Origin of the sequence: Nonomuraea sp. NPDC000554 (genome assembly GCF_040300065.1) — a bacterium.
Classification (GTDB): domain Bacteria; phylum Actinomycetota; class Actinomycetes; order Streptosporangiales; family Streptosporangiaceae; genus Nonomuraea.
Window position 1 is genome coordinate 57,672 of the sequence record NZ_JBEPDC010000022.1, and the last position, 56,654, is coordinate 114,325.

A 56,654-nucleotide genomic window follows, 5' to 3' on the forward strand; every position below is an offset into this window, starting at 1 on the left:
CAGGTGTGGGAAGCCGCGCTTCTCGCCGGCCCTGATGGCCTTGATCGCCCGGTCGTAGTAGCGGCCGAGCAGGACGCCGGAGGTGATCGGCGGGGCCTCGCCGAAGCCGGGCTCGTTCAACAGGTCGTATCCGGCGACCATCGGCTCGCTCGCGAACCGCTCCGCCAGCATGCGCCAGGCGGCGACCAGGCGGGTCTGGATGCCGTCCCTGTCCTGGTAGAAGTTGGTGAAGGCGCGGGCGACGGCCGGGGAGATGTCGCGTCCGGTGAACTCGCACTTGGGGGCGCCGTCGAAGCGGTCGGCCCAGGTGGGGGCGCCGTCCCAGCCGTGCATCGGGGAACCGTTCTCGCAGATGGTGCCGGGGGCGGCGTTGACGCCCTTGCCCCAGGCGTCCTGGTGCATGTCGATGACCGTGCGCAGGCCGTGCTTGGCCGCGGTCTCGACGGCCCAGGAGATCCTGGCGAGGTAGGCCGGATCGTAGTGGCCGGGCTGGGGTTCCAGGGCTGACCAGGACAGGGCGAGACGGATGACGTTGAAGCCCATCTGCTCCATGCCGGCGAAGTCGGCCTCGGTGAGCGGCCGCGTCACCGCCTTGTCCGGAAATTTCTGGAAGTAGTCTTCGAGCTGGTTGACGTTCACGCCGCGCAGCAGCACCTCGTTTCCGTCGGCGTCGACGATCCTGCGCTCGGCTGAGAGCGTCAGGCCCTTGGTGCGTGGTGGCTGCGCGCTGGTGGTGCCAGGCTGCAGGAGCGGTACGGCGAGCGCCGCCGCGGCCACGACAGCCGCCATCCGTATCGGCGCAGAAAGGGCGACACCCTTACGTCCCGGGAGAAGGGCGGCTCTGCGCGCTGGGAGGAGCGCGACGAGGGCCGCCGTTGCGACGGCGAGGAGGGCGCCGAGGGAGAGTGCGGGAGCGAGACGGAGCATGATCGCCGGCGCCCAGAACGTGTCGCCGCCCGCCAGGTCGTCGGGGAGCCCGATGGCCACCTCGACCAGGCCCAGCGTCGCGGCCGCTCCCAGCGCGGAGACCCCGGCCACGACGGCCGGCGGCGAGGTGGTGCCACTGAGCCAGCGGTTCAGCGCCCAGGTCACCACGCCCAGCAGGGTGACGGCGGCGAGGCAGCCCAGCGGGCCCGCCTCGGGCGCCGGGGCCAGCGGGGAGTCGCCGATGGCGTACCCGACGGGTGAGCCGCCCCACCACACCCCACCGACCAACACGCCCAGGACCACGGCCGCCCCCGCCGCCACCCACCCCGGCCCCGCCGCCGGCGGGAAGAACGACCCCGAGGCCGCAGCGGGTCCGGCGTCCACCGGGGAGGTCGAGCTCGAAGGGGGTGGGGTGGGGCGGCGGCGTAGGAACTGGGTGAGCCAGGTGGCTACCAGGACCGGCAGGCCGAAGACGGCCGCCTTGACGCCGGTGAAGCCCGTCGACCACGCCAGGTAGACCACATCGCCGAAGGCCATCACCAGCGACATCACCAGCTTGGCCGCCATCGCCGACCACACCACCGCGCCCCACACCAGCAGCGCCGTACGCAGCGGGGCACGCCCGCGCGCGACCACCCACGCAAGCACCCCCACCCCCGCCAGAAGCAGCGGCACGTAGACGGCCAGCGCGGCCACCTGCCAGAGCCCCGCGACCGGTAACAGGTCGGCGCCCGTCCACGTGTACGGCGCGGCCAGCCCCGACGGGTCCAACGCCGCCCCCAGCACGATGACGGCGGCCAGCACCACGACAGCGATCGGCGACAGCCAGCGGTTCCTCATAGTGTCGGCGACCATACATGAGCATCGTTCATATATGAAGAGCCAGATCCGCAACAGGGCGCGAGGCCGCCCGGCCCCTGTGGGTGCCCACTCACCATCCAGCCAGGTCAGGGACGGTAAAACCCATGGGAGACGCGGTCGAGCCGGTGAGAAGGCGGTTCGGCATGCGCGGCGTCCGGGCAGGCGTTGTTCTCGCCTAGTCCAGACTGCGTTGGTGACATCTGCACCCGCTACCTGCGGCCCGCTTACGTGGTCGGCCGGGGGAAGCGTGCGACGAACCGTGCCCCAGACGGGCTGTCTTCGATGGTGAGGGTGCCGCCATGGTCTTCGGCGACCTGCCGGGCGATCGGCAGGCCCAGGCCACTGCCGCCGGCGTCCTTGGCGCGCGCGTCTTGCCGGCGGGCGAAGCGCTCGAAGATGACCTCCCGCTCCTCGCGCGGCACCCCGCTCCCGTCGTCGTAGATCTCCAGCACCGCAGCGTCGCCCCGGTGCTCGACGGTGACCATGACCGTGGAGCGGGCGTGGCGTTCGGCATTGTCCATGAGGTTGTGCAGCAGTCGGGTGAGACCGATCCGCTCTCCGTTGACCATCACGCCGCTACTGAACCTCCTGACCACCCTGATCTTGGCTTGCCGATGGTCGAGCTCGCCGGCCACCAGGACGGCGAGGTTGAGGAGGTCGTATTGGCCGATGACGCCCGCGTCAAGTCGGGAGATCTCCAGCAGGTCGGTTACCAAGTCCTGCAGCCGCTCAACAGACTCCAGCAGCCTGTCGGCGGTTTCCACCCAGTCGGTCTCCTCCCGCCGCATGAGCGCTTCCTCGATCTCGGCACGCATCGCCGCGAGCGGGTTGCGCAGGTCATGGGAGGTGTCCGAGGCGAACCTCAGCTGCTCCTGGATCGCCGCCTGGGCCCGCTCCAACGTCTGGTTGGTGGTCTGCGCGAGCTCCTTGAACTCGTCATCATGGCTCGGCAGCGGAACCCGCTCGCTCAGATTTGAAGGCCGGATCGTGGCGAGTTTCCCACTGATGGCGCGCACCGGCTGCAGAGTCTTGCTCATCATCCAGTACGTCCCGAGCGCGGTGGCCGCGATCAGCAGGAGTGAACCACCGATGAATCCAGCCAGCACGGTCGCGCTGCCGTAGAGCGGAGGCTGGGGAGCGGTTATCAACAGCAGCAGGGTGGCGGAGACGCAGACCAGCGCCATGACGACGCTCGCCACGGTGGTCACACGGGTTTTGATGGAGCAGTGATGCCACACTCTCAAGCTGATCATCTCGGAAACGCCCCGGATGTAGCTGTGACGCGCAGTGGCTCCAAACGGTGCCGGCACCGACGCTTCCTGGTCGCGGCCATACCTTCACCGTACGCCTGGCGGAACGGGTCGTTTCTGCCTCCAGCCCCCTGGACCTGGAGGGCCTCCTAGACCCTGAACCGCCGCCCGACCTGGGGTCTTGGGCCTAGACCCGCCGCTGCCGGATCGGGCCCATGGCGGGGTTGTGCATGTGCACGTGTGCACGGCTCTCGCCGTCCATACGCGCAGGCGCGAGGAGGTGCGCATGCACAAACGGACCGTGTGGCGCCGCCCTCCTGCTGCAGGAACCGCCATCCCTTGGGGAAGACCGCGCAGCACGCACAGTCACTTCCCCGCAGCAGAGCGTCCCCGACCTGGAGGCGTTCGGCCCGACCGGCACCGCCAACCCTCCCGGGACTCCGGCCCGAGTCAGGACGCAGTGCGATCGAAGGGGCCGCACCGCGGCATGTGGAGACCGTGCGCCGCCTCTTCTTCGATCCGTTGCCCCAAGAGGAGATGCGGGCGCTCGAAGGGCTCTTCGATCGCATGCTCACCGCGCTCGACGGCGAGTCGACGCGCTCATCGTCGCGGTCTTCTCACCCCTCGACCGTTGACGGGAGGGCCGCGGCGATGCAGTCGAGGACGCGCTCCAGCCCGTACCGAAACTGGTCGTCGCGGCTCAGGTGCGGCTGGCGCGCCTCCATCACGATCTTGGCGAAGATCGGGTGCTCCCCGCTCTTCACCAGCCGGTCGACGTACGGGTAGCTCCGCGCCATCCACTCCGACTCGCTGAGCCCGCTGCGGCGGACCTCCTCGGCCCAGCTGACCTCCTCGCGGGCGGCGCCCTCGACGTAGCCGCCCAGAATGGCCATGAGGCCGAGGTTCTCGTCGATGGAGACGAAGGCGTCGAGCACTCCCATCAGCCGTTCGATCAAAAGCAGCTGGTTGGGGCCGAAGCTGGCGCGCGACCGGTGCACGGTGGCGATCCACGGGTGCCTCAGCCACATGGCCCGCAGCCCGTCGGCGTAGCGCGTCAGGTCCGCGCGCCAGTCGCCGGAGGGCATGCCCTCGACGTCGATCTCGCCCTGCAGCCGGTCGGCCACGAGGTCGAACAGGTCGTCGCGGCTCGGGACGTACCGGTAGAGGGACATCGCGCCCGCGCCGATCTCGGCGGCGATCCGCCGCATGGTGGCGGCTTCCAGGCCCTCGGCGTCGGCGATCCGGACCGCCGCCTCGGCGATCTGCGCGCGGCTGTAAGCCGGCTTCGGCCCGCGGGCCGGGCGCTCGGGCCGCATCCAGATGTTCACGTACTCGGCGTCGGTCACCGTCCCACCCCCTACTTGCGTACATAGTACCCAGTAACTTAGCCTGGCCGCGATAACCGCGTACAACGTACCCAATGGAGGGGTCATGGCGGATCCAATAGTGGTCGCCGAGGGACTGCGCAAGTCCTTCGGCGACACCCATGCGCTGCGGGGCCTGGACCTGAGCGTCCCGAGAGGAACGGTCTGCGGCGTGCTGGGGCCGAACGGCGCGGGGAAGACGACCGCGGTGCGCATCCTGGCGACCTTGTCCGATCCCGATGCCGGGCACGCCCGCATCGCCGGATACGACGTCGTCCGCGAGGCCGGCAAGGTGCGGGACAGGATCGGGCTCGCGGGCCAGTACGCCGCCGTGGACGAGAAGCTCACCGGCCGTGGCAACCTGCGCATGTTCGGGCGCCTCTCCCACCTGCCCCGGCGCGAGGCGCACCGGCGGGCCGACGAGCTGCTCGAACGCTTCGGTCTGATGGACGCCGCCGATCGGCAGGTCACCGGCTACTCCGGCGGCATGCGGCGCCGCCTCGACCTGATCACCAGCCTCATCCTGCGTCCCGAGGTGCTCTTCCTGGACGAGCCGACCACCGGCCTGGACCCGCGCAGCCGCGGCGAGATCTGGGACAGCGTCCGCGAGCTGGTGGCGGACGGCACCACGGTGCTGCTCACCACGCAGTATCTGGACGAGGCCGATCAGCTGGCCGACGACATCACCGTCATCGACCACGGGCAGGCGATCGCCACAGGCACTCCCGACGAGCTGAAGGCCACGATCGGGGACCGCCTCGACGTCGTTGTCGAAGACCCCGCCGCGCTGCGTCCGGCGGCGACCGTGCTGAACGCCCTGGCCGGGACCGATCCCACGATGACGGACGCCGACCAGCTCAGCGTCGCCCTGCCCGGCGGCGGTTTCCGGCTCGCCGACATCGTGCGCGAGCTGGACCGCGCCGGGGTCGCCGCGGCCGACGTGAGACTGCGCCGCCCCACCCTCGACGAGGTGTTCCTGCGCCTCACCGACCGGAAGGAGAACGTCTCATGACCGAGCTTGTCGAGGTCGTCAATGAGCACAGCACCTTGGCCAGGAGACCGACGAAGGAGTTCTCATGACCGCCCTCACCCCGCCGATGGGCCGCCGCCTGCGCTGGACAATCACCGACGGGCTGACCCTGGTCGGCCGCGAGCTGGGACGGCTGCGACACGATCCCGGCGAACTCGTCGCGGCGCTGATCTTCCCAGCCGTCATGGTGGTGCTGTTCGGGTACGTCTTCGGCAGCGCGATCCAGGTGCCGGACGGCGGCGACTACCGCGAGTACCTCATGCCCGGCCTGTTCGCGATGGTGACCTTCTCCGCGGTGATGGGGGTCATGACGCGGATGGCCACCGACGCCTCCCGCGGTGTGATGGACCGGTTCCGCTCCATGCCGATGGCGCGCTTGGCGGTGCCGTTCGGGCAGACCGGCGCCGACTCCCTGGTCGGCCTACTGATGCTGGCCATCATGGTGGGCGCGGGCCTGCTGGTGGGCTGGCAGCCGCACCGCGGCCTGATCCCCACGGCCGAGGCGTTCCTGCTGATGATGCTGCTGCGGTACGCGCTGAGCTGGGTGGGCGTCTATGTGGGCCTGGCGGTGAAGAACGACCAGGTCGCGGACGCGATGGTGCCGCTGTTCCTGCCGTTCACGATGCTGTCGAACGCGTTCGTCCCGACCGACGGCATGCCGGGCTGGCTGCGCTTCCTGGCCGACTGGAACCCGGTGAGCGCGCTCACCGCCGCCTCACGGGAGCTGTTCGGCAATCCGGGCGCCCCGTCCGGAAACGTGGCCTGGCCACTCGCGCATCCGGTGGCCGCCGTCCTGCTCTGGTCGGCCACGCTGCTGGTGGTGTTCGTCCCGCTGTCGGTCCGCACCTTCATGCGCAGGGGACGATGACGACCGGGGCCGGCGGGCCGCTGGGACCATGGGGTCAGGACGGTTGAAGATCCGCCACGTGGCCCCTCTTCCTCCAATGAGGCCGTGGAACACATCGGCCACTTGATCGGCGGCCGCAGACGCGAGGTCACGCCCGGCGGGCATCACGTCGGTCCCGGTTGTCCCGTTCGGGCGATCATCGGGCAGTCCTCAAGGGTGCCGACGAAGGCGGAGTGGAATGACCGGGCGAGCCAGCCGATCCGCGATCGTGACATTCAGCTTGTGGAAGCGGCGCGTTCGTAGGCCAGGGTGAGTTCGGCGAGGACGCCGTCGGCACGTTGCGGACGGCCTTCGAGATGCATGGCACGGAGCTCATCCATGAACCTCTCCCCCATCTCAGGGCCGCCGCGAGCGAGAAGTTCGGCACGGATCGACAGCTCGGGTGATGTTGGGAGCCATCGGGAGCCCCAGGCGCCCAGGTGCGTCATGATCGGAACGAGTTCGATCGCTGCCTCGGTGAGCCGGTATTCGATCTTCTGCCGGTGGCTCGGGTCGTCGTGCCGCGTGAGCAGACCGGCGCCCACGAGCTTCGACAGGCGGGCGGCGAGGATGTTCGACGCGATGCCCTCGACCGAGTTCTTGAGCAGCTCGCGGAAGTGTCTGTGGCCGCCGAACATGACATCGCGCAGCACGACCAGACTCCATCGGTCGCCCAGCAGCTCGACGGTCAAGTTGATCGGGCAGCCCGATTTCCCCTCCGGCACGGGCAGGTGACCGGTCTGCACTGGTTGCGACATAGTAGTACAGTACCACCGGTTGTCGATTGCAATCAGAATTGCTTGTCAGCTCGCAAAGGAGGATGCATGTCGCAGCTATTGAGGGTGCAGTGCTTCAACGTGTCGCGGGACGGGTTCGGCGCCGGTGAGGGGCAGAGCTTGGACCGGCCCTTCGGCCACGCAGACCCCACCCCCCTCTGGTCCTGGGCGACCGCCACCGCCAGCTGGGTGAACCGCACCGACCCCGGCGGCACTCGCGGCCTGGACGACTACCTGACCCGCGACCACACCCGCAACATAGGAGCGGAGATCATGGGCCGTAACAAGTTCGGCCCCCAGCGTGGCCCCTGGGAGAACCACGAGTGGCAGGGATGGTGGGGAGACACCCCGCCGTTCCACACCCCGGTCTTCGTGCTCACCCACCACGAACGCCCGTCCTTCACCCTGGCCGACACCACCTTCCATTTCCTCAATGCGACACCGGCCGAGGCGCTGGCACGCGCGAAGCAGGCCGCCGACGGCCGGGACGTGCGCCTCGGCGGTGGAGTCGCCACCATTCGCGAGTTCATCGAGGCCGACCTGGTCGACACGATGCACATCGCCGTCGCGCCCGTCGACCTCGGTCGGGGCGAACGGCTGTGGGAGAGCCACACCGACCTGCTCGACCGCTTCCACCTCGAGTCGGTGCCGAGCCCCAGCGGAGTCACGCACCTCCTGTTCTGGAGACGATGACCAGCCGCACCATCGCCACCGGCCCCACTCCGGGCGCCGTGACGACACGGCCGTCAACCATGCGGACTTCAGGCTCGTGAGGCCTGCAAAGCGGCTCCGGGAAGCGGACCCCACGAAGATGGTCTCCATCGTGGCTGTTCGGCAGTGGCCGGTGGCGGTTGCCGGCTGGCCACGCCCATTCCCTCACGGGTACGCAGGTGTCCGAGGTCGGCCTCAAACTCGGCGACCATCGCCAAGGTCTGCAGGCCGAACGGTGGGCGACGTGTGAGTGGTCTCGGCGTCTGACGTGTCAGCCGGGAGCGCAGCGTGCTCCGACTCGAAGCTCGCGTCCGGACGGGGAGCGCTCGCGCTGACCGCCGCGTCGACGAATGAGGCGACGAGTGACCGGCGGTCGAGCTGCGACCATGCGACGACCAGCCGACTGGCGACCGCGTCGATCACCGGGACGCACACCAGCCCTGGGTGGACGGGTTCGACGAGCGAGCGCGGAAGGATCGCGATCGTCCGGCCAAGCATGATCAGCTGGACCATCTGCGGCACGTCCGCGATCTCCGGCCCGCTCCCGTCATCGGGCACTCCCGTCCAGCGCACCCCCTTCCAGCGCGGCAGCGTCTCGTGCTCGAGGTCGGCCAGCCGCAACTCGGTGCGCGAGGCCAACCGGTGGCCGCGGGGCAGGATCGCGACCCGCCCTTCGACGAACAACGTCTCGGACGCCAGCCCGGTGAGATCGTCGAACGGCGCGTACAGCAGCGCCACGTCGGCCCTGCCGTCGCGTAGGTAGTCGACGCGGTCGGTGGCACCACCGAACAGGACGTCCACCCGGCGCGCATCGGGCTGACGAGCGTATGCGGCGAGGATTCCGGACAGCAGGTTGGCGTCGCCGCCAGGCTTGATCACGAGCCGCAGGTGAGCATGGGCGTCGCCGGCCCGGCGCGCGCTTTCGGCCGCAGCACTGACCGCGTTGAGCGCATGGCGGCCATGGTGGAGCAGAGCCTCCCCGGCCGGCGTGAGCGAGACGTGACGGCTCGAGCGGATGAGCAGCTGAACCCCTGGTCGCCGGCGCCGGTGACGAGCGCGGCCGAGTTCGCCCGGCGCGGGGCCCAGCCGATAGCGCGTCTCCCCGGGAGCGGTCGGCGGGATAGAGGGTGGACTGGGGTGGTTTCGCCAGTCGCGGTCCCAGGTCTGCACGTGCTCATGGAGTTGCCGGCGAGTTCGCCGCCGGTGCGGCCGTGCCCGTTGAGCGGATGACGTCGCCGACGGTGTGCCGGGAGCATGACGGTCAGAGGCCCCGCCGGACGTCGTCCTGGGTGCGCCACCTTGCCGAGCTGGTGGGCGAGACAGATCGCCCGCCTCAGCCAGGGGCTACTGGGCCGGCGTCGTAGCGGGTGAAGTCGCGGCGCGCCTCGAGCAGTCAGGGCTGGATCCAGCGAATCGGCAGGCGGTGGCGTTCGAGCTCGGCACGGTTGCGGCCGGAGGCCATGGGGCTCGTCGCCGTCATGCAGGGACCGTATCGACGCATTCTTCTCTTCACCGCCCCGCCCTGATTACTCAAACCACGGCCCTGCCGCGCCAGGCCGGCGCAGGTCCCGGCGGGGATCACGTCTGATGCGGTGTCGTGTCAGCGGCCGTGTCAGCACGGCGACGGCCTGATATCAGCGCGGTCGGTGATGGTGGATGCCATGAACGGTTCAGCGATTGCGGCACCCGCCGCGTCCGCGACGGCGCAGCCGAAGATCGAGATCTCCGGCGGGCTGACGCAGCCCGTCTTCTTCTAAGGGGGTGGTGGCGGGCTGGCTCACGAGCAGCGATCAGGCCGCCCGCATCCACACGCTTGCGGTCTCGCCTTGCATCTCAGCTATTCAGCGTTACTATGTACCAGTAGTCAGCAACATTGAATAGCTGAAGGGGGGTGCTCCATGGGCAAGCAGCTGACGGAGATGCTCAAGGGCGTGTTGGAGGGCATCGTCCTGGCGATCCTGTCGGGCCGGCCCGCGTACGGCTACGAGATCACGGCGTGGCTGCGGGATCGGGGCTTCTCCGACATCGCCGAGGGCACCATCTACGCGCTGCTCGTCAGGATCGAGCAGCGCGGGCTCGTCGACGTGGAGAAGGTCCCGTCCGAGAAGGGGCCGCCGCGCAAGGTGTACTCCCTCAACGCTCAGGGACGGGCGCATCTCGAAGAGTTCTGGAGGACCTGGAGCTTCCTCACGGAACGGCTCGAACAGCTCCATGAAGGAGGCGAGTAGCCATGGCCACAGAGCCGGCCGAGCCGAAGAGCCGCTTGCGGCAGTACCTGGAGATGGTCACCGGGCCGCTCGAGGGCAAGAAGCGCTACCGGCAGTACAAGGCACGCACGAAGCAGCTTCCCGCGAACTATCACACGGCGATCGAAGCGCTGGAGCGGTACACGCAGCTCTTCGGACCGGGGGACTCGGAAAGCCTTCTGGCGATGCTGGAGGATCTCGCCGATCTGTTCGAGCAGAGCGCGGCCGACGGAACCCCGCTTCGCGATGTCGTCGGGGAAGACCCTGTGGAGTTCGCCGAGGAGTTTCTTCGCAACTACCCGGGGGGTTCGTGGATCCGCCGGGAGCGGGAACGGCTGACCAACGCCATCGATCGCGTCACGGGCGACAAGCCGTGACGAAACAGAGAACGGATATCCGAATGACAGCCCATCAGGTCCAGGGGCCTGCGATCCGCGTGCAAGGCCTGACGAAGTCGTACAAAGAGCTGCAGGTGCTGCGCGGCGTGGACTTCGAGGTGGCGCGGGGCAGCATTTTCGCCCTGCTCGGCTCGAACGGGGCGGGCAAGACCACGGCCGTGAAAATCCTGTCCACGCTGCTCAAGGCCGACGCGGGGACCGCCCGCGTCCACGGCTTCGACGTCGCCACGCAACCGGCGGACGTGCGCGAGTCCATCAGCCTCACCGGACAGTTCGCCGCCGTCGACGAGATCCTCAGCGGGCGGGAGAACCTCGTGCTGGTCGCCCGGCTGCGGCACCTCAAGAACCCGGGCAAGATCGCCGATGACCTGCTGAAGCGTTTCTCACTCACCGACGCGGGCGCGCGGAAGGCGTCGACGTATTCCGGAGGCATGCGCCGCCGCCTCGACATCGCGATGAGCCTCATCGGCAATCCGCCGGTCATCTTCCTCGACGAGCCGACGACCGGGCTCGACCCCCAGGCGCGCATCGAGGTGTGGCAGACCGTCAAGGACCTCGCCGGCCAGGGCACGACGGTGCTGCTCACCACGCAGTATCTGGACGAGGCCGAGCAACTCGCCGACCGGATCGCGATCCTGCACGAAGGCCGGATCATCGTCAACGGCACCCTGGCCGAGCTCAAGCAGCTGCTCCCGCCCGCCAAGGTCGAATACGTCGAGAAGCAACCGACCCTCGAGGACGTCTTCCTCACCCTCGTCGGTGACAACGGCAAGAACGGCCATGACCGCAACGTCGGCACGGACGCGTAAGGAGCAACGATGACCAAGCATTTCTTCGGCGACACCGCCGTCCTGCTGGGACGGTCCCTGCGCCACATCACGCGCAGCCCGGACACCATCATCACGACCGCGGTCATGCCGATCGCCATGATGCTGATGTTCGTCTACGTGTTCGGCGGCGCGATCAGAACAGGGTCGGATTCGTATGTGAACTACATGCTGCCCGGCATCCTGCTCATCACGGTCGCCTCGGGCATCGCCTACACCGCGTACCGGCTGTTCATGGATATGAAGGGCGGCATCTTCGAACGCTTCCAATCGATGCCGACCGCGCGCTCGTCCGTGCTGTGGGCGCACGTGCTGACCTCGCTGGTCGCCAATCTGGTCTCGCTCGTGGTCGTGATGCTCGTGGCCCTGCTCATGGGCTTCCGCTCGGGGGCGGGAGTGCTGGCGTGGTTGTCGGTGGCGGGCATCCTGATCCTGTTCACCCTGGCGTTGACCTGGATCGCCGTCATCCCCGGCCTGTCCGCCAAGACCATGGAAGGCGCGAGCGCGTTCTCCTACCCGCTCATCTTCCTGCCGTTCCTCAGCTCGGCCTTCGTGCCCACCGACACCATGCCCGGCCCGGTCCGCTTCTTCGCCGAGAACCAGCCGGTGACCTCCATCGTCAACGCCATCCGTGCCCTGTTCACCCAGCAGCCGGTCGGCACCGACATCTGGATCGCCTTGGCCTGGTGCGTCGGCATCCTCATCGTCGCCTACGCCTTCGCGATGAGCACCTACCGCCGCAAGATCTCCTAGGGCCGTGTTGATCGAGTCTGTCTTGGTCCAGATCAGCGTGGCGGAGAGGCAGCTCGCCCCAATGTGGTGGTCCAGGCGATCCGTGACGTCGTAGACCGGGCGGTCCGCGCCGCCGCCGACACGGATGTGGCGTGCCGCCGACATATTCATTGCAACGCAGCATTGCATTCGCGCCCAGCGTCATTGCGTCAACTTGCCGCCATACATAAGGGAGACGCCTTTCGGCCGATGGACAGTCATTCTGAATGCAACGTAGCTTTCGAGCAGCGCCAAACACGTACTATCGCGAAACGAGGAATGGCCATGAGTGAATCCCTCCACACCGTCACCACGATGCCGACGACGCGTCAGCCCGGCTGTCCCTTCGACCCGCCCAAGGAGCTGATCGAGGCCCGCGAGCACGGCCCCATCAGCCGCATGCCCTTCGCCGGCGGATACGAGGGCTGGCTGATCACCGGCTACGACCTGGTCCGGTCGGTCCTGGCCGACCCGCGGTTCAGCTCACGCAAGGAGCTCATGCGCCACCCGACCTTCGACGTCACCGGCATGGAGATCCCTCCGGCGCCGCCCGGCGAGTTCCTGCTGATGGACGATCCGCAGCACAGCCGCTACCGCAAACCGCTGGTGGGCAAGTTCACCGTCCGGCGGATGCGGCTGCTCACCGAGCGCGTCGAGCAGATCACCGCCGAGCACCTGGACGCGATGGAGAAGGCCGGGCCGCCGGTGAACCTGGTGACCGCGTTCGCCAAGCCCATCCCCGCCGTTGTGATCTGTGAGCTGCTGGGCGTGCCGTACGAGGACCGGGGCTCCTTCCAGGAGCACATCGACAAGTTCATGGACGGGGAGACCAGCGATGAGGACCTGATAGCCGCTTACACCGCGGTCCAGCAGTACCTCGCGGAGCTGGTGGTGGCCAAGCGCGCCGACCCCACCGACGACGTGCTCAGCGACCTGCTCGACAGCGATCTGACCGATGAGGAACTCAAAGGTGTCGCCCTGATCCTGCTGGCGGCCGGGTTCGACACCACGGCGAACATGCTGGCGCTGGGCACCTTCGCGCTGCTGCGCAACCCGGCGCAGCTGGCCGCGCTGCGCGCCGACCCCGGGCTCGCCGAGCGGGCCGTGGAGGAGCTGATGCGGTATCTGACCGTCGCCAAGACCGCCTTCCGGACGGCGCTGGAGGACGTCGAGGTCGGCGGCCAGACCATCAAGGCCGGCACGACGGTCATGCTGTCGTACAACACCGCCAACCGCGACCCCGAGCACTTCACCGACCCCCACCTGCTCGACCTGCGCAGGCAGGACGGCGGGCACCTGGCCTTCGGCCACGGCATCCACCAGTGCCTGGGCCAGCAACTGGCCCGCGTCGAGATGCGCGTCGCCTTCACCGCACTGCTCAACCGCTTCCCCACCCTGCGCCTGGCCGTACCGGCCGAAGAGGTTGCCCTGCGCCCGGAGACCGCGGACATCTACGGGATGAAGAGCCTCCCGGTCACCTGGGACGTGTGACCGAGCCAGGGATGGGTGAGGGCGCGCACGGCGGTGCCACCGCTGCGGCGGCACCGCCCGCTTGCTTCCGCGGCTGCTTTAAGGGCGCACTGACCGCGTTGCTCGCGCCGAACGACCGCCGTCGCTGATGGTCGCGTGCACCTCGTGACTCGAGTCTCGACGACACCCCGACGAGGCGCCTCAGCCCGCGCTCTGTCGATCGGGCTCGATGAGCGCGATGACCCGTTCCTCGCCGCGTGCGTAGGGACCGCCGGTGTACTTCGTCGAGATCCGGTCGACGATCTCCCAGGCGGCGTCGCCCTCGATCCACTCGACGACCCTGCCACGGACGATGACCGGCTGGAACGGGTTGTCGGCTGGCGTCAGGGAGAGCGCGACCCGCGGGTCACGCCGCAGGTTGCGGGCCTTCCGGGAGCGTGGGCCGGTGAGGATCGCGACATGGTCGCCGTCCGTGCCGATCCAGACAGGGACGGAGTGGGGAGCGCCGTCGGGGAGGACGCTGGCAAGGTGGGCGATCGGGGTGCCGTCGAGCACGCGGCGCACGTCGGGGTCGAGCATCGTGGTCATCTCCTGGCATGGGTTCTGTGTTGGTTCGGGTGGGCTTCTAGCGGGGGTCGGCGACTGCGTTCCGGTTGCGGTGTCGGGTGACGAGGACCTCCTCGCCCAGGCCGAGCAGCGCCCGGGCGGTGTGGGCGCCGGTCATCGCGGGGCCGCCGGCGGCGAGGTCCATCGCTCGACCTCGTAGTGGAGGTGGGTGACCGCCTGGCGCCGGGACGGCTTCGACGAGGCGGAGGCGCACATGCTCGGGGAGCGCCTCGAAGAAGGGTCGGCCGCCGCCGAGCAGGATCGGCACCTGGTGGAGGATCACCTCGTCGACGAGCCCCCGCGGTCGCGATGCCGCCGGGGCGCTGAAGACCTTGCTCATCGCCGTGATCCTTCCCGAAGTTCCTTCAAGAGACTCCATGAGCGTAGCATTCAGAGTTCCCTGAGGGAACTCCAATTGCTAGACTCCCTTCATGCAACGCACGAAGTTCGGGGAGATGGCCTGCTCCATCGCGCGCACCCTCGACGTGATCGGGGAGCCGTGGTCACCGCTGGTCCTGCGTGACGTCTACGCCGGGTTGAGACGGTTCGACCAACTTCAGGCCGACCTCGGAGTCTCGCGCAAGGTGCTGACCGAGCGGCTGAACCACCTCATCGACCAGGGCGTGCTCGAGCGCCGTCCCTACGATCAGCGGCCGCGCTACGAGTACCACCTGACACAGAAGGGCGCTGAGCTCGTCGACCTGCTCATGGTCATGGTCGGCTGGGGGGACAAGTGGCTCGCGGGCGAGGCCGGCCCGCCAGTGCTCTACCGCCATCACGCGTGCGGTGAGATCAGCAGTGTCGACCTGCGCTGCGCCCACTGCGGCCAGCCGATGCACGCAGGCGACGTCGACCTGGTGCCAGGCCCCGGCGCAGCCGTGTGACCCAGGCGGGGTCCACGGCTCCCCGACCCCCTGGGAGGCATCCGCAACCGCCGGCGGACGAGCGCTACAAGAAGTGCGACGTTGTCCGTGTGGGGCCTGGCGTCTTGGAGTTCGAGCAGTGTTCGCCTTGTGAGGCGGGGAGCCTGGGTTGCCTGCCCCGGCTCATGGTCGACGGAACTCGTCCGTCAGCACACCGTCGGGGATCACCGGAGCGACGTGTCCAACTGACGGATCAGTTCTCCGACCCGCCCACCGCCGCTCGGGGCGACCGGGTAGCGCCTCAGGACGTCCACCACGACGGGCTTCGCAAGGATCCGCGACTGCGCGATGTGGTCGGCTGCGACGGTGGGATCGTCTCCGGCGGCGAGTTCGAACGCTCGTGCGGCATGAGCGGCCGATCCGAGGATGTGCTTGACCTGAGTAGCTTTTGCCAGGGGGTGGAGGAACGCCGCACCGCACGCGTTGGCGGCCGCGCGCGCGGCATCGCTCGCCGCAGCCTGCCCTGCGTCGCGGGTCTCCTGAGCCGCCCGGTGCGCCGCCCACGCGTTGTCACGTAGCACCTTGGTCCGCTTGGCTCCGTCCGCGAACGCCTGCGCAGCGTCGATCGCGGCTCGTGGGCGCCGATCGTCAGGGCATTCACGTTCGAAGATCGCCAATGCAGGCCGCGCGCACGCCACCGCGTAGCCGGCGACCTCGCGGAGTTCGGACAGGCTGAGCTCGATCGTCGTGGAGTCATCCTTCTGCGCAGGGGCCGGAGTCTCAACGAGGTCCGGATCGGCCGGGGCCGCGGATGCGGAAGGGGCGGTGTCCTTGCTGCCAGTAACCATGCCTTCAACGGTATCGTTGAACCTTCGATTGAAACTTCCTCGCAATTCCAGAGGAACTATAGGACGGAACCTTCAAACCGACGAGCTGCTCAGGCCGGTTGACCTGACGCGCCCACCCTGCCGCCCGAACTGCTTACCAAGGAAGAACCGCAGTCCGAACCGGTCAAGCGACCAGGCTGCGATCGAGGCGCTCCCGCCCATGGCTGAGCCCAGGAACCAGGCCGTATGAACAGGTTTCGCGCGGGACGGGCACCCGACCGAAGCCCCCACGCCCGGCCAGGCAGCATCTCCGCCGCTTGGAGACCCTGACCAGGCGCTTACCTGCGCGAACCGCACATAGCGTGGTCAGATCACGCCTTGCGTTTTGACGACCTCGTGATCGACAGCGGCTGGGGGTTCGTCGGCCGAAGCACCTCGCCAGAGCGTGCGATGGGATCCGTGGTCAGCGTCGCGGTGTACCCGGCAAGCAGGCCGCCGAGGGCCTGGATGTTGCGAGTGGGTGTGTCCGTTGGAAGCGTGAACGCGTCCGGCTCACGGAAGCCGACCGGACCGTGTCGGTGTGAGGATCGGGACATCCCCGAGCGGCAGTAACCGCCCCGATCCAGGAGGTCCTCGTGATCATTGCCATTGTCGACTTCGATACCGCCACGGCCGACCGTGCGGCTGCCCTGGCCCAGCTCGACAGCGTGCGCGACGAGGTGCGCGCGATGCCAGGTAACGTCGCCTTTCAGGCGTACGCCTCCCGGGAGGACGAGACCAGAGTAACCGTGATCCACGAATGGGACGACGAGGAGTCGTTTGGCGGCTACCTGAAGTCGGACTCCTTCGCACGCTCTGGCGAGGTGCTTCGGCCGATGATGGTCGGGTCGCCGGTGAGCCGGCGCTTTCACGCGGAGTTGCTGGAGACCGTCGCCTGATCGGTGTCATGGCGACTCCCTACGATCGGTTCATGCGAGGCTGCGGATGACCCGGAAGGCGTACAGCTTCGTTCGCACGTTCCCGCAGGAGCCCGCTCGCGCGCTCAAGGTGGACCGCCACTACCTGCTCTGCGCCTCGGCCGGTGCCCTACGGCTCGAGGCGCAGGGCCAGGCGTGGCTGCTGCCGCCGGCACGGGCCGCCTTGATCGAGGCGGGCCAGGCGATACAGGTGAGCATCCCGCAGCCGGTCACGACCGCGTCGGTGTTGTTCGACACCGGATTCACCCCGGCCCCGCCAGCACCGTTGACCGTATTCGACCTCAGTCCTCTGGCACGCGCACTGGTGAACGAGTGCGGCACCTGGGGAGAGAGCGACGAACCTCTTACGGCGTACGCCGAGACGCTGTTCACCACGCTCGCCGCAGTGAGCTGGCGGCTCGCGGAGCGGCCGAGTCCAGTCGTCGTGCCGGCGGGGCGGTCACCGGAGCTACGCCGAGCCCTGCAGTTGACCGAGCAACGGCTCGGCGGCGAGATCAGCTTCGAGGACGTGGCAGAGGAGGTGGGCTTGGCGCCACGGTCGCTGGCGCGGCGCTTCGAGGATGAGACCGGCATGACGTGGCGGGCAGTCCTGCGCCGGATGCGGGTGCTGCGCGCGATCGAAGAACTGGCTGCGGGCGACACTCCGATCACCACAATCGCATTCACGGTCGGCTACACCTCACTGTCGGCGTTCAACGCCGCGTTCCGACAGCTGACCGCCCGCACACCCACGGAGTACCGAGCCAGCTTCCGGCCCTGACCAGGGGTGGGCTCCGGGCGGGACGTCAGAGCATCCCTCGCGCGCCCGTCACTGATTGATCACGTTCGGATGGCACGCGGCGGAGTCGCTGGGCACGGGAACGGCCGTCATGGATCTTCATATCTGTGAAGAACCAAGATCTGCAACGGCCGTGGAGCCCAGCATGACGGGTGTCCTGCGTGCAGCGGGAGTCCTGGCAGGGACGAAGCGGGCCAGGCGGCTGAGCAGGCTGTCAGGACGTGCCGTCACCATCGCCCCCACTCCCCCGCTTCGTCTCCGGGCTTGCGGACGCTGACCTCCACGCCCGACAGCATGCCGCGCACTTCGGACGCTGCTGACCAAGCTCGAACAGATGGCCGTGAAGTTATCCCATCTCGGGCAAGTCCGGGCGGCGCAAGCTGTCGAGCTGCGGTGCCCGGAGTTCGTTGAGACGGCCGTCCCGGAGAGGCTCGGGTATCCAGATCTGCGGCATATGCCGTTAGCCTCGGCCGCATGGTGTTCGACTCCGTTCAATTCGATCTCCAGCCTTATGCCGGTTTCGACATGAATCGATACGTTCGGCGGACCCACTGCAGCTGGGAGAAGCTCGGCTGGCAGTCCTTGCTCGTGCAACGGTTCGACCACGTCCCGCTCGTCGAAGAGATGGAGTTGCCGGCCGCGGCGGACCTGCACCTGATACTGCCCATAGGAGGCCGGACCGTGATGGAGACGCGGATCGGTGGTCGATGGAGCCGCCACACCTGGGTACCGGGGCGGCTCGAGCTGGGCGTCCCGGACCAGCCCGCCCTCCGCCGCTATCGTGGGGACGGCCCGTTGCGCAGCGTGCAGGTCCATATCCCGCGAGGCGCCGTCGAACAGACCGCGGAGCGGCTGGGTGGCCGCGCGGTGGACTATGCGAGTATGGCGGCGTCCGTGGCCGCCGGCGATCCGCTGATCGAGGAGGCCGTCCGCGCCGTCGGCTCCGCGGACGAGACCGGCGACCTGTACGCCGAGTCCGCGGCCGCCTTCCTGGCCGTGCACCTGCTCACCCGCCATTCCCGGCTACCCGGCCAACGGGCGCCGGTGCGGGAGGACACACGCGTCCGCGCGGCGATCGCCCTCATGCAGGACCGACTGGCCGAACCGCTCACCCTGGCCGACATCGCGGACGACGTGTATCTCAGCGTGTACCACCTCGTCCGCGTGTTCAGCCGGGCAACAGGAGAAACGCCCCACAGGTTCCTCACCCGATTGCGGATCGAGAAGGCGCAACGCCTGCTGCGGGATACCGACCTCACGGTCGCCCAGATCGCGCCGCTCTGCGGTTTCGCCAGTCCCGGTGCTCTGTCGACGGCCTTCCTGCGGCACACCGGCACCCGTCCCTCGGCATATCGCAATTCCTGACCGCTCTCCCGGCAATCTCCGGCATGGACCCGCGGGTGACCCGTTCCTAGGGTTTCGTCCATGTCTGAAAACACGGCGACAACGCCTGAGATCGAGCCCTACCCCATTCACATTCCCGACCGCGACTTGACGGACCTGCGGGCTCGTCTTGACGGGGTTCGGCTTCCCGAGCCCGAAACGGTGCCGGACGCCACGCAGGGTATCGAGTTGGATCAGCTGAGGATGCTGCTGGACGCCTGGCGACAGCACGACTGGCGGGCCAGGGAAGACCGGTGGAACGCGATTCCGCACTACCGCGTGCGCCTCGACGGCCTGCATGTCGCGTTCTGGCACGTGCGCTCGCCCGAACCCACAGCGCGCCCCTTGTTGCTGACCCATGGCTGGCCGGGCTCCGTCCTCGAATTTGAGAACGTCCTCGGGCCGCTCAGTGATCCGGTCGCCCATGGCGGTTCCGCGAGTGACGCCTTCCACGTGGTCGTCCCGTCCCTGCCGGGGTTCGGGTTCAGCGATCGTCCACGCGAGCGCGGCTGGCACCCCGGCCGCACGGCGCGGGCGTGGGCCGAGCTGATGACCGTGCTCGGCTACGAGCGGTTCGGCGCGCACGGCGGAGACTGGGGCGCGTTCGTCAGCACCGAGCTGGCGCGCCTGGTGCCCGAGCGCGTCACCGGCCTGCACCTGACGATGCCGCTCGCCTCTCCCCTGCCGGACGACCGGATCTCTCCGGACCCGGCGGAACAACGCATGCTGAAGCGGCGTGATATGCATCTTGCGGACGGATACGGCTTCGGGATGATCATGAGCACGCGCCCGCAGACGCTCGGCTACTCCCTGCTCGACTCGCCTGCCGGCCTGGCGGCGTGGCTCGGCGAGAAGTTCGCCGCCTACTCCGACACCCGACCGGAGGCCGGCGGTGGGGTGAGCGTGTCGCAGCAAGTGGACAACATCGCCCTGTACTGGCTGACCGGGACGGGTGCCTCCAGTGCTCGCTGGTACTGGGAGGCCATGCGGTGGGTACCACGCAGTGCCGAAGAAGAGAACGCACAACCGGTGACGGTGCCCACCGCCTGTTCGCTGTTCCCGGCCGAGCCGTGGCCGACCGCCCGGCGCTGGGCCGAGCGCCGCTACCACGACCTCCGGTCATGGAACGAACTGGACAGGGGTGGCCACTTCCCCGGTCTGGAACAGCCAGATCTTCTGGTCTCCGAAATCAGAGCCGCATTCCATCACGCACGCCACGATCCCGGCGATCTCGCACAGTGAGAGTTTCTCACCCCACCGTCTCCCTTCCCGCCCGAGCGGCTACATCTTGAAGATTCAGTTAGAGGCTATCGCGAACCTTAGTTGCTCTCCCTCTCGTTTCGCTATAGCATCTAACGCAAGCATGAGCCTCTAGCTCATCGCTGGTGCGCGGCACGGGGTTCGCTGCCGCGCACTCGGCAGACGAAGGGAAACACCATGACGACCGTGTCCACGTCACCCGCCCGCACCGATCGGCGCACTCCGCTGGCGGTGACCGTCTCCTCCTGGGCGGTCCCCGTCATGGTGCTGGGCCAGTTCGCCCTGCTGGCGATCGTCCCGGTCACGATCGCGCTGGTCGGCGCTCTCCGCCACGCCCGCGACCGGACGGTTCGCTGGGCCGCCGCACTCCTCGCCGTCACGTACGCGATCCCGCTCGTCGTCTGGCTGACGCGGCCCGACGGCGCGCCGAGCCTGTCCAAGGACATTCACCCCGCGTTCGTCGCTTTGATCGTCGCCGCCTCCGCCGCGCTCATCGTGGCCATCCTTCGCGCCCGGCGCTGAAGCAGCGTGCCCGCTTCCGGCGGGTGGACGCCGTCTTCGACCACATCGGCGGCCGCGGCGTCGTCGACTCCTGCCCCCGGCGGCACCCTCGACTCCTACGGCAGCGCCTCCACCCGCAGCAACGAGGGCTCAACGCTGCTCGGCCGGCTCTCGACTGTGGCACGCCCTGCCCAAACCGGCGCCGCGATCTGGGCCGGAGAAGCTTCGGCCGAGCACCGGGTCCAGGCCCGGCTGCGCACCGACCTCACCCAGGTCTTCGCTGCCCTGCAGCACGGCGACGTGATCGCCGTCCGGCCGCTTCTCTCCCACCTCTCCGGCGCCCTGCTGCCCTCCTGGCGCGCAGCACCCCCTGCGCGTTCAGTCCCGTTCCCTCAGAACCAAAGGAATCTCCATGACCATGTCCAGCAACAGCCTGTTGAACTCCTCCGGTCAGCAATTCCGGACCCGCGCACGCATCACCGCGCTCACGATCTCGCTCGCCGCAACCGGCGTACTCGCAGGCAACGTCCCCGCCGCGCAGGCCGTCACCGCACAGCCCCAGGCCGCCCGTCACGCCGACGCTCACCACGGCGGTGGAGTCCAGTGCCGCGGGGAAGGTGTCGACCCCACCGCGAAGATCCGGTACCGGACCGAGACCTTGATCAAGGCGCCGCTGAGCACCATCTGGAAACTGCAGACCGATGTGGAACGCTGGCCGACCTGGCAGGAGCCCGTGACCAGCATGAAGCGCCTGGACCCGGGCCCGCTCCGGAAGCACTCGCAGTTCCGGTGGACCACTCCGGTGCCCGCCACTCCCATCAGCCCGCCCACCACGCTGGTCATCACCTCCACCGTCCGCCAACTTCAGCACCACACGTGCATCCGCTGGACCGGGCCCGCGATCGGCAAAGGACTGCGCATCGACCGGGGCGTCCACGTCTGGACCTTCACCAAGGTCAAGGGCGGCGTCCTCGTACGCACCGAGGAGACCCATGCCGGCGACCAGATCGAGACCAACGTGCCCCTCGCCACCGACTTCCTCGGAAAAGGTCTCGAGGCCTGGCTGAAAGACCTCAAGAACACCGCCGAAGCCCGCGCCGGGGGTGTGTCCGGTTAACATCTGGACTTCACCGACTTCCATGGCGTGATGAAGGCCGCTACAAGAAATGAATCCCCTGAGCCCGTCCTTCCTGTGGCGCATGTGCTGCCTCCTGGTGCTGGCCGTCGCGATCTCCATGGCGGCCTCCATACGGGAGTCTCGGCCGGCTGAACCACCCTTCAATGGGTGGATCGACACCGTCGAGGTGGAAGGAAGGGCCCTCATCCTGCACGCGGTCAGCGGGACGAACTCCACGGAATGCCTCAAGGCCGACGAAGCCGAAGCTGCCGAGTCCGAGACGAGCGTGCGGGTCCGGGTGGTGCTTCGCGACGTCTGCCCGCGACGTGAGCGCACGCTGCTGGAGAAATGGCGGGACGAGTTCTGGCCGCGTGCTTACATCGGTACCGGCGGGGTCGTCTTTGTGCCCGTCACGCTCGACCGGCCCTTGGGGCGCCGGAAGGTCTTCGACGAGGAGGGCCGCGAGATCCGGGTCTGCCCGATCACGGGCTCGCGATTGAAGACCATGCAACAGTGCCTGAAGTAGGGTGTTGACCGGTCAGCGCTGGGGCGGGCCGAACCCTGCGATGTCGCTGCTGTCGTGTCGCTCGAGCAGGGCCTCGGCGCCGTTTTCGAGGGTCCGGGCCGTGTCCGTCGCACGGGGGAGCATGGTCTTTTCGTAGGTGGCGATGGCGTCGGCGACCGTGGTGGAGCCGGCCAGCGCGAGGGCGAGTTCGCAGGCGTCGAGCATGGCCAGGTTGGCGCCGACGCCCAGCGGGGGCATGAGGTGGGCGGCGTCGCCGAGCAGGGTCACGGTCGGCGTGGGTTCCCAGGTGTGTGGGACCGGCAGGGCGAACAACGGACGATCGACGTACGGTCCGTCGTTGTCGGTGATCATCCGGAGCATGGGTGGCGACCAGCCGGAGAAGGCGTCGAGCAGCCGGGCACGGATCCCGGCGGTGTCGCCGGCGTGCAGACCGCTCGCGGTGATCCAGTCGGCGGGCAGGCGCTGGATGATGTAGACCCGGATGTGGTCGGCGCTGTTGCGCTGGGCGAACAGAGCGCGGTCGCCGTCGGCTGCGGTGGCGCTCCCCTGGCCGACGAGCGCGGCGAGGTCGGGGTGCGCGTTCTCGACATCCTGGAACCGAGCCTCCAGGAAGCTGACCCCGGTGTACAGCGGCGCGGCCGGCGACACCGCCGGGCGGACTCGGGAGAACGCACCGTCGGCACCGACGACCAGGTCTGTCTCGACGGTCGTGCCATCGAGGAAGTGCACCCGCCGCGGGCCATCGGCCGGGCCGCTGACCTTCTCGACGGCGTGGTCCCACTGCACGGTCCCCGGCTCCAGCGAGTTGAGCAGCAGATCGCGCAACTGGCCCCGGTCGATCTCCGGTTTGAAGAGCTCGCCTTCGGCCGGGACGTGATGGCCCAGGATCCGCCCCGTCAGATCCAGGAGGCGCATCTCCTGTCCCTCCGGGCGTGCCAGCCTGAAGAACTCGTCGAGCAGGCCGGCCTCGCGCAGGGCGAGCTGCCCGTCGTCGGCGTGCAGATCGAGGGTGCCGCCCTGGTTGCGCGCCGCCGGGTGCGGGTCGCGGTCATAGACCGTCACGGGGATGCCGTGCTTCTGCAAGATGCGGGCAGCGGTGAGGCCACCGGGACCTGCTCCGATGATGCTGATCCTCGCGGTGGACGGTGCTGGCGAGTTCATGGCTGATCCTCTTGTTCATGACTGTGTGCGAGCCGCGGCGGGATTGCGGACGCGACTCCCTGTAGCGCGCGGGGCCGCAAGCCGTGTTCGCCTGCCGATTCCTGTGATGCCGCCGCTGCGTCGGGCTGTTCACACCACCCGGTCGCACACTGCGGCTGCTCGTGCACGTCGTCCCCGAGAGCTGGAGGCAACCCCGCCACCCCAGAAAAGCAGAACGAGTAGAAAAGTGCAATCGGTCCACTAATTGTCGGTGACCACTTTTGGGTAGGGTGTGCGCATGGACAAGCCACCTGTCGTCGGTCGCCGCGAACGCAAGAAGGCGGCAACCCGTCAAGCGATCGCCGACGCCGCCCTGCAGCTGTTCCTTGCGCGAGGCTACGACCGGGTGAGCATCAGAGACATCGCCGAAGCGGCCGACGTGTCGACCACAACGCTGTTCAAGCACTTCCCGGGCAAGGAGGCACTGGTCTTCGACCAGGACGAAGACCAAGAGGCGGAGTTGGTCGCCGCGGTACGTCAACGCCCCGCCGGCCAGGGCATCGTCGATGCGCTCCGCGAGCACGTCCTCACGTCCTGGCTCCCGGTCGCGACCCACCCGCGCTGGGCCGAATTCACCGATCTCGTGGACTCCACACCGGCCCTGCAGGAGTATGCCGAACGCATGTGGACCCGGCACGCCGCCGCCCTCAGCGCGGCCATCGCCGATGACGCCGGCGTAAGTCACGACAACATCGCCTGCCAGGCACTCGCCCGGTTCATTCTGGCGATACCGCCACTCACCCGAGGCCGGCAGGATCCCCGACCGGCCGTCGAGGAGATCTTCGACCTCCTCACACACGGCTGGCACCCGCCCGGCTAGCTGGACCTACCATCACGCGCCCCCTCCGCTCTGTGGTTGCAGATCGTCCGGCTCGGGCTCATCAGGGAACCGCAGCCCAGCCACTCGGACGAGCGTGGCCAGTTTGTCGGGGAGCTGACCGGCGAGCTCGGCGGTCGTGCATGGCGGGCTCCAGGGCGGTCGGTCATCGTCGTGGCGAGTGGCGCCGGGTTGCGTTTTAGCAGCTCAACGGCTGTGCCGCTCCGGCGGTGTGGAGCGTCTGCAATACCCGCGACAACAATGTGTTGCCTGTTGCCCGCAACGCCTGCTGAGGCTCGCGAGACGGACTAGCCTCGTCGAGTCGTTGGCCGGTTGAGAGACGAGGGGTATGGGTGAGCAAGTCCTTCGTGCACCTGCACGTGCACACCGAGTACAGCATGCTGGACGGGGCGGCCAAGATGAAGCCGCTGTTCAAGGAAGCCGCCCGGCTGGAGATGCCCGCCATCGCGATGTCGGACCACGGCAACATGTTCGGGGCCTACGAGTTCCAGAAGGTCGCGAAGGACAGCCCGGTCAAGCCCATCATCGGCATCGAAGCGTACCTGGCACCGGAGAACCGGTTCGTGAAGAAGCCCGTCTTCTGGGGGCAGCGCGCTGAGACCGGTGTCGCGGACGGCGAAGGCGGCAAGGACGTCTCCGGCGGTGGCCGGTTCACCCACATGACCATGTGGGCCAAGGACGCGGACGGGCTGCGCAACCTGTTCAAGCTGTCGTCCCTGGCCTCGTTCGAGGGCTACTACTCCAAGCCCCGCATGGACAAGGACCTGATCTCGCAGTACGCCGCCGGCATCATCGCGACGACCGGCTGCCCGTCCGGGGCGGTGCAGACCCGCATCAGGCTCGGCCAGTACGACGAAGCGGTCAAGGTCGCCGCTGACTACCAGGACATGTTCGGCAAGGAGAACTACTTCCTGGAGCTGATGGACCACGGTATCGACATCGAGCGCGAGGTCCGCGCCGACCTGCTTCGGCTGGCCAAGCAGCTCGACATCCCGCTGCTGGTCACCAACGACTCCCACTACGTGACCGAGGACCAGGCCGACGCGCACGACAGCCTCCTGTGTGTCGGCGTGGGCAAGAACAAGGACGATCCGAACCGGTTCCGGTTCAACGGCTCGGGCTACTACCTCAAGACCGCCGACGAGATGCGCGCCCTGTTCGCCGACCTTCCCGAGGCGTGCGACAACACGCTACTGGTGGCCGAGATGGTGGGCGACTACAGCGACGTGTTCGCCCAGGTGGACAGGATGCCGGACTATCCCGATATTCCTGAAGGGGAGACGCAGGAATCCTGGCTGCGCCAGGAGGTCGAGCGTGGCCTGGAGATGCGGTACGGGACGCCGGTCCCCGCGGAGGTGCGGGAGCGGTACGAGACCGAGATGAAGGTCATCGGCCCGATGGGGTTCTCCTCCTACTTCCTCGTGGTCGCCGACATCTGCAAGTACGCACGTGACAACGGCATCGCGGTCGGGCCCGGCCGTGGTAGCGCGACCGGGTCGATCGTCGCCTACGCGACCCGCATCACCGAGCTCGACCCCTTGGAGCACGGCCTGCTGTTCGAGCGGTTCTTGAACCCTGAGCGGATCAACCCGCCCGATGTCGACCTCGACTTCGACGACCGCCAGCGCGACCGCATGGTGGCCTACGTCACCGAGAAGTACGGCAGCGCGATGACCGCGCAGGTCAACACGTTCGGCACCATCAAGGCCAAGGCCGCCGTCAAGGATGCCTCGCGCATCCTCGGCTACCCGTTCGCCGTGGGCGACAAGATCACGAAGGCGATGCCGCCGGACGTCATGGGCAAAGGCGTCCCCCTCGCGGACCTGTTCAACGAGGAGCACGCCCGCTACAACGAGGGCACAGAGATCCGCGCCCTGTACGAGAACGATCCCGACGTGCGCAAGGTCATCGACACCGGCCGGGGCATCGAGGGCCTGATCCGCGGAACGGGCGTCCACGCGGCAGCGGTCATCCTGTCCTCACATCCGCTGCTGGACCTGATCCCGATGCACAGGCGGGACAAGGACGGCGTGATCATCACAGGCTTCGACTACCCGTCCTGTGAAGACATGGGCCTGGTCAAGATGGACTTCCTGGGGCTGAGGAACCTGGGCATCATCGACCACGCCATCAAGATCATCAAGCAGAACCGTGGCATCGAACTCGACACCCTCACCCTCCCCCTCGACGACGAACGCACCTACCAGCTCCTGGCCCGAGGCGACACCCTCGGCGTGTTCCAGCTCGACGGCGGCCCCATGCGGCAGCTCCTCAAGCTGATGGAACCCACCCGATTCGAGGACATCGCCGCCGTGCTAGCCCTGTACCGGCCGGGCCCGATGGCCGCCAACGCGCACACCAACTACGCGCACCGCAAGAACGCCCGCCAGGACATCGAGCCCATCCACCCCGAGCTGAAAGACGCCCTCGAACCCATCCTCGGCTCCACCTTCCACCTGCTGGTCTACCAAGAGCAGATCATGGCCGTAGCCCGGGAACTCGCCGGCTACACCCTCGGCGGCGCCGACCTGCTCCGCCGCGCCATGGGCAAGAAGAAACCGGAGGTCCTCGCCAAGGAGTTCGACAACTTCCAGAAGGGCATGCGCGACAACAGCTACAGCGACGAGGCGATCCAGGCGCTGTGGGACGTCATGCTGCCGTTCTCCGGGTACGCCTTCAACAAGTCCCATACCGCCGGGTACGGCCTGGTCGCCTACTGGACCGCCTACCTGAAGGCCAACTACCCCGCCGAGTACATGGCCGCGCTGCTCACCTCCGTGGGCGACGACAAGGACAAGGCCGCCGTCTACCTCGCCGAGTGCCGCAAGATGGGCATCGAGGTCCTGCCGCCGGACGTGAACGACTCCCAGCTCGACTTCGTCGCGGTCGGCGACGACAAGGTCCGCTTCGGCCTGGGCGCGGTCCGCAACGTCGGAGAGAACGTCGTCGAGGGCATCGTCAAGGCCCGCAGGGAGAAGAGCCAGTACAAGGACTTCAACGACTTCCTGTCCAAGGTGCCGCTGACGGCCTGCAACAAGCGAGTCATCGAGTCGTTGATCAAAGCCGGGGCGTTCGACTCGCTGAACCACCCGCGCAAGGCGCTGCTCATGGTGCACGAGCAGGCCGTGGAGTCTGTCATCGACATCAAGAAGAACGAGGCCCACGGCCAGGACTCGCTGTTCGGCGGTATGGACGGCGACGACGACGGTGCGGCGTTCTCCGTCGCCGTCCCCGACATGGAGTGGGACAAGAAGACGCGGCTCGACTTCGAGCGGGAGATGCTCGGCCTGTACGTGTCGGACCACCCGCTGGCCGGCGCCGAGCGGCTGCTGGCCCGCAACCGGGACACCACGATCGCGGACCTGCTCGAATCCGGCCGCGAGGACCGCGGCGACATCAGCGTGTGCGGCATGATCACGAAGGTGGACAAGCGAGTCAACAAGGCCGGCAAGCTCTGGGCGATCGCCACCGTCGAGGACATGGACGCCGCCGTCGAATGCCTGTTCTTCCCCAAGAGCTACGAGCTCTACGGGCCGGAACTGCGGGAAGACGTCGTGGTGGCGGTGCGCGGGCAGATCAACAACCGCGACGGCGCCATCTCCATCTTCGCGACAGACCTGACCATGATCGACGTGTCAGGAGTCAACAGCGACGCCGGCCACCCCGTCACCCTGCTCCTGCGCGAAGAACGCATCACCCCGCAACTCCTGGACGAGCTGCGGAACGTGTTGAAGCTGCACCAAGGGCAGGTGCCCGTGCTGATCAACCTGCGGCGGCGGATCGGGGGGAAGACCTTGGTCCTGTCCCTGCCGGAATTCCGGATCAACCCGGAGTCGTCGTTCGCCGCCGACATCAAACAGCTGTTCGGCCCGGAAGCGATCATGCTGTGACCGGCCGCCGGCGGGTCGATGTGCTCATCACCGACGAACTGCCGGTGTGTCCGCGGTGCACGCGCGAGGGGCTCCTCCTCGCGCGTGTGCCCTACGGCTGGGCGAACGCCTGCGCCGGCCGGGCAGATGGATGTACCGGCGTCGTCCTCTGCGCGGCGTGTGATACCGCAGCGCCACACGCGGCACCGCTGATCACGTGGTTCCAGGTACATGGGCAGGTGAACGGCGGGAACAGCGAGGAGTTCGTCCGGCTGGCAGTGGCATGGGCAGACGACCTGTCCGTGCCACCACTCGACGAGCAAGAGTTGGAGTCCGAGTTCGACCGGTGGCGCCGCGGCGAACTGTGACCGGCCAAGAAAGCGGTTTCGACGGCTGCCTCGCGGGCTGGAGGATCTGCTTGCAGCGCCGTCGCTGCCGCGCCTGGAAGGTGTCGCAAGGTCGGTCTACCCGGCCACATGGCACAGAGCGGTGTCCACGGCCTTCATGAGGTGGCGGAAGTCGTTCATGTCACGGGGCTCTGTGGTGATCGTGACGGTGACGGCGCGGCCGGGGCGGCCGGTCCGGTCGACCAGGAGCCCGGCGGCCGTCGAGTAGCCGTGCATCTGGCCGGAGTGGCCGACGAAGCCGCCGCAGGTCAGCTCGTTGCGTTCGAGCCCGAGGCCGTAGTGTTCCACTGGACCGCCGGGGGTGGCGCTGGTCATGCGGGTCATCTGGGCGAGCTCGGCGGGGCGCAGCAGCCTGCCACGCAGCAAGGCCAGGAAGAACCGGTTGACCTCACCCGGCGTGGAGATCATGTCTCCGGCGGCGTCCAGGTAGCCGGCGTCCTGCTCGGTCACATCGACCATGCCGGACGCCACCCGGATGTATCCGCGCGGATGCGGCCCTCGGACGCGGTACTGGGCGGGGCGGGGTGAAGAGGTCTTTCGCAGACCCAGGGGTTCGGTGATCCGGCGCCGAACCTCGTCGTGCCAGCTCCTGGCCCCCGTGACCCTCTCAATGATCATGCCGAGCAGGAGATATCCGGTGTTGGTGTAAGCCCACTTCCCCTTCGCTCCCGGCGGGACGAACGTGGGTCGACCGTCCAGCGCGTGGCGGATCAGCTCGCCTCTGTCGTGATGGTCGAACCGGTGGCGCGCGAACTCCTCATCGTGCGGCAGCAGATCGCCGGGATCGGGCAGGCCGCTGGTGTGCTGGAGCAACTGTCTGACCGTGATGGCACGGCCGTCACCGCCGTTTCCCCGCACCACCCCGGGAAGATATCGCTCCACCGCTGTGTCGAGCCCGATCCTGCCCTCGCCGACGAGTTGCAGGACGACCGTGGCGACGAAGGCTTTGGTGACCGAGCCGATCCGTACCCGCCCGTCCATCGGCACCGGAAGGCCGGTCCTCAGATCGCCCGTGCCGGCACGCAGGGTCGTCGTGCGGCCATGCGACCCAGGCTCGGTTACCGTGGCGAGGATGCCGGGAATCCCCAACTCACGGACGAGGCGTTCCAGCTGCACCTGGAGCGCCGTCGGCTCGTGATCGGCCGACGCCCGCACCGGCACCGCGGCGATGGTGACCACGCACAGCACCGCCCCTGCCGCAGCGACCAGGCTCCTGCCCAAAGACCGGACGACCATGCCATTCCTTTCGTGAGGCGTTCACGGAAATGCCGGGCCGCTCTCCGGCCGGGCTGAACCATCCTCACTGAGACGGGCGTGGGCCACAGTGACTCCAGCAGCCCAATCCGAGGTGAGGCCTGCACCACCTCAGATTGCGTGACGGAGGTCCGCAGATTCCGCGTCCACGACAGGCCGAGTTCAAGCCCTTCGCCCAGCGTCGGATGAAAGGCACTCATCCTGCGTCAACGTTGCCGATTGGCTCTTCTGCGACCGGTGACGTGAGATCGCCCGGTCGAGAAGGATGGTTGGCACGGTGGCTGCTGCCAGGCCGGCGCCGATCCATGTGACGGAGATGATGCCGGCGCCGGCGCTGAGGGCGGCCCCGGCGAGCGCGGGGACAAGGCTGATACCGAGTTGGAACGCGGAGACGGTGGTGGCCCCGGCGAGTGTCGGCGCCTGGGATGCGATGGTGAACACTCGTCCGTAGATGGCTGGGTTCAGGACGAATCCAGCGATCCCGAGGAGCAGGACGAGGGGGACGACGGCCAGCGCGTGCTCGGCGAGGACCGCCAGCAGGACAGAACTGACCAGTATCCCGATCGCTCCGATCAGGAGCGCGTGAGAGGGGCGCCTGTCGGCGATCCTGCCTCCGATGGAGAGACCGATGAAGGCGCCGACGCCGAACAGCGTGAGGATCGCGGGAACCCAGACGCCAGGGATGCCGGTGATGTCGGTCACGAGTGCCGCAAGGTAGTTGAACGAGATCATGTAGGCGGCGGTGCTCAGGAGGGTGGCGGCGTAGACGACCCACAGTTGTGGCCGTCTCATGGTACGAAGCTCACGCCTCACACTGGGTTCCTTGTTCGCGCTCGTCGCAGGCAGCGTGAGAAGGGTCAAGATCGCGCCGGCGGCAGTGAGGGCGACCACACCCCAGAAGCCCCCTCGCCATCCCGTGAAGTAGCTGAGCAACGCGCCTGCCGGGCCGCCGGCGATCATCGCGAGGCTGAGCCCGCTGACCACGACTCCGGAGGCGCGTGCGGTGCGGTCGGGTGTGACGAGGCTGATCGCGGTAACCGCTGCGACCGCCCAGAACCCCGCATAGGCGACGCCGCAGATGAAGCGGGTGGCCAGCAGCACCGCGTAACTGTCAGTGAGAAGGCCGATCGTTACCGAGGCGGCGAAGATGGCTTGGGCGGTCACCAGCGTGGTCCGTCGCGGCCAGCGCAGCGTCATGATGGCCAAGGGAGGCCCGCCGATGACGACACCGATGGCGAACGCCGCGATCAGCGCACCGGCGGAGGACAACGTGATCTGGAGGTCGTCCGCGATCGCCGGCAGGACCCCGGCAAGCAGGAACTCCGCGCTGCCCATCGCGAACAGGCTGAACGCGAGCAGGTAGACACCGAGCGGCAGCCTCCCGCGAGAGACCGGCTCCTGCTGTGCGGTTTCGACGCTCACCGGCCATCACCGCTTCCCTGAACGCCGGTGACCCGTCCGTGCTCGAACGTTCCGCCGATGTCGGCGAGCTTCTGTTCCAGGACGTGCATGGGCGCCGCGCCGACCCACGAGCCCACGGGCCGGCCCCCGGCGTAGACGACGAAGGCGGGAACGGCGGTGATGCCGTGCCGGTCCGCCAGCTCCGGCTCCTCGTCCAGGTCGATCTTGACGACGTCCAGGGTGCCGGACCGCTCGGCGGCCAACTGTTCCACGATGGGGGTGACCATCCGGCACGGATGACACCAGGTGGCCCAGAACTGGATCAGGACGGGCCGCTCGGCCTGGAGGACGCGCTCGGCGAACGTCTGCTCGGTGATGCTGTCAACCGAGCTTGGGGTATGTGGGGGCATGTACGGGTCTCCGGGTTCGGGTATGAGGGTGAGGTCGGGCGCGCCGCGGTGCGGACGGGTGGGCCGGCGGGCGGCGGCCGCGGCGTGGCGCCGTTCGACGGCGCGGTCGGCGTCCTCGTCCAGCAGGGCGGTGTTGGTGGCGGACCCCATGCCGGCGGGTCCAGGATGCGCTGGAAGTCATCGCTCCACTGACGCGGGAGCAGGGCCTGGCGCACCGCCCCCGGGTGGGTGCCGAGAACAACGAGGGGCTGGTCGCGGACCTCGTAGACGTGACAGCAGGGGCAAGTGCGGCAGGTCCATGCCCCACCAGCTCGACGCCTTGATCATGGCGATCACCTCCGGCCCCGATGGTGCGTCCCCGGGTGGTGAACCGACAACTACTGTTGCCGTTTCTGGGACGTGGGAGGTGGAAGGACGGGGCGCCGGAGGTCGACGAACGCCAACACCGCGCCAGCGGACGGCATCGCGTTGTGTGCCCTGTTCGCCGAGCTGGAGGGCGAAGCCGGGGCCGACCGCGTCACGGCCTGGTTCACCGCCCGCCGGGGCACGGCGAACATCGTGGTGTCGCGACGGGCAGAAGCCGTGTCGCGAAGATCTAGATCCAGCCCTCGAGACCGGCCATGAAATCTTCGAACAGGTGGCGATGGATCGTGTGCTCGGCACCCTTCACCACGCTCACCTCGAAGCCCCTGGAGACCAGGGTTTCGGCGAACTCCCCGGAGACCAGTTCGCTCGGGTCGGCCAGTTGGACCAGTGACGGCACCACCGGGTCGGGGGTGAAGTCCGAGCCGGTGAACGAGGTCAGCGCCATCGCGGTGGCCGGGTCCCACTTGGCCAGCATCTCGATCTCAAGGGCGCATTCCTCGGCGGACCAGCCGGGATGGACCTGCCGCACCATCTCCACGGTCTGCTCCTTGGCCGCGGCCATCATCGCGCCGAAGTCCACTCCGTCGATCTTGGGTACGCGGAACGCCGGGTCGGAGTAGACCGCCCTGCCCGGCTTGAGCCGCTCGACCGCGAGCGCCAGGGTGAGGCCGCCGAGTGAGTGACCGATGGCCAGGTCGGGGGTGGCCGGGACCGACTCCAGCACGCTTGAGGCGTACAGCTCGGGGGTGTACTCCTCGGCGCGGAAGCTCTCGCCATGCCCGGGCAGGTCCACCGCGATGACCCGGTAACCACGCTCGGCCAGCGCCGGGCCGACCCGCCACCAACAGCGGGAGTCGGCCATGATGCCGTGGATCAGCACGGCGACCCGGTCACCGGAGCCCCATTCGCGAGTGTGCAGCATCGGATTACCTCACAGATGTGGTCGACGGTACGGCGATCCCGCCGACGAGAGCCGGCGCCCTCGCAGGCAGCCACGGCGGCCGACGGACCGCTTATACGTATAAGCAGTTGATAGCATCGCCCCAGACGATCGACAAGGACAGGGCTCCGGTCTTCATCAACTCGCGATGATCCAGAATGGACTCGATGTCCGCCAAGCCGCCCACCAGTCTCGACGTCGCCCGCGAGGCAGGCGTCTCTCAGGCGACCGTGTCGTACGTCCTCAACAACCGCGAGGGCGCGCGTATCAGCGACGAGACACGGGCGCGCGTCCAGGAGGCCGCCGACAGGCTCGGGTACGTGCCGCACGCCGGAGCCCGGACGCTGCGGACCGGACACAGCAGGCTCGTGCTGGTGCCGCTGGTCGACGCCCCGTACGGCCAGCTCGCCGTCGGCCTGATGGAGGGGTTGGACCGCGAGCTCAGCCGGCTCGGATACACCATGATCCAGTACGGCGCGCGCCACCTGAAAGGCGTGGCCGCCGCCCGCGCCTGGGCCGAGCTACGCCCGGTCGCGGTCCTCGCCCCGGCCACACGGCTGACCCGGCACGCCGTGGACGTACTGCACTCAGCGGGGATCAGAGCGGTGATCGGCATCGGCGTCGCAGGCTGGTCCTCCGACCTCGTCTCCACCATGACCATGGACCACGAAGGGATCGGGGCCACCGCCGCCGAACACCTCCTCGCACGCGGCAGTCGCACCCTCACCGCGATCGTCCCGACCGAGGACGGCCTGCGCGACATGGGCCTGCGCCGGGCGGCAGGCGTACAGCGGGTGGCCGCCGCCCGCGGCCTGCCCTACAACCAGGTGGACCTGGCCTTCTCCGAGTCCGCGACCGCCGCGTGGCTGGACGCGTGGCAGGACGCGTGGCAGGCGGGCGTCAGCGGAGACGGCCGGACCAAACACGGCGTGTTCGCCTACAACGACGACTACGCCATGCTGCTGATGGCCGCGCTCGCCGACAACGGGCTCTCCGTCCCCGGCGACGTGGCGGTCGTGGGCTGCGACGACCTGCCGCTGGCGAAGCTGCTGCGGCCCCGGCTGACCACCATCCGCCTCAGCGTCACCGACGCTCCCGCCATGCTCGCCCAGACCCTGGACGAGATCGTCAGGACCGGCGGGACCGGGCAGCGCCCCCTCGCCCTGTGGACCCACGCGCTGGTCGAGCGCGATTCCGCCTGAGCGTCACCCAGGGGTGACGCGGGAAACCGCAGGCCGCCGGCCAGGAACGGCCGAAGACGTGCGGATCTGGAGGTCGGCAGAGAAGAGGCGGCCGTGGTCGCCTTCACGGCCTTCGATGCGGTCGACGAGCAGTTGTACCGCCGCCTGGGCGGTCTCGCCGGGCAGGAAGCTGAGCGTGCTGACCGGCGGATCGGTGTAGGAGGCCGCCGAATCTTCCGTCGCGCAGACGAGCAGCAGGTCGTCGGGGACGGAGCGGCCGAGCCTGCGGATCGTGTCCAGCAGGAGCGGCGGGCTGAGCTCGACCAGGGTGACGAGCGCGTCGGGCGGGACCTGGGCGGTGAGCAGCTCCCTCACGGCGTCGAGCGTCTGCTGGACACCGGGGCTGGGAAGGCAGACGATCCGGGGTTCACGGCCCCGCTCGGCGCACCAGTCCCGGTAGGCGCTGACGGACTGCTGGTAGAAGCAGGCCGTGGCCGTGGCCGCGACAACCGCGATCCGTTCCGCGCCGGCGTCCTCCAGGTGATCGAGAACCTGGCGCGCGGCGCCGTCGTAGTCGAAGTCGACCCAGCGGCCGATCTCCTGTGCCCCGCTCCCAGCCTCCGCCAGGGCCCGCCGGTCCGAGACCACGGGGACGCCCGCCGCGAGGAAGTCTCCGACCATCGGATCTCCCGCGACCGGGTCGATGACGAACACGCCGTCCAGCGGCATGTCCAGCCAGCAGTCCTCCGGCCCCGAGGTGGGCAGGAGGACGACGCCGTATCCGTGGGCCAGGGCCGCTTGGGTCATGGCGGTGGTGAGCTGCGAGAAGTACGCCAGATCGGCGTAGACCCAGGGCATCTCGACGTACTCGCGTGCCGTGACGCCGAGCAGCCGGGTGTGCCCCTTGCGCAGCAGCCGTGCCGTGGCATTCGGGCGGTAGCCGAGACCTCGGGCCACCTGCCGTACGTGCTCACGTGTGGCCGCGGGAAGCCGTCCGGTTCCGTTCAGCGCGTCTGACACGGTCGTCTTGGACACCCCCGCGGCGCGGGCCACATCGACGAGGCGAACCCGGGCGCTGCGCTCTGACTGGCTCATGATCGGGAATCCTGTCATTCGGCTGAATGGTCCGCTACCCAAGTCAAGCATTGCAGAATCGTTCCGCCAAACCCTTGTGCAGGAACGTTCCTTCACGAATACTCGCTGCCACCTCAGCCGCATACCGGATCGTTGCGGCCCGTTCAGAAAGAGGTGGTCTGTTGCGCACCTCCCGTACCGCTGCCGCGACGACCCTGCTCACCCTCGCAGTCGCCGCCTGTGGCGGCGCTCCGCAAGCCGGCAAGGGCGGCTCCGCCGCATTCGAGATCACGAAGGACACCGCACCGGCCAAGGGCACCGTGGACTCGGTGACCTGGTCGCTCTACGCCGAACCGCAGTCCCTCGACTACGTGTACGCCTTCGACTACCACCCCAACACCGTGCTCGCCAACGTGTGCGAGCAGCTCATGCGGATCACCCCTGACCTGAAGGTGGAGCCCGGCCTGGCCAGCGCCGCGACCTCACCCGACCCCAAGCGCTGGGTCTACACGATCCGCTCCGGCGTGAAATTCCACGACGGATCCACGCTCACCGCCGACGACGTCGTGGCCAGCATGCGCCGTCACCTCGATCCCAAGGTCGGCTCGTACTGGGTCTCGGCCTACACGAACGTCGACAAGATCGAGAAGACCGGGCCGATGGAGGTCACAGTCCATCTGAAGAAGCCCGACCAGCTCTTCAACGAGGAGATGGGCACCTCCGCCGGAACCATCGAGAGCGCCGCCTCCCTGGCCAAGCCGGGCTACGGCACCCCGGATGTCGGAATCAACTGCACCGGGCCGTTCTCACTCGACTCATGGCAGAAGGGCCAGTCGATCAACCTCAAGAAGTTCGACGGCTACTGGGACGCATCGCTCGCCCCCAAGGCGAACACGATCAAGACCGTGTTCATCTCCGACCCCGCCGCCCGCGTCAACGCCCTGCTCGCCGGCGAGGTCGACGGCGGTTACCTGCTGCCGTCCACCGGGTTCCCCAAGCTCCGCGCCGCCGGCAACGGCACGCTCTACTTCGGCCCGAACACGACGGCCGTGAATGTGATCCCCACCAACCTCAAGGGCACGCTCGGCGACGTCCGGGTCCGCAGGGCGCTGTCCATGGCGCTCGACCGCGAGGGCATCATCAAGGCCGCCGCGGGCGGAGTCGGCACCGCGGCGAAGGCGCCCGGCGCCATCGGCGCCTGGGGCATCGCGCCGGAGGCGGCCAAGGACTACTACGCCAAGCTTCCGGCCCTCACCAAGGACATCGCCGGGGCGAAGAAGCTGATCCAGGAGGCAGGCGCCTCCGGTAAGAAGATCGTGATGGCGACCAGCACGCTCTCCCCGGAGATCAGCGTCATCGCCAACGCGGTGCAGTCGGCAGGGCAGGCCATCGGCCTGCAGGTCGAGCTGAAGGCGGTCGCCCCGGAGGCCTACACGGCGCTGTTCTCCGACCCGAAGGCCCGCGAGGGGATCGATCTGGTCATGACGATCTGGTACGACTCCACCCCCGACCCGCTGGAGTTCTACGGGATCCTCCGGACGGGCGACTTCGCCAACTACGGCGGCTATTCCAACCCGGACTACGACGCCCTGGTAGACAAGGCCAACTCCGAGGCCGACCCGGCCGCGCGCGCGGCGACGGTCGCCAAGCTGCAGGAGATCGCCGTCCGCGATGTGGTCTGGATCCCGCTGTACGAGGTGCCGCACAACATGTTCCTCAACAAGCGGCTCACCGGCGCGCCGACCAGCATCTCGCAGCTTGTCTACCCATGGGCCGCTCGTCTGGGTTCGGCCGGTTGAGGCCGACCATGGCTGGCTTTCTCCTCCGCCGGATCGCCGGGATCGTCGCGACACTGCTCGTCACGTCGTTCCTGGTCTTCGGCTCGGTCCATCTCGCCCCCGGAGACCCGGCGTCCTTCCTCCTGGGAGGGCGCTCGGCATCGCCGGCAGCCGTCGCGGCCATCAAGGCGCAGTACCACCTGAACGACCCGTTCCTGGTCCAGTACACCAAGTGGATCGGCGGCGTCGTCACCGGGGACTTCGGCCGCTCCGTGCAGTTCCGGCAGGACGTGGCCGGTCTGATCGCCGCCCGGCTGCCGACGACGCTGTGGCTCATCGGCTACGCCGGCCTGCTCATCCTGATCGGAGGGCTGGCGCTCGGGGCCCTGGCCGCGCTGCGGCGGGGCCTCGTGGACCGGACGATCCTCATCGGCACGGGCGTCGCCACGGCCACCCCGTCGTTCGTCGCCGCGATCGGACTGATCTCGCTGTTCTCCGTCCAGCTGGGCTGGTTCCCCGCCTTCGGCAACGGCAGCGGCTTCGGCGACCGGATCAGCCATCTGACGCTCCCGGCGGCGGCGCTCGCCCTGACCTTCGTCGGCCTGCTGGCCCGGGTGACCCGAACGTCGATGCTGGAAGAGCTGGGACGCGAGCATGTCGAGGTGGCCCGCTCGCGCGGGGTGCCCGGCTCGGACGTGGTACGGCGGCACGTGCTGCGCAACGCCCTCGGCCCGATCACCACCGTGACCGGGACGATCGTGGCCGGCCTGCTGGTCGCCACCTCGATCGTGGAGACCGCCTTCGGCCTGTCCGGGGTCGGCCAGTTGCTCGTCAGCTCCGTCACCGTCAAGGACTTCCCGGTCGTGCAGGCCGTCAGCCTGCTGGTGGTGGTGGCCTTCGTCGCCGCCAACCTCGTCGTCGACCTGGTCCATCCGCTCATCGACCCTCGCCTGTCCCACGCGAAGGGAGGCACAAGATGACCGCCCTGCCCATCCACCGGCGTAGGTTCCTCGCTCCGCTGGCCCGCATCGCGGGAGGCGACAAGCTCGTCACGGCAGCCCTCGCCGTGCTGACCGTGCTGGTCGTCGCGGCGGTCCTCGCCCCGCTGATCGCCCCGCACGACCCCGACGCCGTCGACCTGTCCGCGACCTTGAGCGGCTCCACCCCCGACCACCTGCTGGGCGCGGACCAGTCCGGCCGCGACGTCCTGTCCCGGCTGATCTTCGGTGCCCGGACGGGACTGCTCGGCCCGCTGATGGTCGTGCTCGTCTCGACGGTGCTCGGCACGCTGATCGGGGTGGCCGCCGCCTGGCACGGCGGAGTCGTCGATTCCGTGCTGTCGCGCGCCATGGAGCTCATCTTCTCCTTCCCGGCTCTGCTGCTGGCCATCATCCTGGTGGCGGTCTTCGGCGCCGGGCTGACCGCGCCCGTGATCGCGATGAGCGTCGCCTACGCGCCGTACGTCGGCCGGTTGGCACGCAGCGTGGCCTTGCAGGAGAAGGCCCGCCCCTACATCCAGGCGTACCGGGTGCAGGGCTGGTCCGGCTGGATGATCTGCGTGAAGCATCTGCTTCCCAACATCGCTCCGCTGATCCTGGCCCAGTCCGCGATCAACTTCGGCTACGCGCTCATGGATCTCGCGGCGCTCTCCTTCCTCGGCTTCGGGGTGCAGCCGCCCACCGCCGACTGGGGCGCGATGATCAACGAGGGCTCCCAGGCCCTGCTCCAGGGCGCGATGCTCCCCGCCCTCGCCCCCGGCGTCTCCATCGTGATCACGGTGGTCGCGTTCAGCACCGTCGGCGAGTCCATCGCCGACCGCGTTGCCAGGCGGGAGCAGTGATGACCACTCGGCTACTGGAGATCGAGAATCTGAACGTGCGGCTCACGGCCGGCAAGGCCGCGCGCCCCATCCTCGACGGGGTGTCGCTGCACGTCGAACGCGGCGAGGCCGTCGGGCTGGTCGGCGAGTCGGGGTCGGGCAAGTCCGTCACCTGTCGTTCGGTGCTGCGCCTGCTTCCCGAGGGAGCCGAAGCCGCCGGCAGCGTGCGGGTGGACGGCGAAGACATCCTGACGATGTCCTCCACCCGGCTCCGTGACCTGCGCCGTCGCGACGTCTCCATGATCTTTCAGGACCCTCGGGCCTCCATCAACCCGCTGCGCCGGATCGGCGACTTCGTCACCGAAGGGATGCGGGCCGGCGGGGTGTCGCGGGATGACGCTCTCAAACGGGCCGCGGAGCTGCTGGAGTCGGTAGGCATCCGTGAGCCGCGCGCGGCCCTGCGCAGGTATCCGCACGAGTTCTCGGGCGGCATGCTCCAGCGCGTCATGATCGCCGGCGCGCTCGCCGGGGGGCCACGGCTGCTGCTGGCCGACGAGCCCACCACGGCGCTGGACGTCACCACTCAGGCCGAGGTCATCTCGATCCTGACCAACCTGCAGGCCGAGCGGGCCATGGGGCTGCTCTTCGTCACCCACGACCTGGAGTTGGCCGCGGCGATCTGCGATCGCATCTACGTGATGTACGCGGGGCGCATCGTCGAGGCGCAGTCCGCCGAGGGACTCTTCAACCGGCCCCGCCATCCATACACCGCAGGACTGTTGGCCGCGACCCCCCGACTGGAGTCGGACCGGCCACCGCACGGCGTGCCGGGACGTCCGGTGTCGCTCGCCGAGGCTCCGACCGGATGCGCGTTCGCGGCCCGCTGCGCCCACGCCCAGTCCGGCTGCACGGAGTACGAACCCGTCCAGCGGGAGATCGACGGTGCTCAAGTGGCCTGCCTGCGCGCGGAGAAGCTGATCCATGACTGAGTACGCGCTGGAAGTCGAGAACCTGCGCAAGTCGTTCGGCGACCATGTGGCCGTCGACGACGTCTCCTTCTCGCTGCGGCCCGGCGGCTCGCTGGCCATCGTGGGCGAGTCGGGATCGGGGAAGACGACGACCGCGCGGATGCTCGTCGGCCTGGAGCGGCCGGACGCCGGCCGGATCCGCGTCGGCGGGCGGGACCGCTCCGATGTGGCCCGAGGCAAGGCGACCCGGCTTTCCCGTGCTCGAGAGCTCCAGATGGTCTTCCAGGACCCCTACCTTTCGCTCGACCCCCGCGTCAGCGTCGCGCAGTGCGTCGAGGAGCCGCTGCGCCTGCATTTCGCGATGAGTCCGCAGGAAAGGCGAGCCCGCCGCGATGAGCTGCTGGCGCGGGTGGGCCTCGGCGAGCGGGAGGCGGACGCGCTCCCCCGGCGGCTGTCCGGCGGCCAGCGCCAGCGGGTCGCGCTCGCCCGCGCGCTGGCGACCGAGCCGAAGGTGCTGATCCTGGACGAGGCGACCGCCGCCCTCGACGTGTCCATCCAGGCCCAGATCCTCGACCTGCTCGCGGAGATCCGCCGTGAGACCGGCGTCGGATATCTGTTCGTCACCCACAACCTGGCGCTCGTCCGGCACGTCGCCGATGACGTCCTCGTGCTCTACCAGGGGCGCGTGGTCGAGTCGGGCCCCAGCCCGCAGGTGCTGGCCGCTCCCGAGCATCCGTACACCCGCCTGCTGCTGCACTCGGTGCCGCGCCCCGGCTGGGACCCCGCCCAGATCGCGGCAGACCGACGTGCCCTCGCAACCGAATCGAAGGAGTCCTCGTGACGGACCTCGCCTACCTTTCCGCGACCGAGGCCCTGCGGCTGTTCCGGTCCCGCGAGCTGTCCCCCGTCGAGCTGATGACCGCCGTCATCGAGCGCGCCGAGGCCGTCGAGCCTCAGGTCAACGCGCTGAGCGAGCGCACCTTCGAAGAAGCGTTGCTCCAGGCGAAGCAGGCCGAGCGCGCCTACCGCGACGGCTCGCCGCGCCCGCTGGAGGGCGTTCCCGTCGCCGCGAAGGACGAGCAGCCGATCGCCGGACGGCTGGCCACGGACGGCTCCCTCGCCTACGCCGACGACGTGGCCGAGGTGACCCACCCGGTCATCGAACGGGTGCTGGCCGCCGGCGGCATCGTGCACGCCCGCACCACCACGCCCGAGTTCTGCTGTGCCGCGTTCACGCACTCGCGCCTGTGGGGAATCACCCGAAACCCGTGGAATCTGGACTACTCGCCGGGTGGGTCCTCGGGCGGCTCGGGGGCGGCGCTCGCCTCCGGCACGGCCACGCTCGCCACCGGCTCCGACATCGGCGGCTCGATCCGGATACCCGCCGCCAACACCGGAACGGTCGGCTACAAGCCGCCCTACGGGCGGGTGCCCGCGATGCCGCCGTTCAACCTGGACCACTACTGCCATGACGGGCCGATGGCCCGCACCGTGGCCGACTGCGCGTTGCTGCAGAACGTCATCGCCGGCCCGCACCCCCATGACGTGGTCTCGCTCCGCCCCACCGTTCGCGTCCCGGACCGGCTCGGCGATGTGACCGGGCTGCGCGTCGCCTACGCGCCCAACCTGGGCGACTGGGAGATCGAGCCGGACGTCGCGGCCAACACCCGGGCCGTCGCCGACGCGCTGCGCGAGGCCGGGGCGATCGTCGAGGAGGTCGAGGTCGGGCTGCGCCGCGCCGACGTCATGCGCGCCGTCCTCATCCACTTCGGCGCCATCTTCGGCCCCATGGTCGGCCGGGTCGCCGCCGAGCACGGCGACAAGCTCACCCGCTACGCCCTCGACTTCGCCGCGCACTCCCAGAGGGCGCACGAGCAGGGCGGCGGCTTCCTGGCGGGGCTGGAGCTGGAAGCGGCGATCTACGCGCCGATCGGCGAACTGCTCGACCGCTACGACGCGCTGATCTGCCCGACCACGGGAGCGCCCGCCCTGCGCGCCGGCGAGGAGTACCTCGACACCAAGCTCACCGTGAACGGCGTGGAGCTCGACGACTATCTGGAGTACTCGCTGACTCCGGTCTTCAACATCGCCAGCCGCTGCCCGGTGCTCAACGTGCCGTCCGGCCGCGCGTCCAACGGCGTGCCGACCGGGGTGCAGATCGTCGGACGCACGTACGACGACGCGACCGTCTTCCACGTCGGCGCCGCCGTCGAGCGCATCCGCCCGTGGGCCTCGCGCCCCGAGTCGCTGTGATCCCTCTGATCCCCTCTCAAGGAGAATCCGCATGACCACCCCCGCCGATCTCGTCTTCCGCGGCGGTCCGGTGCACACGCTCGGACCGGCCCGCACCACGGCCACGGCGGTCGCCGTCCGCAACGGCCTGATCGTCGCCGTCGGCGAGGACTCGGACGTCCGATCGTTGATCGGCACCGCCACCGAGGTCGTCGACCTGGCCGGTCGAGCCCTGCTCCCCGGGTTCCAGGACGCCCACGTCCATCCGGTCCTGGCCGGCCTCACCATGATCCAGTGCGATCTGCACGGCACCGACGACGCCGACGAGGCCGTCGCCGCCGTCCGCGCTTACGCCGAGGCGAACCCCGAGGCCGAATGGATCAGCGGAGGCGGCTGGTCGATGGAATGGTTCCCGGGGGGAACGCCCAGCCGGCACCTGCTGGACGCGGTGGTCCCCGACCGGCCCGTCCACCTGATCAACCGGGACGGCCACGGGGCCTGGGTCAACACCAGGGCGCTGCGGCTGTGCGGCATCGACGCGAGCACCCCGGACCCGATCGACGGGCGCATCGAGAGGGAGACCGACGGCCACCCGCAGGGAACGCTGCACGAAGGCGCGTCGGGCCTGGTCGCCCGGCACCTCCCCGAGCCGACCGAGGACGCCATGCTGCGCGGCCTCCAGGCCGGCCAGCGGCGGCTGCACTCGGTCGGCGTGACCGCCTGGCAGGACGCGATGGTCAATCCCAAGGTGCAGCAGGCCTACCTGACCGCGGCCGAGTCCGGGCTGCTCACCGCCCGGGTGGTCGGAGCGCTCTGGTGGGACCGCGAAAGGGGCGAGGAGCAGATCCCCGAGTTGCTCGCGCGCAGAGGCGGAGCGGGCCGGTTCCGCGCCACCAGCATCAAGATCATGCAGGACGGGGTCGCGGAGAACTTCACCGCCGCGATGACGTCCCCCTACCTGGACGGCTGCGGGTGCGGGACCGGCAATCAGGGGATCAGCTTCGTCGATCCGGACAAGCTGCGTACGTACGTCACCCGCCTGGACGCCGAAGGCTTCCAGGTGCACGTGCACGCCGTCGGGGACCGCGCGGCCCGCGAAGCCCTTGACGCGTTCGAGGCCGCGCGGGCCGCCAACGGACCGAACGACCATCGCCACCACATCGCCCACCTCCAGGTGGTCCACCCGGACGACGTGCCGCGGTTCGCCGCCCTCGACATCACCGCCAACATCCAGCCGCTGTGGGCGGCGCACGAGCCGCAGATGGACGAGCTGACCATTCCGTTCCTCGGCCCGGAACGGGCAGGCTGGCAGTACCCGTTCGGGGACCTGGCCCGCACCGGCGCTTCGCTCGCGGCGGGCAGCGACTGGCCGGTCAGCAGCCCCGACCCGTTCCTGGGCATCCATGTCGCGGTCAACCGTGCGATCGCGGGCGAGAGCCCGGAGGTGTTCCTGCCGGAACAACGTCTGGACCTGACGGGCGCGCTGGCCGCCTACACGATCGGCACGGCGCGGGTGAACCACCTGGACACCCGGACCGGCACGATCGAGAAGGGCAAGTTCGCCGACCTGGTGGTCACCGACCGCGACCCCTACGCGATCCCGGCCGGCGCGATCGCCGACACCTCGGTGCTGGCCACCTACGTCGAAGGTGATCGGGTGCACACCGATCCGGCTTTCTGACGACCCGTCGTCCGGCTGCGCCGCGCCAGCGTCACGGCCGGAGGCGCAGCTCGTCCAGAACGGCGTCCGCCAGCTTCTTGGCGCTCGGTTCGTACGTCCGGGCCAGCGAGTGGAAGACCTGCTCGGCCCGGAGCGCCGGCCAGTCGCCGGGCAGGAGCTCGGCCGGCAGGTGCGGGTCCTGGCGGACGAGCTGGAGCCAGTCGGTGTGCAGGAACAGCTGCCGGGCGAGGTCATCGGGCGCCGACGGCAACGGGTGGGGGGTGTCCCACCGGTCGAGGAACGCGCGGTATCGCCCGGCGATCTCCTCGGTGTCGAACGCCTTCCTGACGAGGTCCGCCGACTCGGTCGGCTCCAACGCCCGCGCCGTCAGCACGGTGACGTGGTCGCCGAGCTCCAGCGGGGCGAGGATCCCGGTGGCGTCCTTCACGCCAGGCGCGATCCACAGTCCGCTTTGCAGCGGGCCGAATCCGGCCCAGATGAGCTGCGAGCGGAGGTCGTGCCGCGTGCTGCGCTGACTGTCGGGGAGCGAGAACCCCACCAGCGTCCAGGTGCCGTCCCGGTCGCGGTTCACCGCACCGGTCTCCCAGACGCGCCTGCGCCCGTCCTCGAGCACCTCCGCCGCGTGCTCGGTGAGGCCGAAGTACATCTTCCGCCCCTGGCGGTGCCGCGCCAGCAGGTTCCGCTTGACCATGCGGGTCAGGGTCGAGCGCACCGCCTCCTCGGACAGGCCCAGGCGGGCGAAGACGTCGATGACGCTTCCCGAGTAGACGGCGGTGTCGCGCCCGAGCACGTAGATGCCGAGAAAGCTGAACATCAGCGACTGCGGGCGCGCGGACGGCGCGTGCGCCTGGTCATCTCCTTCGCTGAGCGTCACAGGAAGAGGGTAGACGGGTCAGCGATATTAGGCAAAACTTTGACGGACGTCACATAAGCGCCCTATGTTGACCGCGTCGCCGTTCCGCGCATCGAGAGGTGAAGCCCATGGATCTGTCCGGCAAGGTCGCCATCGTCACGGGTGCGGGCCGTGGCCTCGGGCGCGCGTACGCCGAGGCCACGGCCGCAGCCGGCGCGGCCGTGGTCGTGAACGACGTGAACGCCGAGGCGGCCGGACAGGTCGCCGACGCCATCACCCAGAGCGGCGGCCGGGCCGCCGTCGCCGTCGGCCCGGTCGGCGGCTCCGAGCTCGCCGACCGGCTGGTCGCCACAGCCGTCAACGAGTTCGGCCGGCTCGACGTGATGGTCACCAACGCGGGCATTCTGCGGGACCGGGTCCTGTGGAAGATGTCCGACGAGGACTTCGACGCGGTGATCGACGTGCACCTGCGCGGCACGTTCACCTGCGCCCGCGCGGCGGCGGTCCGCCTCCGCGAGCAAGGGACGGGCGGCCGCCTGATCCTGATCTCCTCACCGGCCGGTCAGCGCGGGAACTTCGGCCAGACCAACTACGCCGCCGCGAAGGCGGGCATCGTCGCCATGGCCCGCACCTGGGCGATGGAGCTGGCCAGGGCGGGCGTCACCGTGAACGCCGTGGTGCCGGTGGCGGCGACCGAGATGACCAAGACGATCCCCGTCTTCGCCCCGATCCTGGAGGAGGCGGAGCGCACCGGGACGCCGTTCCCGCAGTGGCTGCGCAAGGACGAGGGCCTGGGCACGGTCGAGGACGTAGCCGGCCTCGTCGTCTTCCTCGCCTCGGACGCGTCCGCGGGCGTCACCGGGCAGGCCATCGGCGTCGGCGGCGACCGGCTCGCGCTCTGGTCCCACCCGAGCGAGAAGGCCATCGCGTACGCCGACGGCGGCTGGACGCCCGACGCCATCGCCGAGTCCTGGCAGGCGGGCGTCGGGGCCGAACCGGAGACGTACGGGATCCCCGCACCCGTGGTTCCGGAGGCCTGAGATGACGGACCGGGTCATGAACGTCGCCGAACTGGTCGCGATCGACGTCCACACGCACGCGGAGGTCGCCAGGGACGGGCACGGCTCCCTGAGCCCTGAGCTGTTCGGCGCCTCCGAGGAGTACTTCAAGGCGCACGGCCACCGCAGGCCGACCATCGCGGAGATGGCCGGCTACTACCGCGAGCGGAAGATGGCCGCGGTGGTGTTCACCGTCGACGCCGAGCACGCCACCGGCCACCCGCGCATCTCCAACGAGGAGGTGGCCGAAAGCTGCGCCGAGCACGCCGACGTGCTGATCCCGTTCGCCAGCGTGGACCCCTGGAAGGGCAGGGCGGGCGCCCGCGAGGCGCGCCGGCTTGTCGAGGAGCACGGCGTGCGCGGCTTCAAGTTCCACCCGAGCCTCCAGGGCATCGCGCCCAACGACCGGACGGCCTATCCGCTCTACGAGGTCATCGAGGAGCTCGGTGTCCCCGCGCTGTTCCACACCGGCCAGACCGGCATCGGCGCAGGAGTCGCCGGCGGAGGCGGCATCCGGCTGAAGTACGCCAACCCGATGCTGGTCGACGACGTCGCCGTGGACTTCCCCCAACTGCGGATCATCCTGGCGCACCCGTCATTCCCATGGCAGGACGAGGCCCTCGCCGTCGCCACGCACAAGCCGTACGTCTTCATCGACCTGTCCGGATGGTCGCCGAAGTACTTCCCGCCGCAGCTCGTGCGGTACGCGAACACGCTGCTGAAGGACAAGGTGCTCTTCGGCTCCGACTATCCGGTGATCACCCCCGACCGTTGGCTCTCGGACTTCGACAAGCTGGAGATCAAGCCGGAGGTCCGACCCAAGATCCTCAAGGACAACGCCGTAAGCCTGCTCGGGCTCGGCGACGAATGAACGCGCACCGGCAGACGAGAGAGGAGAACCCGGCGATGACCGTCACCGTGCACGGGCTCGAGGAGATCAAGGCGCTCACCGGCAGGGACCTCGGCCACAGCGGCTGGCTTGAGATCACCCAGGACAGGGTGAACACCTTCGCCGACGCCACCGACGACCACCAGTGGATCCACCTCGACGCGGAGAAGGCGAAGGACGGGCCGTTCGGGGGCACGATCGCCCACGGCTACCTGACCCTGTCGCTGGTCATCCCGCTCTTCAACGAGCTGCTCGACATCCAGGGCGTGACGATGAGCGTGAACTACGGCCTGGAGAAGGTGCGCTTCCCCAGCCCGGTCAAGGTGGGCGGCAGGATCCGCCTCGCCGCCACGGTCGTCTCGGTGACCGAGGTGGCCGGGAACGGCGTGCAGATGCTGCTCGACCTCACCGTCGAGGCCGACGGCTCCGGCAAGCCCGCCTGCGTCGCTCAGGCGCTCTACCGGCACTACGCCTGACCAGCGATGCGGCGGCGACCGGCCCCCGGACGCCGTGCCCGCACCGGCCGAAAGCCCCACCGTCCGCCCGAAGCCCGCTGCTTCCTGACCGGAGGTCGTACATCGATGCAGAACGCTGGAGTAGGAGGGTGGCCGGCTCGCCGGGCCCAGATGACGCCGAACCGCACGGCGTTCGTCTTCGGCGACCGGACCCTCACCTACGCCGACATTCACGAGCGCACCACCAGGCTCGCCTCGCGGCTGCGTGACGCGGGGGTGCGGGACGGGGACCGGGTGGCCTACCTCGGCCCCAACCACGCCGCGTTCGCGGAGACGATGTTCGCCACGCACCTGCTCGGCGGGATCTTCGTCCCGCTGAACTTCAGGCTGGCCGCGCCCGAGATCGCGTACATGCTGGAGCAGTCCGGCGCGACGGTCCTGATCTACGGGCCGCAGTGCGCCGAGACGGTCCGCGCGCTCCCGGACCCGTCGGTGCCGCTCACGATCGTGGCGCTCACGTCCCCCGCGGCCGGGGAGCGGGCGTACGAGACGTGGCTGTCGCAGGGCGATCCCGCGCCGATCGACGTGCCGGTGGCCCTCGACGACGTCGCCCTCATCCTCTACACCTCGGGCACGACGGGACGTCCCAAGGGCGCGACGCTCACCCACGGCAACCTCATCTGGAACACCTTCAACGTCATCATCGGCGTCGACGTGGCAAGCGACGAGGTGACGCTGATCAGCGCCCCGCTCTTCCACGTCGCGGCCCTCGACCAGACGCTGCTGCCGACGTTCATCAAGGGCGGCCGCTCGGTGATCATGCCGTCGTGGAACGTGGACGAGTGCTACGACCTCATCGACAAGCACCGCATCACCTGGATGTTCGGGGTCGCCACCATGTTCGCGGCGCTGGCCCGGTCGCCGCGGTGGGCCGCCGCCGACCTGTCCTCGCTGCGCCACCTCATGTCCGGTGGCGCGGCGGTCCCGGCCTCGCTGATCCGCACCTACCAGGACCGCGGCCTGGTGTTCTGCCAGGGCTACGGGCTCACCGAGACCGCGCCAGGAGCGACCTTCCTCGAGGCGAGCGAGAGCACCCGCAAGGTCGGCTCCGCCGGCGTCCCCGTGTTCTTCGCCAGTGTGCGTGTGGTCCGGCACGATCTCACCGATGTGGCGGTCGGCGAGCCGGGCGAGGTGCTCATCAAGGGGCCCAACGTGACCCCGGGGTACTGGCGGAACCCGGAGGCGACCGCCGCGGCCTTCTCCGAGGGCGGCTGGTTCCACTCCGGCGACGTCGCCACCCTCGACGAGGAGGGCCACCTGTACATCGTCGACAGGGTCAAGGACATGTACATCTCCGGCGGGGAGAACGTCTACCCGGCCGAGGTCGAGAAGGTGATGTCCGAGCACCCCGCCGTCGCCGAGGTCGCCGTGATCGGGGTGCCGGACGCGAAGTGGGGGGAGGTCGGCCGCGCGTTCGTCGTGCGCCGCCCGGGTGCGGACGTCACCGGCGACGAGCTACGCGACTTCCTCCTCGGGCGGCTGGCGAGGTACAAGATCCCCCGCTATGTCGACGTGGTGGACGACCTGCCGAGAACGGGTTCGGGAAAGCTTCGAAAGCCGGAGCTGCGCAACCGCGTGTAGCCGTGCTGGGCGGCGTTCAGGCCGGACGCCCGTTTCGGAGACGTATCCGGTATAGACCGGATACGGTGGCCCGTGGAAAATCGGCGTAGTCCGTAAGCCATCCGGAGTCTCTCTATGCGTATCGTCCCTTCCATCGCGGCAGCGGCAGTCCTCTCCCTTCTTCTCGCCCTCACCGTCGCGCCTTCCCGGCCGGCTGACGCCTCGGTTGCCGCCCTACCGGGCGGGAAAGCCACCTATGTCGTCTCGCAAGGCCATCTCGAGGCCGCCTCCCAACAGAACTGGGTACGCCTGGGCAGCTACCGCTTCGCCCCCGACGGCACGGTCACCGCGGCCCTGTACCTGTGGTGGCAGCGTCACCCCGAGGCCAGGCAGCGCACCGGCACCGTCCCCGACTCGGGCTGCACCACCAAGGCGGGCGGTTCCGCATCGCGCCCCCGTACCTGCGAGGTGCTCACCGCCGCAGGCTTCACCGGCGCTCCCGACGAGAGCCGCACCGGGACCTACACCGTGTCCGGAAACGTGGTGAGCATCCGCTGGAAGATCGCCCAGACGTGGACGGAGCAGTGGTATGTGCGCCCCTCCCCCGACGGCAAGCTGGCCCGTCTGGACCTCAAGCACAGCACGCTGGCCACTCACGGGTACGGCTACGGCAGCAACGCCGCGCTCGGCACCCGACGCGCGATGAGCTCGGTGAAGGCGTTCCCCGGCTCGCTCAGGCAGGACCTGACGAGCTGGGCCGGCGGCAAGCTCATCCCCTCCAGCGGCCAGCCGTTCGGCCACTCCGCCTTCCGCGCCTGCGCCACCACCACCTCGTGCCTGACCTATCTACAGCCGTCCTCCCGCGGCGCGTGCCAGAAGTCCGGCGGCTGCCCCAAGTACGGCGGCGGAACGCGCTCCAACGTGAGCTCCATCCAGTACTACCTCACGACGATCTCCAACTCCGACCGCCGCGACACGCTGTGGCACTGGTGCACCTGCCTGGCGATGGAGCGCGGCGAGTTCTGCTACACCGGCAACTCCCACGTCAAACCGCTCATGCAGATCATCGATGACAAGGGCGCATTCCGGGGGTGGGTCGGCGTCGAAGCCTCCTTCTCGACCACCGCTTCGCGGGCGGCGGACATGATGGCGGTGCTCCGCATCACCGACTTCCGCTGACCGGCCGGGACTTGACCAGCTGGGGCTAGAGTCGGGCCATGGCGCGCACGCCTCATGACAGCTTCCACGATCTCGCGTTGCCGGCGTCGCTCGAAGCAGATCGAAACAAGGGCGACCAGATCAGGGAGATCCTGGAACTCATGGTGCGCGCCCTGCAGCCGGGCGCACTGCTGCCATCAGAGCGGTCGATCGCCGAGCGCTACCAGGTGGCCCGGGGAACGGTCAGGCAGAAGGTCTCTGAGCTGGTCATGCTGGGGCTGATCCGGCGCTCCAGCGGGTCGGGCACGTTCGTCGCCGAGCCGAAGTTGCAGCAGGGCACCACCATGGCCTCCTTCAGCGAGGAGATGCGGGCCCGGGGGAAGCGGCCGGCGGCCCACATCCTGTCGGCGCGCACCCACAGGGCGGGCGCCGCGCTCGCCGAGCGGCTCCGCATCGACGCGGGAGGACGCGTCATCGAGCTGCGCAGGCTTCGTTCGGCGGACGGCACGCCGATCGCCATCGAGCAGACCTACCTGTCCGCGCGGCGCTTCCCCGACCTGACGCGCGTGCTTCGCGATGACATGTCGTTGTACGCCACGCTGAGCGAGCGCTGGAACGTTCAGGTCGAGCGCGCCGTGCACCGGGTCTCCGCCATCGCGCTGGGCGAGGATGAGGCGAGCCTGCTCGGCGCCGCGCCGGCCCTGCCCTCCTTCCTGGTGGACAGGCAGGCCTGGGACCGGCTCGGCACCGTGGTCGAATGGGGACGCTCCATCTACCGCGGCGACTTCTACGACGTCGTCTTCGAGGTCGGCACCTGATGGCATGCCGTCCGCCGCGCACCGGAGCGGCGGCGGCGATGATCACACCGAGCGTGCGGAAGGCCCACCCGCCGATGCCCTCATCCGGCTCCTGGAGGCCAGCTGGAGGACGGCTCAGCGATACTCGTCGCTGATACGCACCATGCCGATGCCCCCGCAGCCGTCCAACGACAGCCATCAGCCGGCGGGGCCCCCTTCTGGCGTGTCCCGCCTCCTGAGGGAAGACGAGCGCATCTACATTGCCGACCGGGTGCGGGAGAGGGCGTCGATCCGCGAGATCGGTCGTGCGCCCTCGACCATCAGCCGGGAGGTGCGACGCAATCGGCACCCCACCAATGGCCGGTACCGGCCGCACGCGGCGCAGGCCCGTGCCGACGCGCGCCGGCCTCGACCTAAGCCCAGCAAGATTGGGCAGAACCCGGAGTTACAGGCCACGCCCTACATGGGCGTCTGGTGGAGGAGGACGACGCGCCAGCCCTCGGAGGTCCGGCGGTAGACGGTCGACGCATGCCATGAAGACGTCTCATCGCCGATAGTGCTTGTCAGTTTGTAGGCGACCACGGCTCCTGCGTCGCCGAGCGGCTTGACCACAACATCGTGTGCTCGGTTGCACCGGTCCGGGTTCCCGCTTCCCTTGACGTACATGTCGAGAACCTGCTGCCTGGACACGATTCCGAAATGTCCTATGGCTACGAAGTCGTCGGCGCAGTACTCCTCGAAAAACCTCTCGTCATAGGCAGCGTCAGCGTCCAGCATCCGCTGCTCGAGTTCTACCAGGGTCTCTTCGATGCCGCTCATCCAGCCAGCTCCTGTTGTGAGGTGTGCGGCCCACGCTGCCAGCTGTACCTGACATCTTCTGGCAGGTACAGCTAGAGATCCTGCAATCTCTGACGAAAGCACTGTCGGCGTGGCGGGCGTCCTTCCCGGAGCGGACCGGCCGGACTCGGAAGGACACCCACCGGTGACCCATCCCGCTATGCTGACTGCCGCTAGCAAATGATCACCTGTGTTGCGACGACCCCTCGAATGCGCCCCTCCAGGTCAGGGCACAAGTCTCCGTGATCAGTGCGACGGCCATTGACCACAGGGCAAGATAGGCGGATTTTCGCAGGTCAGCGGACGAACCCCTGCACGATGAGCGGCAGCGACGCGTCCAGACCGGCCACGTTGAGCACGCCGGCGTCGTTCTGGTCGCCGATCGTGTAGCCCGCTGCGGTCATCGCGGCGACGACGACGCGGGCGTCCGGGTTGACCCGCCGGCGGTAGGCGGTGAGCGCCTGCGTCGGGTGGGAGCGTCCGGCCCACGTCTCGTTGTCGGTGAACACGACGATCCCATCGACGTTGACCTGCTTGCGGGCCGCCCAGGTGAACGGCAGCGACAGGTCGGTGCCGCCTCCGGACGGCTGCCAGGAGGCGATCTCGCGCAGGTTGGTGCGCGGCGTCACCTTCGACGCGTGGACGGACGTGTCCACGTCGATGACGTGCACGTTGCCCTTCTCGATGCGGGCCAGCATGACGGCCATGGCGCAGCCGACCTCGTACGGGGAGCCGATCGGTGACCCGCCCACCATCACACCGCCGCTGCCCCAGTGGCCGGACATCGACCCGGAGGAGTCCACCGCGACCAGGAGCCGCTTGCCCGAGGGCTCGACGTTGCCGAACGACAGCTCGTACGTCTCCTCCAGCGCGTCCAGGATGGCCGGGACCGGCTGCCACGTCTGCACGTCGGCGCGCGGGTTCGGCTGGGAGCGGCCCGAGGCGTAGACGCGCATGGCGAGCCAGGCGTCCACCGGGTGGATACGGGCCTTGAGCAGCGCGTCGCGGTCGGTGAGCCGTGCGACAGCACGCGCGGTGGCCTCACCCATGGGCTTGAGCGTCCCGATTCGCGTCATCCGGGCGAGGTTTCGGATGAGCGCTGTCATCCCGACGGTGTCCACGAGGGCATCCCATACGGACGGCTCACGCAGCATGGCGTCCGGGAGGAACTCCCACGGCACCCGCGCCTCGGAGACGACGCGCACCGCCTCCTCAGCGGTGGTGACGGCCTTCGCGGTCAGGAACCGGTCGACGGCGGGCAGCTCGTCGCGCGCCTCGTCGTCGGAGACGTTCCCGGCGATCCACCCGAACAGCGTCCTGCGCTGGTCGGAGTCGGCGGACGGGTGAGAGATGCGGAGCACGTCGCGCAGGCTGAACGCCTCACCCTGAGGCGTCTTGCGCTGCGCCGCCTTGCACGCCTTGAACGCCACGTCATCTGGTGCGCCGTTCAGGAACCACGACCCGAGAGCGGTCCGCAGGCTGCGGCCGACCACAGGAGCGGAACCGCGACCGGTCGCCTTGCCGCCCAGGTTCTTGTAGTAGCCGAAGAACTGCGCCAGATGGTCCGTGGTGCGAGCCACCTTCGGGAGTGCCGCCTTGGCGGCCTGGCGAGTGTCCGCGTCGCCCTTCGCGTACGCGGCAGCGAGAGCGAACAGGGCGGGACGCTGCTTCGGCGCTCGCGGCGGGCGGGCCGTCGAGATGTCCGTCAGCAGGGAGACGACGCGAGGGCCGTCCGCGGCGAGGGCCTGGAACAGCACGCCGGCGTTCTCGGCGGTCAGCTTGTCCTCGCTGACGTAGTAGGTGCCGCCCGTGGTGCCGAGGATCAGGAAGTCCTCCAGCTTGGTCCACAGGTCCTTGTCGAAGACGTAACCGCCGGCGGCGTTCTCCACCTGGTCGATACGCCCCGGGATGCGCCGGGTCTGCGGGGTCGCGATCATCGAGACCCCGGCGAGGGGATCGCGTGCCATGTGTGCTCCTTCGGTTCGACCCGCCCGGAGGCGGATATGCCCGCTCCCCTTGCTCGTCAGCCCTGCCGGCGGCACGGATGTGGGGGCTCCGACCGGCGTTCAGGCCGCAAGCGACCCGACAGGACTCGAACCTGATTTGCCAGATAACCGACCAGATTCGACCCGTGCCACCGGCAGGACTGACGAACGATCAGGTCTGGAACCGGCACGGATGTGGGGACGCCCACCGGCCCGTTTGGTGCTCTGCCGGCTGAGCTACGCAGACCGAAGCCTGCGACGGGACTCGAACCCGCGCGCCCCATTCAAAGTGGATAACCGACAGGCTTCGACCCGTGCCAGTACCAGACCTGACCAGCTCAACGAGCCGAGAAAAGGCGCGGATGTGTGGGGCGACGCCGGATGTGTTCCTTTTACAGAGAGATAACCGACACCGTTCGACCCGCGCCCTCTCAAGGCCCGTGGAACTGGCTCCAACGGTACCGATCAGCGTGACGCGTCACAGCCCATTTTCCACCGCGTCCTGACATGTCGGGCGATCGTCACGTGCGACGACCAGTCCGAGCCTTTCCCCGGCTCTGACAGAACGGGCCTGTCAGCCGGGGCGGCGGAGGGTGCGGCGCACGGCCAGGCCGCCGAGGGCCGCCGACGCGAGCGCCAGGATCCCCGCCTCGGTCCACTGGAAGCGCCAGAGCCTGGACGGCGGATGGTAGTAGACCGCGTACCGGTAGCCCTTGCCGAACAGGCACGCCTGCCACGCCCTGGCGTTCTTGTCGCTCTGCCCCACGTCCACTCGCCGCGGGCAGCCGCTGTCGGACGGCTCGGCGACCTCCCGCCCGGACGGCTCCACCCAGGCGGTGCTCACCAGCCGGGCGTCGGGATCGTCCAGCAGCACGGTGCCGGACAGCTCGGTACGCGGCCCCGCCGGCGTGCGGGAACTGCGGGACTCGGACGAATCCGACTGGGACGACTGACGCCAGCGGTGATGACCGCTCGGAGTTCTTCTGTGGGTGGGTGCCGGGCTGCGGGCCAGTGCACCAGCAGGTGCGCGGCCTGGCATACACCGAGCAGCGCCGCGGCTGGCCGAGCTGACCCGCGCGGCCACCCGCCTAGCCTCCGACACGGCCTCGGCGCCGTCCGAGACCGCGGCCACGACCTCCATGTCCGGTTGCGCGTCCACAATCATCTGGAACCCAGTGCGTACCCTTTGCTGGTCGGCGGCGATAAGAACCCGAATAGTCACGGGGAGGCGGCCGGAGGATGGACCGCCTACCGTGAGCGGCCATGAGATCACGGTTCGCCTTGTCAGCCAGGGCCGCCGTGCTCCTGCTGGTGACGCCGGAAACCTGGTCATGCGGCCGGCGTTCGGCCGGGCCGGCTACTCATTGCCCGGGAGCGTCGCAGAACGCGGTAGCCGCCGACTTCTGAATCGCGGCCCAGATCTTCTGCTGGTTGGCACCCAGGAATTCGGGTGTGTTGACGGAGATGCTGATGTGACGCCGACCATCGCTGGAGTGCAGCGACTGGGTCTCGAATCCTTGGATAGTGCCGTCCTTCCCCCACACCTTCGTTCCGCACGAAAGCGGCCACTCGACGATGCCCAAGCCGTCGCTGGAGCCCGTGCCCATGGGGACGGTGGTCTTCATGGCGGCGAGCTGCGCAGGAGGCAGCAGTCTGCCATCGAGCAGCGCCGCGAAGAAGCGGTTGAGGTCGCCGGTGGTCGAAATCATCTCCCCCGCCGCGCCGGCCCATGAGGGGTTGAGGCGCGTGATGTCGACGGACCGGGTCTGCCCATTCTGCGTGACGCGCATGTAGCCGTGAGCATGTGATCCGCGGATCGATGTCCGGGTTCCGGGAACATAGGTGTTCCAGAGCCCCAGCGGCTCCAGGATGCGCCGCTGAACCTCCTCTTCGTAAGAGTGCCCGGTGACCTTCGCGATGATGAGCCCCGCCAGAACGTAATTGGTGTTGGAATACGACCAACGGGTCCCGGGCGGGGAGTCGGGTGCGTACTTGGTGGAGTGGCTCACCAGTTGCTCGCCGGTGAAGGAGGTGAAACGCACCTTGGTGAGGAAGTCCACGCCGGACATGGGGATCGCCTCGGTGTCCTGCAGGTACTCGCGTAGCCCTGACGTGTGGTTGAGGAGCTGGCGTACGGTGATGTTCTTCCCGTTCGGTACCAGCCGAGGTAGATACCGCTCGATGGGGTCGTCCAGACCAACTCGCTTTTCCGCGACGAGCTGGAGCAGGACGGTCGCGGTGAACGTCTTGGTGGTGCTGCCGATACGGAACAGTCCTTGCTGAGTTACAGGCTGCCGCTTGTCAAGCCGGGCGCTGCCACTGACGCCGCGCCACACGCCTTGGCGATCGATCACCTCGGCCTGCACTCCAAGGGCCCCCGCAGCAACGATCGCGTCAAGGGACCGTTGCAAATCCGGTCGCGGGCTCACCGCCGGAGCCGAAGTCGCCGCACCGGCACTTTGTGCCGCCGGAGCGAAGACGATCGCCAGAGTGGCGACTGCTGAGGCGAGGACCCGGACCGAGCGGCCTGGGCCAACTCCAGATGTCTTACCTGAACGCATCAAACCTCCTGAGATCACTGCAACCGTGCCGGATTCGCGCAGCGGCCACCTCCCTCGCTGGGGTGAATCGCCGGCCCGTCGCTCTCCATCGTCAGAACCGCAGTACGGCTAGGTGGGCGAGTTCCCGTGGCAGCGGTTTTACCTGGACCGGCGATGGTGAACGGGCCGTGTCCCGGGGGAGCCGTTGATCAGGGCGCGGCCCTGCCGGTCGCCCAGGCCCAGGCGGCTACCGCGACGCGGTTCCTAGCATCGATCTTGCGTTGGATGGCGGCGAGGTGGTTCTTGACGGTGCCAGGTGACAGGAAGAGCTCGGAGGCGATCTCGGCGTTGGTCTTGCCCTGGGCGACCAGGGCTACGATCTCGTCCTCCCGCTCGGTGAGGACGACGCCGGAGGAATCGCGCGGCCGATCCCGCCCGGCGCGACTCTGCCTGGCGCCGGGTCTTTGTCGCCCGTTACATGCGCTCAGGGCACGGCGACGAGTTCAGCGCCCGCGACGCCATGTCGGCCGCACGAGCGGCGATGACGTCGGTCAAGGACATGCACCGCGCCACCACCTTCGAGGCCGCCAACCCCCGCTCCATCGCCCGCAAGGAGTTCGCCACCATGGCCCAGGCCGCCGACGAATGCATCACGAAGGTCGCCGGCATCGAGGTGGTCGGCCCGCAGG

54 protein-coding genes, 1 tRNA gene and 1 pseudogene (2 of these 56 cut by a window edge) are annotated in these 56,654 nt (G+C 68.9%); 35 read left to right on the plus strand and 21 right to left on the minus strand.

Features of this window, described 5'->3' with window-relative positions:
- The 3 genes from ABT294_RS34495 to ABT294_RS34505 all read right to left on the minus strand — a co-directional run.
- Positions 1-1,767 carry the 5' portion of a cellulase family glycosylhydrolase gene (locus ABT294_RS34495; RefSeq protein WP_350810515.1) on the minus strand. Its footprint begins 672 nt before the window's first position, so 1,767 of the gene's 2,439 nt are visible here — the first part of the coding sequence; the start codon lies at positions 1,765-1,767; the stop codon falls past the left edge of the window.
- Positions 1,768-2,012: 245 nt separating this feature from the next.
- Positions 2,013-3,098, minus strand: coding sequence for a sensor histidine kinase (locus tag ABT294_RS34500; protein WP_350810516.1), 1,086 nt, complete (start codon positions 3,096-3,098; stop codon positions 2,013-2,015).
- A 557-nt stretch (positions 3,099-3,655) separates the two neighbouring features.
- A complete protein-coding gene (locus tag ABT294_RS34505) occupies positions 3,656-4,384 on the minus strand; it encodes a TetR/AcrR family transcriptional regulator (protein ID WP_350810517.1) in 729 nt (242 codons plus the stop codon).
- Between the two features lie 85 nt (positions 4,385-4,469).
- On the opposite strand from ABT294_RS34505, the gene ABT294_RS34510 reads away from it, so the two are divergent.
- Entirely contained in the window at positions 4,470-5,414 is a 945-nt protein-coding gene (locus ABT294_RS34510) for an ATP-binding cassette domain-containing protein (protein WP_350810518.1), read from the plus strand.
- A 64-nt stretch (positions 5,415-5,478) separates the two neighbouring features.
- Positions 5,479-6,300 carry an ABC transporter permease gene (locus ABT294_RS34515; RefSeq protein ID WP_350810519.1) on the plus strand — a complete coding sequence of 274 codons (822 nt, stop codon included), beginning with the start codon at positions 5,479-5,481 and terminating at the stop codon, positions 6,298-6,300.
- A 254-nt stretch (positions 6,301-6,554) separates the two neighbouring features.
- On the opposite strand, the gene ABT294_RS34520 is transcribed toward ABT294_RS34515, so the two are convergent.
- Complete coding sequence (locus tag ABT294_RS34520; RefSeq protein WP_350810520.1) at positions 6,555-7,076, minus strand: winged helix-turn-helix transcriptional regulator; 522 nt, start codon at positions 7,074-7,076, stop codon at positions 6,555-6,557.
- A gap of 66 nt (positions 7,077-7,142) precedes the next feature.
- On the opposite strand from ABT294_RS34520, the gene ABT294_RS34525 reads away from it, so the two are divergent.
- Positions 7,143-7,787, plus strand: a complete 645-nt coding sequence (locus tag ABT294_RS34525; RefSeq protein ID WP_350810521.1) for a dihydrofolate reductase family protein — start codon at positions 7,143-7,145, stop codon at positions 7,785-7,787.
- 213 nt (positions 7,788-8,000) lie between these two features.
- On the opposite strand, the gene ABT294_RS34530 is transcribed toward ABT294_RS34525, so the two are convergent.
- Positions 8,001-8,975 carry a LysR family transcriptional regulator gene (locus ABT294_RS34530; RefSeq protein WP_350810522.1) on the minus strand — a complete coding sequence of 325 codons (975 nt, stop codon included), beginning with the start codon at positions 8,973-8,975 and terminating at the stop codon, positions 8,001-8,003.
- Between the two features lie 728 nt (positions 8,976-9,703).
- Between ABT294_RS34530 and ABT294_RS34535 the strand changes: the two genes are divergently transcribed.
- The 5 genes from ABT294_RS34535 (at position 9,704) to ABT294_RS34555 (ending at position 13,538) form a co-directional block, all read left to right on the plus strand.
- Positions 9,704-10,033: a PadR family transcriptional regulator gene (locus ABT294_RS34535; RefSeq protein WP_350810523.1), complete on the plus strand. Its 330-nt coding sequence runs from the start codon at positions 9,704-9,706 to the stop codon at positions 10,031-10,033.
- 2 nt (positions 10,034-10,035) lie between these two features.
- Positions 10,036-10,428, plus strand: coding sequence for a DUF1048 domain-containing protein (locus tag ABT294_RS34540; protein WP_350810524.1), 393 nt, complete (start codon positions 10,036-10,038; stop codon positions 10,426-10,428).
- Between the two features lie 23 nt (positions 10,429-10,451).
- Positions 10,452-11,258 carry an ABC transporter ATP-binding protein gene (locus ABT294_RS34545; RefSeq protein WP_350810525.1) on the plus strand — a complete coding sequence of 269 codons (807 nt, stop codon included), beginning with the start codon at positions 10,452-10,454 and terminating at the stop codon, positions 11,256-11,258.
- 9 nt (positions 11,259-11,267) lie between these two features.
- Complete coding sequence (locus ABT294_RS34550; protein WP_350810526.1) at positions 11,268-12,029, plus strand: ABC transporter permease; 762 nt, start codon at positions 11,268-11,270, stop codon at positions 12,027-12,029.
- 303 nt (positions 12,030-12,332) lie between these two features.
- The gene (locus ABT294_RS34555; RefSeq protein ID WP_350810527.1) at positions 12,333-13,538 is read left to right on the plus strand and encodes a cytochrome P450; all 1,206 of its coding nucleotides are present in this window, start codon (positions 12,333-12,335) and stop codon (positions 13,536-13,538) included.
- Between the two features lie 180 nt (positions 13,539-13,718).
- On the opposite strand, the gene ABT294_RS34560 is transcribed toward ABT294_RS34555, so the two are convergent.
- Together ABT294_RS34560 and ABT294_RS34565 are read right to left on the minus strand one after the other, a co-directional pair.
- A complete protein-coding gene (locus ABT294_RS34560; protein ID WP_350810528.1) occupies positions 13,719-14,105 on the minus strand; it encodes a PPOX class F420-dependent oxidoreductase in 387 nt (128 codons plus the stop codon).
- A gap of 37 nt (positions 14,106-14,142) precedes the next feature.
- A complete protein-coding gene (locus ABT294_RS34565) occupies positions 14,143-14,463 on the minus strand; it encodes a dihydrofolate reductase family protein (protein ID WP_350810529.1) in 321 nt (106 codons plus the stop codon).
- 91 nt (positions 14,464-14,554) lie between these two features.
- Between ABT294_RS34565 and ABT294_RS34570 the strand changes: the two genes are divergently transcribed.
- Positions 14,555-15,007, plus strand: a complete 453-nt coding sequence (locus ABT294_RS34570; RefSeq protein ID WP_350810530.1) for a winged helix-turn-helix transcriptional regulator — start codon at positions 14,555-14,557, stop codon at positions 15,005-15,007.
- A 203-nt stretch (positions 15,008-15,210) separates the two neighbouring features.
- Here the strand turns inward: ABT294_RS34570 and ABT294_RS34575 are convergent, their stop codons facing one another.
- Entirely contained in the window at positions 15,211-15,834 is a 624-nt protein-coding gene (locus tag ABT294_RS34575; protein WP_350810531.1) for a putative immunity protein, read from the minus strand.
- Between the two features lie 614 nt (positions 15,835-16,448).
- Between ABT294_RS34575 and ABT294_RS34580 the strand changes: the two genes are divergently transcribed.
- The 7 genes from ABT294_RS34580 to ABT294_RS34610 all read left to right on the plus strand — a co-directional run bounded on the left by ABT294_RS34580 (position 16,449) and on the right by ABT294_RS34610 (position 22,355).
- Positions 16,449-16,751 carry a putative quinol monooxygenase gene (locus tag ABT294_RS34580; RefSeq protein ID WP_350810532.1) on the plus strand — a complete coding sequence of 101 codons (303 nt, stop codon included), beginning with the start codon at positions 16,449-16,451 and terminating at the stop codon, positions 16,749-16,751.
- Between the two features lie 46 nt (positions 16,752-16,797).
- Complete coding sequence (locus ABT294_RS34585; RefSeq protein ID WP_350810533.1) at positions 16,798-17,550, plus strand: AraC family transcriptional regulator; 753 nt, start codon at positions 16,798-16,800, stop codon at positions 17,548-17,550.
- A 492-nt stretch (positions 17,551-18,042) separates the two neighbouring features.
- On the plus strand, positions 18,043-18,933 hold the full coding sequence (locus ABT294_RS34590) for an AraC family transcriptional regulator (protein WP_350810534.1): 891 nt from the start codon (positions 18,043-18,045) through the stop codon (positions 18,931-18,933).
- Between the two features lie 60 nt (positions 18,934-18,993).
- Positions 18,994-20,193, plus strand: coding sequence for an epoxide hydrolase family protein (locus ABT294_RS34595; RefSeq protein WP_350810535.1), 1,200 nt, complete (start codon positions 18,994-18,996; stop codon positions 20,191-20,193).
- A 195-nt stretch (positions 20,194-20,388) separates the two neighbouring features.
- A complete protein-coding gene (locus tag ABT294_RS34600) occupies positions 20,389-20,733 on the plus strand; it encodes a hypothetical protein (RefSeq protein ID WP_350810536.1) in 345 nt (114 codons plus the stop codon).
- A gap of 391 nt (positions 20,734-21,124) precedes the next feature.
- Positions 21,125-21,829: an SRPBCC family protein gene (locus ABT294_RS34605; protein ID WP_350810537.1), complete on the plus strand. Its 705-nt coding sequence runs from the start codon at positions 21,125-21,127 to the stop codon at positions 21,827-21,829.
- A 97-nt stretch (positions 21,830-21,926) separates the two neighbouring features.
- A complete protein-coding gene (locus ABT294_RS34610) occupies positions 21,927-22,355 on the plus strand; it encodes a hypothetical protein (protein ID WP_350810538.1) in 429 nt (142 codons plus the stop codon).
- A 12-nt stretch (positions 22,356-22,367) separates the two neighbouring features.
- Here ABT294_RS34610 and ABT294_RS34615 read toward each other — a convergent pair whose 3' ends face one another.
- On the minus strand, positions 22,368-23,516 hold the full coding sequence (locus tag ABT294_RS34615) for an FAD-dependent oxidoreductase (RefSeq protein ID WP_350810539.1): 1,149 nt from the start codon (positions 23,514-23,516) through the stop codon (positions 22,368-22,370).
- A gap of 277 nt (positions 23,517-23,793) precedes the next feature.
- On the opposite strand from ABT294_RS34615, the gene ABT294_RS34620 reads away from it, so the two are divergent.
- From ABT294_RS34620 to ABT294_RS34630, 3 genes are all read left to right on the plus strand, one after another.
- A complete protein-coding gene (locus ABT294_RS34620) occupies positions 23,794-24,375 on the plus strand; it encodes a TetR/AcrR family transcriptional regulator (protein WP_350810622.1) in 582 nt (193 codons plus the stop codon).
- 350 nt (positions 24,376-24,725) lie between these two features.
- Positions 24,726-28,283, plus strand: coding sequence for a DNA polymerase III subunit alpha (gene dnaE / locus ABT294_RS34625; protein WP_350810540.1), 3,558 nt, complete (start codon positions 24,726-24,728; stop codon positions 28,281-28,283).
- On the plus strand, positions 28,280-28,630 hold the full coding sequence (locus tag ABT294_RS34630) for a DUF6300 family protein (protein WP_350810541.1): 351 nt from the start codon (positions 28,280-28,282) through the stop codon (positions 28,628-28,630). Before dnaE ends, ABT294_RS34630 begins: the two co-directional genes overlap by 4 nt.
- Positions 28,631-28,726: 96 nt before the next feature.
- Here the strand turns inward: ABT294_RS34630 and ABT294_RS34635 are convergent, their stop codons facing one another.
- From ABT294_RS34635 to ABT294_RS34650, 4 genes are all read right to left on the minus strand, one after another.
- Positions 28,727-29,905: a serine hydrolase domain-containing protein gene (locus ABT294_RS34635; protein ID WP_350810542.1), complete on the minus strand. Its 1,179-nt coding sequence runs from the start codon at positions 29,903-29,905 to the stop codon at positions 28,727-28,729.
- A 180-nt stretch (positions 29,906-30,085) separates the two neighbouring features.
- The gene (locus tag ABT294_RS34640; RefSeq protein WP_350810543.1) at positions 30,086-31,345 is read right to left on the minus strand and encodes a Cmx/CmrA family chloramphenicol efflux MFS transporter; all 1,260 of its coding nucleotides are present in this window, start codon (positions 31,343-31,345) and stop codon (positions 30,086-30,088) included.
- Positions 31,342-31,884, minus strand: coding sequence for a thioredoxin family protein (locus ABT294_RS34645; RefSeq protein ID WP_350810544.1), 543 nt, complete (start codon positions 31,882-31,884; stop codon positions 31,342-31,344). The genes ABT294_RS34640 and ABT294_RS34645 overlap by 4 nt, the downstream gene beginning before the upstream one ends.
- 445 nt (positions 31,885-32,329) lie before the next feature.
- Positions 32,330-33,022, minus strand: coding sequence for an alpha/beta fold hydrolase (locus ABT294_RS34650; protein WP_350810545.1), 693 nt, complete (start codon positions 33,020-33,022; stop codon positions 32,330-32,332).
- 185 nt (positions 33,023-33,207) lie between these two features.
- Between ABT294_RS34650 and ABT294_RS34655 the strand changes: the two genes are divergently transcribed.
- Positions 33,208-34,242 (plus strand): LacI family DNA-binding transcriptional regulator, encoded by a 1,035-nt coding sequence (locus ABT294_RS34655; RefSeq protein ID WP_350810546.1) that lies wholly within the window; start codon positions 33,208-33,210, stop codon positions 34,240-34,242.
- A 3-nt stretch (positions 34,243-34,245) separates the two neighbouring features.
- Here ABT294_RS34655 and ABT294_RS34660 read toward each other — a convergent pair whose 3' ends face one another.
- Positions 34,246-35,316, minus strand: a complete 1,071-nt coding sequence (locus ABT294_RS34660; protein WP_350810547.1) for a LacI family DNA-binding transcriptional regulator — start codon at positions 35,314-35,316, stop codon at positions 34,246-34,248.
- A gap of 161 nt (positions 35,317-35,477) precedes the next feature.
- Between ABT294_RS34660 and ABT294_RS34665 the strand changes: the two genes are divergently transcribed.
- The 7 genes from ABT294_RS34665 to ABT294_RS34695 are packed head-to-tail and all read left to right on the plus strand — an operon-like array spanning position 35,478 to position 43,773.
- On the plus strand, positions 35,478-37,094 hold the full coding sequence (locus ABT294_RS34665; protein WP_350810548.1) for an ABC transporter substrate-binding protein: 1,617 nt from the start codon (positions 35,478-35,480) through the stop codon (positions 37,092-37,094).
- Between the two features lie 8 nt (positions 37,095-37,102).
- Positions 37,103-38,053: an ABC transporter permease gene (locus ABT294_RS34670; RefSeq protein ID WP_350810549.1), complete on the plus strand. Its 951-nt coding sequence runs from the start codon at positions 37,103-37,105 to the stop codon at positions 38,051-38,053.
- Positions 38,050-38,913, plus strand: a complete 864-nt coding sequence (locus ABT294_RS34675; RefSeq protein ID WP_350810550.1) for an ABC transporter permease — start codon at positions 38,050-38,052, stop codon at positions 38,911-38,913. The genes ABT294_RS34670 and ABT294_RS34675 overlap by 4 nt, the downstream gene beginning before the upstream one ends.
- Entirely contained in the window at positions 38,913-39,881 is a 969-nt protein-coding gene (locus ABT294_RS34680; RefSeq protein ID WP_350810551.1) for an ABC transporter ATP-binding protein, read from the plus strand. The genes ABT294_RS34675 and ABT294_RS34680 overlap by 1 nt, the downstream gene beginning before the upstream one ends.
- On the plus strand, positions 39,874-40,701 hold the full coding sequence (locus ABT294_RS34685) for an ABC transporter ATP-binding protein (RefSeq protein WP_350810552.1): 828 nt from the start codon (positions 39,874-39,876) through the stop codon (positions 40,699-40,701). The genes ABT294_RS34680 and ABT294_RS34685 overlap by 8 nt, the downstream gene beginning before the upstream one ends.
- Positions 40,698-42,113: an amidase gene (locus ABT294_RS34690; protein ID WP_350810553.1), complete on the plus strand. Its 1,416-nt coding sequence runs from the start codon at positions 40,698-40,700 to the stop codon at positions 42,111-42,113. The genes ABT294_RS34685 and ABT294_RS34690 overlap by 4 nt, the downstream gene beginning before the upstream one ends.
- A 31-nt stretch (positions 42,114-42,144) precedes the next feature.
- Positions 42,145-43,773, plus strand: a complete 1,629-nt coding sequence (locus ABT294_RS34695) for an amidohydrolase (protein ID WP_350810554.1) — start codon at positions 42,145-42,147, stop codon at positions 43,771-43,773.
- Positions 43,774-43,804: 31 nt separating this feature from the next.
- Here the strand turns inward: ABT294_RS34695 and ABT294_RS34700 are convergent, their stop codons facing one another.
- A complete protein-coding gene (locus ABT294_RS34700) occupies positions 43,805-44,647 on the minus strand; it encodes a PaaX family transcriptional regulator (protein ID WP_350810555.1) in 843 nt (280 codons plus the stop codon).
- 107 nt (positions 44,648-44,754) lie between these two features.
- Between ABT294_RS34700 and ABT294_RS34705 the strand changes: the two genes are divergently transcribed.
- From ABT294_RS34705 to ABT294_RS34735, 7 genes and pseudogenes are all read left to right on the plus strand, one after another.
- The gene (locus ABT294_RS34705) at positions 44,755-45,666 is read left to right on the plus strand and encodes an SDR family oxidoreductase (protein WP_350810556.1); all 912 of its coding nucleotides are present in this window, start codon (positions 44,755-44,757) and stop codon (positions 45,664-45,666) included.
- Between the two features lie 16 nt (positions 45,667-45,682).
- Positions 45,683-46,555 (plus strand): amidohydrolase family protein, encoded by an 873-nt coding sequence (locus tag ABT294_RS34710; protein ID WP_350810623.1) that lies wholly within the window; start codon positions 45,683-45,685, stop codon positions 46,553-46,555.
- 35 nt (positions 46,556-46,590) lie between these two features.
- Positions 46,591-47,049, plus strand: coding sequence for a MaoC family dehydratase (locus ABT294_RS34715; RefSeq protein ID WP_350810557.1), 459 nt, complete (start codon positions 46,591-46,593; stop codon positions 47,047-47,049).
- Positions 47,050-47,199: 150 nt separating this feature from the next.
- On the plus strand, positions 47,200-48,669 hold the full coding sequence (locus ABT294_RS34720; RefSeq protein ID WP_350810558.1) for an acyl-CoA synthetase: 1,470 nt from the start codon (positions 47,200-47,202) through the stop codon (positions 48,667-48,669).
- Between the two features lie 114 nt (positions 48,670-48,783).
- Complete coding sequence (locus ABT294_RS34725; protein ID WP_350810559.1) at positions 48,784-49,827, plus strand: hypothetical protein; 1,044 nt, start codon at positions 48,784-48,786, stop codon at positions 49,825-49,827.
- A 38-nt stretch (positions 49,828-49,865) separates the two neighbouring features.
- Complete coding sequence (locus ABT294_RS34730; RefSeq protein ID WP_350810560.1) at positions 49,866-50,624, plus strand: GntR family transcriptional regulator; 759 nt, start codon at positions 49,866-49,868, stop codon at positions 50,622-50,624.
- Positions 50,625-50,817: 193 nt separating this feature from the next.
- A pseudogene (locus tag ABT294_RS34735) lies at positions 50,818-51,054 on the plus strand (helix-turn-helix domain-containing protein); the annotation flags it as partial.
- Positions 51,055-51,062: 8 nt separating this feature from the next.
- Here the strand turns inward: ABT294_RS34735 and ABT294_RS34740 are convergent.
- From ABT294_RS34740 to ABT294_RS34765, 6 genes are all read right to left on the minus strand, one after another.
- Positions 51,063-51,422, minus strand: a complete 360-nt coding sequence (locus tag ABT294_RS34740; protein ID WP_350810561.1) for a DUF4440 domain-containing protein — start codon at positions 51,420-51,422, stop codon at positions 51,063-51,065.
- A 314-nt stretch (positions 51,423-51,736) separates the two neighbouring features.
- On the minus strand, positions 51,737-53,407 hold the full coding sequence (locus ABT294_RS34745) for a TROVE domain-containing protein (protein ID WP_350810562.1): 1,671 nt from the start codon (positions 53,405-53,407) through the stop codon (positions 51,737-51,739).
- 265 nt (positions 53,408-53,672) lie between these two features.
- Positions 53,673-53,734, minus strand: a tRNA-Ser gene (locus ABT294_RS34750).
- A 265-nt stretch (positions 53,735-53,999) separates the two neighbouring features.
- The gene (locus tag ABT294_RS34755) at positions 54,000-54,299 is read right to left on the minus strand and encodes a hypothetical protein (RefSeq protein WP_350810563.1); all 300 of its coding nucleotides are present in this window, start codon (positions 54,297-54,299) and stop codon (positions 54,000-54,002) included.
- A 487-nt stretch (positions 54,300-54,786) separates the two neighbouring features.
- Positions 54,787-55,986, minus strand: a complete 1,200-nt coding sequence (locus ABT294_RS34760) for a serine hydrolase domain-containing protein (RefSeq protein ID WP_350810564.1) — start codon at positions 55,984-55,986, stop codon at positions 54,787-54,789.
- A gap of 188 nt (positions 55,987-56,174) precedes the next feature.
- Entirely contained in the window at positions 56,175-56,453 is a 279-nt protein-coding gene (locus ABT294_RS34765) for a response regulator transcription factor (RefSeq protein WP_350810624.1), read from the minus strand.
- Here ABT294_RS34765 and ABT294_RS34770 point away from each other — a divergent pair.
- A protein-coding gene (locus ABT294_RS34770; RefSeq protein WP_350810565.1) for a hypothetical protein crosses the window boundary here: on the plus strand, positions 56,444-56,654 show its 5' portion. Its footprint extends 83 nt past the window's final position; only the first 211 of its 294 coding nucleotides appear in the window; the start codon lies at positions 56,444-56,446; its stop codon lies off the right edge, out of view. The genes ABT294_RS34765 and ABT294_RS34770 overlap by 10 nt on opposite strands.

Bases quoted from the DNA above. Each gene is read 5' to 3' on its own strand.
- ABT294_RS34590 (WP_350810534.1), top strand. From the start codon at position 18,043: ATGGTGTTCGACTCCGTTCAATTCGATCTCCAGCCTTATGCCGGTTTC.
- ABT294_RS34595 (WP_350810535.1), top strand. From the start codon at position 18,994: ATGTCTGAAAACACGGCGACAACGCCTGAGATCGAGCCCTACCCCATT.
- ABT294_RS34520 (WP_350810520.1), bottom strand. From the start codon at position 7,076: ATGTCGCAACCAGTGCAGACCGGTCACCTGCCCGTGCCGGAGGGGAAA.
- ABT294_RS34760 (WP_350810564.1), bottom strand. From the start codon at position 55,986: ATGCGTTCAGGTAAGACATCTGGAGTTGGCCCAGGCCGCTCGGTCCGG.
- ABT294_RS34600 (WP_350810536.1), top strand. From the start codon at position 20,389: ATGACGACCGTGTCCACGTCACCCGCCCGCACCGATCGGCGCACTCCG.
- ABT294_RS34550 (WP_350810526.1), top strand. From the start codon at position 11,268: ATGACCAAGCATTTCTTCGGCGACACCGCCGTCCTGCTGGGACGGTCC.
- ABT294_RS34565 (WP_350810529.1), bottom strand. From the start codon at position 14,463: ATGAGCAAGGTCTTCAGCGCCCCGGCGGCATCGCGACCGCGGGGGCTC.
- ABT294_RS34725 (WP_350810559.1), top strand. From the start codon at position 48,784: ATGCGTATCGTCCCTTCCATCGCGGCAGCGGCAGTCCTCTCCCTTCTT.
- ABT294_RS34660 (WP_350810547.1), bottom strand. From the start codon at position 35,316: ATGAGCCAGTCAGAGCGCAGCGCCCGGGTTCGCCTCGTCGATGTGGCC.
- ABT294_RS34605 (WP_350810537.1), top strand. From the start codon at position 21,125: ATGACCATGTCCAGCAACAGCCTGTTGAACTCCTCCGGTCAGCAATTC.
- ABT294_RS34730 (WP_350810560.1), top strand. From the start codon at position 49,866: ATGGCGCGCACGCCTCATGACAGCTTCCACGATCTCGCGTTGCCGGCG.
- ABT294_RS34535 (WP_350810523.1), top strand. From the start codon at position 9,704: ATGGGCAAGCAGCTGACGGAGATGCTCAAGGGCGTGTTGGAGGGCATC.
- ABT294_RS34680 (WP_350810551.1), top strand. From the start codon at position 38,913: ATGACCACTCGGCTACTGGAGATCGAGAATCTGAACGTGCGGCTCACG.
- ABT294_RS34620 (WP_350810622.1), top strand. From the start codon at position 23,794: ATGGACAAGCCACCTGTCGTCGGTCGCCGCGAACGCAAGAAGGCGGCA.
- ABT294_RS34515 (WP_350810519.1), top strand. From the start codon at position 5,479: ATGACCGCCCTCACCCCGCCGATGGGCCGCCGCCTGCGCTGGACAATC.
- ABT294_RS34545 (WP_350810525.1), top strand. From the start codon at position 10,452: ATGACAGCCCATCAGGTCCAGGGGCCTGCGATCCGCGTGCAAGGCCTG.
- ABT294_RS34675 (WP_350810550.1), top strand. From the start codon at position 38,050: ATGACCGCCCTGCCCATCCACCGGCGTAGGTTCCTCGCTCCGCTGGCC.
- ABT294_RS34540 (WP_350810524.1), top strand. From the start codon at position 10,036: ATGGCCACAGAGCCGGCCGAGCCGAAGAGCCGCTTGCGGCAGTACCTG.
- ABT294_RS34670 (WP_350810549.1), top strand. From the start codon at position 37,103: ATGGCTGGCTTTCTCCTCCGCCGGATCGCCGGGATCGTCGCGACACTG.
- ABT294_RS34655 (WP_350810546.1), top strand. From the start codon at position 33,208: ATGTCCGCCAAGCCGCCCACCAGTCTCGACGTCGCCCGCGAGGCAGGC.
- ABT294_RS34705 (WP_350810556.1), top strand. From the start codon at position 44,755: ATGGATCTGTCCGGCAAGGTCGCCATCGTCACGGGTGCGGGCCGTGGC.
- ABT294_RS34570 (WP_350810530.1), top strand. From the start codon at position 14,555: ATGCAACGCACGAAGTTCGGGGAGATGGCCTGCTCCATCGCGCGCACC.
- ABT294_RS34575 (WP_350810531.1), bottom strand. From the start codon at position 15,834: ATGGTTACTGGCAGCAAGGACACCGCCCCTTCCGCATCCGCGGCCCCG.
- ABT294_RS34615 (WP_350810539.1), bottom strand. From the start codon at position 23,516: ATGAACTCGCCAGCACCGTCCACCGCGAGGATCAGCATCATCGGAGCA.
- ABT294_RS34740 (WP_350810561.1), bottom strand. From the start codon at position 51,422: ATGAGCGGCATCGAAGAGACCCTGGTAGAACTCGAGCAGCGGATGCTG.
- ABT294_RS34650 (WP_350810545.1), bottom strand. From the start codon at position 33,022: ATGCTGCACACTCGCGAATGGGGCTCCGGTGACCGGGTCGCCGTGCTG.
- ABT294_RS34710 (WP_350810623.1), top strand. From the start codon at position 45,683: ATGAACGTCGCCGAACTGGTCGCGATCGACGTCCACACGCACGCGGAG.
- ABT294_RS34585 (WP_350810533.1), top strand. From the start codon at position 16,798: ATGACCCGGAAGGCGTACAGCTTCGTTCGCACGTTCCCGCAGGAGCCC.
- ABT294_RS34510 (WP_350810518.1), top strand. From the start codon at position 4,470: ATGGCGGATCCAATAGTGGTCGCCGAGGGACTGCGCAAGTCCTTCGGC.
- ABT294_RS34555 (WP_350810527.1), top strand. From the start codon at position 12,333: ATGAGTGAATCCCTCCACACCGTCACCACGATGCCGACGACGCGTCAG.
- ABT294_RS34645 (WP_350810544.1), bottom strand. From the start codon at position 31,884: ATGGGGTCCGCCACCAACACCGCCCTGCTGGACGAGGACGCCGACCGC.
- ABT294_RS34525 (WP_350810521.1), top strand. From the start codon at position 7,143: ATGTCGCAGCTATTGAGGGTGCAGTGCTTCAACGTGTCGCGGGACGGG.
- ABT294_RS34720 (WP_350810558.1), top strand. From the start codon at position 47,200: ATGACGCCGAACCGCACGGCGTTCGTCTTCGGCGACCGGACCCTCACC.
- ABT294_RS34715 (WP_350810557.1), top strand. From the start codon at position 46,591: ATGACCGTCACCGTGCACGGGCTCGAGGAGATCAAGGCGCTCACCGGC.
- ABT294_RS34560 (WP_350810528.1), bottom strand. From the start codon at position 14,105: ATGACCACGATGCTCGACCCCGACGTGCGCCGCGTGCTCGACGGCACC.
- ABT294_RS34695 (WP_350810554.1), top strand. From the start codon at position 42,145: ATGACCACCCCCGCCGATCTCGTCTTCCGCGGCGGTCCGGTGCACACG.
- ABT294_RS34635 (WP_350810542.1), bottom strand. From the start codon at position 29,905: ATGGTCGTCCGGTCTTTGGGCAGGAGCCTGGTCGCTGCGGCAGGGGCG.
- ABT294_RS34745 (WP_350810562.1), bottom strand. From the start codon at position 53,407: ATGGCACGCGATCCCCTCGCCGGGGTCTCGATGATCGCGACCCCGCAG.
- ABT294_RS34685 (WP_350810552.1), top strand. From the start codon at position 39,874: ATGACTGAGTACGCGCTGGAAGTCGAGAACCTGCGCAAGTCGTTCGGC.